The organism is Streptomyces angustmyceticus (assembly GCF_040701845.1).
Classification (GTDB): domain Bacteria; phylum Actinomycetota; class Actinomycetes; order Streptomycetales; family Streptomycetaceae; genus Streptomyces; species Streptomyces angustmyceticus_A.
The window spans coordinates 1-57350 of sequence record NZ_JBFBHQ010000021.1 but is presented as its reverse complement, the minus strand read 5'-3'; the positions used below and the strand labels follow the sequence as shown (position 1 = coordinate 57350).

The window sequence follows — 57350 nt, the reverse complement described above, 5'->3', positions numbered from 1 at the left end:
TTGTTGAAGGTGGGCGGGGTGAGGACGGCGACGTCGTCCAGCGCGCCGACCTCCTTCGCCACCCGCGCGGCGGCGGACTTGGTGCTCTGCCCGGCGTGGGCGTCGCGGCCGTCGACGACCAGCATCAGCGGGCCGTTGAAGCCGGCGCCGAAGCCGTCCGTCAGCAGGTCGTACGCCTTGCGCTGGGTGGTGTCGGTGGGCTGCGAGCCGTCGTCCGGCAGGCCCAGCTCCAGCGAGGACGCGGGGACGGCGACGGCGCCCAGGGCGACCACGGCCGCGAGGAGCACGGTGACCGGGCGGCGCAGCACGAACCGCGCCCAGCGGGTGCCCATGTTGGGCCGCTCGGCGGTGGTGGCGTGCCGGCCGTGCGGCTCGCCGGCCGCGGCGCTCTCCCGGTCCTTGCGGGCCTTGCGGGGCAGCACCCGCTTCCCCGCGAAGCCCAGCAGCGCCGGGATGAGGGTGAGCGCGATCAGGACGGCGACGACGACGGTGCCGGCCGCGGCCAGGCCCATCTTCGTCAGCATCGGGATGTTGACGACGGCGAGGCCGACCAGCGCGATCACCACGGTCAGCCCGGCGAAGACGACCGCGGAGCCCGCGGTGCCCACCGCGCGTCCGGCGGCCTCCTCGCGCTCGCTGCCCTCGGTGACCTCGGCGCGGTAGCGGGAGACGATGAACAGGGCGTAGTCGATGCCGACGGCGAGGCCGATCATGGTGGCCAGCGTCGAGGTGGTGCTGGAGAGGTCGAGCGTGCTGCTCAGCGCGGTGATGGTGGAGACGCCGATGCCGACGCCGATCAGCGCGGTCACCAGCGGCAGTCCGGCCGCGATCAGCGCGCCGAAGGTGATGACGAGGACCACCGCGGAGATCGCGATGCCGATGACCTCGGTGGCGCCGGTCTCGGGGATGGCCTGCAGGGCGTTGCCGCCGGTCTCGACGGTCAGCCCGGCGTCCCGGCCCTCCTTCGCCGCGTCCTCCAGGGCGTCCTTGGAGGCATCGGTCAGCTCGAAGCCGGTGACCTTGTAGGAGACCTGGGCGTAGGCGGTGCGCCCGTCCTTGCTCAGGGCCCTGGCGGTGTACGGGTCGGCGACCCGGTCGACCTGCGAGGAGCCCGATTGCAGGGCGTGGACGGTGCGTTCGACGGCCGCCTTGTTCGCCGGGTCCTTCATGGTCTCGCCGGCCGGGGCCCGGAAGACCACCCGGGCCGTGGCGCCGTCGGCGTTCGTGCCGGGGAAGCGCTGGTCGAGGAGGTCGAAGGCGCGCTGGGCCTCGGTGCCGGGGATGGCGAGGGAGTCCGCGGCGGGCGCGGAGGCGGTGGCCGCCCCGACGCCGGCGACGGCCAGCAGGGCGATCCATATCAGGGCGACGAAGCGACGTCGCCGGAAGGCGAAGCGTCCGAGTTTGTAGAGGAAAGTGGCCACGAGACCGGGTGCTCCCGTCGGATGAGGGGTGTGTGAAGGCGTGCGTCATCGCCCCGGCGACGAGAGCGGCGTGCCGGGTACGAGGACTCGGATGGAGGGAAGTCGGGCGGGTGGGGTCAGACGCCGAGGGCGGGGAGGACCACGGCGTCGAGGTAGGAGGCGAGGAACGCGGCGTCGGCGCTGCGGTCCTCGATGAGCTGCCGGGCGATGAGCGCGCCGACGAGCATGTGCGGGGCGAAGGCGAGAGCGGGGCAGTCGGCCGCGATCTCGCCGCGGTCGATGGCCCGCGCCAGCATCGCGTTCAGCCCGGTCACCTCGGGGTCGAGGAGGACTTCACGCAGGGCCTGGTGCAGATCGGGGTTGCCGTGGATGGCCATCCCCAGGCCCCGCATCAGGGCCGCGTCCTTCTCCACCTGCCCCTCGTCGTCGGCCCGGCGCACCAGTTCGGCGAAGTCGCCGCGCAGGCTGCCGGTGTCGACGTCCGCGGTGCTGACCGGCTTGCAGTGCCGCAGCGCCCGGGCGACCAGCTCCGGCTTGCCCTGCCACTGGCGGTAGAGGGTGGCCTTGCTGGAGCGGGTACGGGCGGCGACGGCGTCCATGGTCAGCGCGTCGTAGCCGACTTCGCGCAGCAGATCGAGCACGGCGTTGAAGAGCTCGGTCTCCCGCTCGGGAGTCAGCCGGCTGCGTCCCATGACAGATACCTCTCGGTCGGGCCGTTCGAACGCGGCCACCCTACCGGCGGAAGCGAACGAAACGGTTTCGTACACCTCGAAGATAGGGCCGTCCCGAGCGAAACGGAAGCGTTTCGCTAGTGGTCTGCGTCACCGTGGCCGCGGTCCGGTCCCGGCGGCCTGCGGGCCTTTTCCGGCTGCCGGCGGGCGCGAAGGACGGCCGACGGGGCCGCCGCGGCCCGGCCGGGCGGCTACCGTCCAGCGAGAACGCCGGCCCGGCATCCGCACCGCGGTGCGACGGCCGACGGACGCGGTGGCCGGTATCTGCCCGCGGATTTTCGCCGGCACCGCGATGTCCGACTCGGGAGCCCGTGCACCTCCTCGAGGACCCGCGCACACCTCGCACAGGCCGACTTGCCACCCGTACCCCTGCCCGGAACGATGGTTGGGTGAGCGATGCACCCGAGGACGTCGGGCCGCGCCCGGAGTCGGACCCCGCCAAGGCCCGCGGGCGGCTGCGCCGGGAGCCGCCCACCACGGACCCGCCGGGGGCGTCCGGCGCCGCCTACCTGCGCTATCCGCATCTCCACGGCGACCTGCTCTGTTTCGCCGCCGAGGACGACCTCTGGATCGCCCCGCTCGCCCCCGAGGACCAGGAGCCCGGCCGCGCCTGGCGGCTGACCGTCGACCGCACCCGCGTCGGCCACCCCCGCTTCTCCCCCGACGGCACCCACATCGCCTTCACCACCTGGCGCAGCCTCGACCCGGAGGTCCACCTCGCGCCGGTCGGCGGCGGCCCGGCCCGCCGGCTGACGTACTGGGGCAGCACCGACGCCCGGGTCTGCGGCTGGACGCCGCCCGACCACGAGGGCCAGGCGCACGTCCTCGCGGTCTCCTCGCACGGCCAGCCGTTCTCGTACTACTCGTGGGCCTACAGCGTGCCCACCGACGGCAGCCCCGGCGGCCAACTGCCCTGGGGCCCGGTCTCCGACATCGCGGTCGCCGACGTCGAAGGGGAGCGCCGCACCCTGCTGCTCAGCGGGAAGCCGCCGCACGAGCCCGCCTCCTGGAAGCGCTACCGGGGCGGCGCGATGGGCCGGATGTGGCTGCACGGCACCCGGCTGATGCCGGACCTGTACGGGCACCTCGACTCGGTGATGTTCGTCGGCGGCCGGATCGCCTTCCTCTCCGACCACGAGGGCATCGGCAACGTCTACTCCTGCCTGCCCGACAGCACCGATCTGCGCCGGCACACCGACCACACCGACTTCTACGCCCGGCACGCCGCAAGCGACGGCTCGCGCATCGTCTACCAGTGCGCCGGCGACCTCTGGCTGATCGACGACCTGGGCCCGGACGCCGTGCCGCGCAAGCTGACCGTGCGGCTGGGCGGTCCCCGGGCCGGCCGGCGGACCTACCAGGTCCCGGCCGCCTCGCACGTCACCGCGCTCGCGGTGGACACCACCGGGCGGGCCAGCGCGGTCGGCGTCCGCGGCAGCCTGTACTGGCTCACCCACCGCGACGGCCCGGCCCGCACCATCCACGACACCCCGGGCATACGCGTCCGGCTCCCCGTCATGCTGGGCTCCACCGGCCGGGTCGCCTACCTCACCGACGCCGAGGGCGAGGACGCCATAGAGATCACCAACCTGCCGCGGGCCGGCGCGCCGGGCGCACCGCGCCGGCTGGCCGCCGGTGAGCTGGGCCGGGTCCACGAGATGACCTCCGCACCGGACGGGGAACGGGTGGCGGTGGCCTCCCACGACGGCCGGCTGCTGCTGGTGGACACCGCCCGGCCGGAGGAGGGGGCGGACGAGGAGGAGCGCGCCGCCGGCGTCACCGAGCTGATCCACTCCGCCAACGGACCCGTCCGCGACCTGGCGTTCTCCCCCGACTCGCGCTGGCTGACCTGGTCGCACCCCGGCATCGGCCGCACCCTGCGGCAGATCAAGATGGCCCGGCTCGCCGACCGGCACATCGTGGACGTCACCAACGGCCGGTTCGAGGACGAGCAGCCGGTGTTCACCCGCGACGGCCGCTACCTGGCGTTCCTGTCCTGGCGCGGGTTCGACCCGGTCTACGACGTGCACACCGGCGATCTGTCGTTCCCGCTGGGCTGCCGCCCCTATCTCGTACCGCTGTCGTCGGCGACCCCCTCCCCCTTCGCGCTGTCCCCCGAGGGGCGGCCCGCGGCGGGCGGGCTGGACCCGGACGAGATCCCGCCGCCGTCGGACGAGGGGCCGGTGCTGGTCGAGGTCGAGGGGCTGGAGAACCGCGTCACCCCGTTCCCGGTGGCGGCGTCCAAGTACTCCTCCCTGGAGCCGGTCAGCGGCGGCGGGCTGGTCTGGCTGCGCTGGCCGATCTCCGGCGCGCTGGGCGAGACCTTCGCCAACCCGGCCGACACCTCGGGCCGGCCCACCCTGGAGCACTTCGATCTGACCAAGGCACGGCGCACCGAACTCACCAGCTCGCTGGACGGGTTCGCGCTCAGCGGCGACGGCACGCGGCTGGTCGTCAACGACGAGGGCGAGCTGCGCGCGGTGCCCGCGACCGAGACGCCGGACAGCGACTCGACGGTCTTCCTGGACCTGCGGCGCATCCTGCACGACGTCGATCCGGTGGCCGAGTGGCGCCAGGCGTTCGACGAGGCGGGCCGGATCGCCCGGACCTACTTCTGGGACCCGCGGATGTGCGGCATCGACTGGGACGGGGTGCTGGCGCAGTACCGGCCGCTGCTCGAACGGGTCGCCTCCCCCGACGAGTTCGCCGATCTGCTGCGCGAGGTGATGGGCGAACTGGGCACCTCGCACGCCTACGTCACGGGCGCCCGGCGCAACGAGGGCCCGCCGCACTACCAGCGCGCCATGGGCCTGCTCGGCGCCAACCTGGTGTGGCGCGACGGCCGTTGGGTGGTCACCCGGATCCTGCCCGGCGAGTCCTCGGACTCCCGGGCCCGCTCCCCGCTGGCCGGCACGGGCATCCGCGAGGGGGCGGCGCTCACCCATGTCGACGGCCGCCCGGTGGACCCTGTGGCCGGGCCGTACCCGCTGCTGGCCGCGGCCGGCGGCACCACCGTGGAGCTGACCTTCGCCCCGCCGGAGGGCGAGGGCCCGCCGCGCCGGGTCGCGGTGGTCCCGCTGGTCGACGAACGGCCGCTGCGCTACCAGGACTGGGTGGCCAAACGCCGCGCCGTGGTGCGGGAGTTGAGCGGCGGCCGGTGCGGCTATCTGCACATCCCCGACATGGGCGGCTCCGGCTGGGCGCAGTTCAACCGCGATCTGCGGATGGAGGTCTCCCGGCCCGCGCTGATCGTGGACGTCCGGGGCAACGCCGGTGGCAACATCTCCGAGCTGGTGATCGAGAAGCTGACCCGCACGATCATGGGCTGGGACCTGACCCGCGACGCCGAGCCCGTCTCGTACACCAGCAACGCCCCGCGCGGCCCGGTCGTGGCCGTCGCCGACGAGATGACCTCGTCCGACGGCGACATGATCACCGCGGCCTTCAAACTGCTGGGCATCGGGCCGGTGGTCGGCATGCGCACCTGGGGCGGGGTGGTCGGGATGACCGGCCGGCACCGGCTCGCCGACGGCACCGCGATCACCGTGCCGATGAACGCCGCGTGGTTCCGGCTCTACGGCTGGGGCGTGGAGAACCACGGCGTCGAGGTCGACATCGAGGCGCTGCGCTCCCCGCTGCACTGGGCCGAGGGCCGGCATCCCCAACTGGGCGTCGCGGTGCGCACGGTGCTGGAGCTGCTGGAGCGGCATCCGGCGGCGAAACCCCCGGACCTGTCGGACGTGCCGGACCGGCGGCGGCCCCCGCTGCCGCCGCGCGACGAGGGCACCTCGGAGGCGGCCGGCGCCTGAACCGTCCACCGGCGCGGCCGCGGCCTCTCCGGACGGCGTCCGCCCCTCCTTCGCGCACCACCCCTACCCCCTGTGACCTGCCCGGACGTCGGATGCCTGTGCGGGGCGGCCGAGCGCCGCGCTGTCACGAGCCCCTCACATGAGGGACGTACTCTTCCCGGCCGGGGCCTGTGCACGGGCCCCGCCAACGCCCCCCACCTGCACGGAGATACACCGATGGGAATCCGTCGACGGTTCGTTCCGCTGACCGCCGCACTGGCTCTGACCGGCGGCCTGTCCGCCTCCCAGGCCGCCCCCGCGCTGGCCGCCCAGCCGGCGTCCGGCCGGACCGCCGGGGCCGCCGCGGCCGACGGCACCTACCTCTCCTTCAACAAGAACCAGAGCGACCCGGGCAAGTCGGCGCTCTACCTGATGGCGAGCGTCCCCGACGCCCGCGACACGGTGCTCGCCAAGTACCGCGCGGGCTCCGGCGACGCCGGCCCCAACGGCACGGACGAGTGCGCCGGTTCGCAGGGCTGGCTGCCGAACGGCACCTACCAGGTGCTGGCCCACGACGCGCACTACAACGGCGGGGACCACGGGGTCAACGGGAAGGTGATCCACGTCCAGGACAAGGTGTGCCAGGACGGCCGGACCACGCGCGCCGAGCTGTTCGTGCACAGCGAGATGTGGCCCGAGGGCAGCCAGGCGGCCGCCCGGCCCGGCCAGGACAACCCGTATCGCTGGGACGGCCCCGACGACTACCGCTCACTGGGCTGCATCAAGCTGAGCCCGGCCCACATCGACGACCTCTTCGGCGAGGCCGGCCGGTACGGCTGGCCGACGAAGCTCAAGGTCGTGAGCTGACACGGCGGTGGGGCGCACCCTGTCGACCGGGTGCGCCCCTTCACGCAAGACGCGTACGCCGCCGCACGTGAGGTTCAGGACGAGCCTGTTCAGCTCTGGAAGCGGCCCTCGGCGGCGTCCATCGCGTCCTGAGCGGGCTGACGGCCCTGCTGGCCGCGCTCGCGCGGCTGGGCGCCACGCTCCTGGCCGCCCTGACGGCGGTCCTGGTCCTGGCGCTGGCCGCCGCGCTCGTGGTCGCGCTGGCCGCGGTCCTGGCCCTGCTCGCGAGCGTCGCTCCGGGCGTTCTGCGCCTGGTTCTTGAGCTCGTTGGCCTTGTCCTGGAACTGGTCCTTGATGCCCATGCTGTTCACTCCTAGTGGGGTGTAGGGGGGTTGGGCCCCGTTCAGCGTGACACGCCCGGACATTGCTCGCATTTCGATCACGGTTGACTACGCTCCGTAAGGCCCGAAGATCGCTCCCCGCCTGCTCGGGAGCGGCTCTCCGGGCCTCGCGGGACGGCGCGCGGGGCAGTTGGCGGGACGGCTCCCGCCCGGGTCACCGGTCCGCCCGCGCCTTCTCGTCCGCCTCCCCGCCGGCCCCCACCAGGCCGACCCGCATGCCGTCCAGCCGGTCCCCGAAGCGCCGCATCTCCCGCTGGCCCACCGTCCCGACGAGCGAGGGCAGATACCCGCGCAGCGACTGCATCCCGCGCAGCCACCACTGTCCGTAGACGTGCGCGGAGCGGCGCTCGACGCCCGCCACGATCCGGTCGACGGCCGGGCCCAGCGGATAGGTCCGGTTCGAGGGCCACGGCAGCCGGGAGCGCAGCTCGCGCATGACGGCGTCCTGGTCGGCGCCGCGCACCATGTCGGTGTCGGTCCAGCTGAGGTAGCCGACCCCGACCCGTACGCCCTTGTGGCCGACCTCGGCGCGCAGGCTGTGCGCGAACGCCTCGACGCCCGACTTGGAGGCGCAGTAGGCGGTCATCATCGGCGCCGGTGTGATCGCGGCCAGCGAGGCGATCTGCAGGAAGTAGCCGCGGGAGGCCGCGAGGGCGGGGAGGAAGGCGCGGCCGGTGACCGCGCCGCCGATGAGGTTGACCTCGATGACCCGCCGCCAGGCCACCGGGTCGGAGTCGGCGAACGGGCCGCCGGTCGCCACCCCGGCGTTGGCGACGACCACATCGACCTTCCCGAAGCGGTCCTTGACCTCGCCCGCGACCCGGGCCATCGCCTCGTGGTCGGTGACATCGGCGTGCCAGTGGTGTGCCGGGCCGTGCAGCGAGGCGGCGACGCCCCGCAGCTCGTCCGGCTCCAGGCCGACCAGCGCCAGCGTCGCCCCGCGCGCCGACAGCTTCCTGGCCAGCAGCGCGCCCACGCCGCGGGCCGCGCCGGTGACGACGACGACCTGTCCCGTCAGGTTCCTGCTCGTCCTCATGCCGTCTTCTCCTTCTTCTGCCGTGCGGAGCGGGGGACTTGGGCCGCCGCGTCCTCCCCGGCGCCGCTTCCGGCTCCGGCGCCGGCCGCCCGCAGGTGGTCCTCGACGAGGGCGCGCAGCCGGCCGGCGACCGCCGCGGGGTCCTCGATCGGCGTCATGTGGCCCAGGCCCGGCAGCTCGGTCAGGCCGCGGCAGTCGGGCAGGACGGAGGCCAGCCGGCGGGCGTGCACGAGCGGGGTGAGCCGGTCGGCGGTGCCCGCGATCACCGCGGTCGGCAGCGCCAACCCGGCGGCCCCGCCGGTCAGTTCGAGCCCGGACAGCACCCTGCCCCAGCGGGCCCGCACCCCGGGCGGGCAGGCGTGCACGATGCGCGCACAGGCCTCGATCTGCTCGGCGGTGGCGCCGGGGCCCATGGTGGCGTACCGCAGGGCGCTCCTGGCGAGCGGCGACACGGGGCCGAGCGGCGCCCGCGCGTGCAGCAGCAGCCGGTGCGCCCGGCGCCGGCCCTGCGGGCTGCGCAGCGGGAACACCCGTGATTCGGCGGCCAGATCGGCGCTTCCGGTGCTGCACAGCAGCGCGGCGGCGGCCCGCTCGCGCAGCTGCGGCCGCTCGGCGGCGGCCATGATCGTCATGCCGCCCATGGAGTGGCCGCCCACCACGGCGCGTTCGCCCGGCCGCAGGGTCGCGTCCAGTACGGCGACGAAGTCGTCGGCGAGGGCGGAGGTGCTGTGGCCGGCCGGGCCGGCGGCGGGGCTGCGGCCGTGGCCGCGCTGGTCGTAGAGCACCACCCGGTGGTCGGCGGCCAGCTCGCGGACGACCGGTGCCCAGAAGGCGGTCGAGCAGGTCCAGCCGTGCGCCAGGACGACGGCCGGCGCGTCCTTCGGTCCGTGCACCTCGGCGTGGAGCCGGGCGCCGTCGGCCGAGGTGACGGGGAGCGTGGTGTGCGGCACCGGCGGGGCGTAGGGACCGGTGGTGACGTGTCCGGGGCGGCGGCTCATGCGGCCGCCTCCGCGCGCGGTGGGGCGGTCCGGTCCGCGGGCGGGCCGGCCGGTGGCCGCAGCACCTCGTACTCCGCGAGGTCGACCTGCCGGGTGGCCTTCTTGAACTCCGACGTCGTGCCCGGCCAGACGGTGGTGTTGCGGCCGTTGGCGTCCAGGTACCAGCTGTCGCAGCCACCGCGGCTCCACACCGTGCGCGTCATCCGCTGCTGGATGGCGCGGTTCCACTCCTGGACGGCGGAGGGCCGGGCGTCGAGTGCGATCTTCCCGCCGAGGACGTCCAGCTGGCGCAGGTAGTCGGCCAGGTAGTTGAGCTGCGCCTCGATCATCAGGATCATCGAGCTGTTCCCGAGGCCGGTGTTGGGCCCGATGATGGTGAGGAAGTTGGGGAAGCCGGCCGCGCTGGCCCCGCGCAGCGCGGCCATGCCGTCCTTCCACTCCTCGGCGAGCGTCGTCCCGTTGGCGCCGGTCACCCGCTGCGCGATCGGCATGTCCGTCACATGGAAGCCGGTGCCGAAGACGATCGCGTCGGCCTCCGCCTCGCTCCCGTCGGCCGCCACCAGGGTGCTCCCGCGCACCTCCTTCAGGCCCGAGGTGACCACGTCCACATTGGGCTGCGCGAGCGCCGGGTAGTAGGTGTTGGAGAGCAGGATCCGCTTGCAGCCGATGCGGTAGTCGGGGGTCAGCGCGGCCCGCAGCCCCGGGTCCTTGATGGCCTTCTTCAGATGGTTCCTGGCCAGGAACTCGATCAGACCCAGCTGGTCGGGGCGCTTGGTGAAGGCGCTGACCTGCATCTCCCTGATGCCCCAGAGCAGCCCGCGGCGCGCGGCACGGGTCGCGGGGAACGTGCCGTGCAGCCACTTCTCGGCCGCGGTGATCCTGCGGTCGGCGCGCGGCAGCACCCAGGGCGGGGTGCGCTGGAAGAGGGTGAGGCGCGCCACGTCCGGCTGGACGGCCGGCACGATCTGGATCGCCGAGGCGCCGGTTCCGATCATGGCGACGCGCTTGCCGCGCAGGTCGGTGTCGTGGTCCCAGCGGGCGGAGTGCGCGACCGTGCCGGGGAAGGTGTCCAGCCCCGGGATCGCCGGGATCTTGGGGTCCGACAGCGGCCCGGTCGCGGACACCACGACGTCGGCGCTCAGCGGCCCGTCGGCGGTCTCCACCTCCCAGTGCAGCGCCTGTGCGTCCCAGCGCATGCTGAGCACTTCGGCATGGAAGCGAAGGTGCTCGCGCAGCCCGAAGGTGTCGGCGACCCGCTCCAGGTAGGCGCGGATGTGCGGCTGCCCGGAGAAGTTGCGCGGCCACTGCGGGTTGGGCGCGAAGGAGAAGGAGTACAGGTGCGAGGGCACATCGCACGCGCATCCCGGATAGGTGTTGTCCCGCCAGGTGCCGCCCACCGCACCGGCCCGTTCCAGGATCACGAAGTCGGTGATCCCCTGGCGTCGCAGCCGGACGGCCGCGCCCAGACCACCGAAGCCCGATCCGATCACCGCAACCCGCACATGCCTGCGCTCGCGCTCGGCCATCCCGCCGCCTCCCGAGTCCGACGTCGTTCCCTGCCATCTTCGATGCCGTGACATCCGGCGCCACGGCCGCCCTCCGTCAATCACGCCAGTAATCACTGGCGCAATGGGAGCGTAAGGGCAGCGGCGTACCGAGCGGTAGGGGTCGGGCGGCAGGAAGTTACCGCCAGTTGCCCACCGGCCCGGCGCCGTACCCCCGGCATAGGCTGAACCCGTGGCAGCGAACGAGAACCCCCAGGACGCGCGCACGGCACCCGACGCACCCTCCCCCGCCCGCGAATTCCGCATGCCCGAGCTGGCCCGGGAAGCCGGTATCACCGTCCGTACGCTGCGCTTCTACCGCGAGCGCAAGCTCATCCCGCCGCCGCGCCGCGAGGGCCGGATCGCCTGGTACAACGAGCACCACCTGGCCCGCCTGCGCACCATCGGCGCCCTCCTGGAACGCGGCCACACCCTCGGCGGCATCGCGGAACTCCTCTCGGCCTTCGACACCGGTCGCGACGTGGGCGAACTCCTCGGCCTGGAGCACCCCCTCGTCCCGCCCTGGTCCGAGGAGACCCCGGTCCGCCTCACCCCCGAGGAGCTCGCCGACCACTTCAGCAAGGACATCACCGCCGAGAACCTCACCGCGTCCCTGGACATCGGCTACCTCGCCGTCGACGGCGACGAGTTCGTCCACATCAGCCGCCGCCTGCTGGACGCCTCCACCGAACTCGTCGACCGGGGCGTCCCGCTGGCCGCCGTCCTCGAAGCCGGCCGTCAGGTGCGCGCCCACGCCGACGCCCTCGCCGACCTCTTCGCCACCCTCATCCGCGCCCACATCCTGCCCGACGTCCTCGGCCGCGCCCCGGCGGGCGAGACCCCCGGCCCCCACGAGGTCGACCGCATCGCCGAGACCATCGAGAAGCTCCGCCCGCTGACCAAGGGCGTGGTCGAGGCCGAACTCTCCATGGCCATGGACCGCCGCGTCCGGGCGGAGCTGGCACGCTGGCTGCCCGGGCAGGACCGCGAAGGCGAGTGACGCCGGCCGGGCGGGCGGGCCTCGGCCGCACGGACCACGGGCCGCCCCGGCTCAGTCCCCGTAGACCACCGTCACCGGCGCATGATCGCTCCAGCGCCGGTCGTAGGCGGCCGCGCGTTCCACCCAGGCCTTCACCGCGCGCCGGGCGAGGCCGGGGGTGGCCATCTGGTAGTCGATGCGCCAGCCCGCGTCGTTGTCGAAGGCGCGGCCCCGGTAGGACCACCACGAGTACGGGCCCTCGGTGTCCGGGTGCAGGCTGCGGACGACGTCCACGTAGCCGCCGCGCTGTTCGTCGAGGACGTCGGTCAGCCAGGCCCGCTCCTCCGGGAGGAAGCCGGACTTCTTCCGGTTGGCCTTCCAGTTCTTCAGGTCGGCCTCCTGGTGGGCGATGTTCCAGTCACCGCACACCACCACCTCGCGGCCGTCCGCCGCGGCCCGCTCGCGCAGGCCGGTGAGGTAGGGCAGGAACTCCGCCAGGAAGCGTTCCTTCTCGTCCTGCCGCTCGGTGCCGACCTCACCGGAGGGCAGGTAGAGGCTGGCGACGGTCACGCCGGGCAGGTCCGCCTCGACGTAGCGCCCGCTGTCGTCGAACTCCGCCGACCCGAAGCCCACCCGGACCCGCTCCGGCTCCCGCCGGGTGCAGAGCGAGACCCCGGCCCGGCCCTTGGCCGCCGCCGGGGCGTGCACGGTGTGCCACCCCGCGGGCTCACGCACCTCGTCGGGGAGCTGGGCGGTCTCCGCCCGCACCTCCTGCAGGCACAGCACATCGGCCTCGGTCTCCGCCAGCCACGGCACGAAGCCCTTCTTGGCGGCGGCCCGCAGGCCGTTCACATTCACGGTGGTCACGGTGAGCATCCCGGCACGATACCCATCCCCGGACCTCGTGGCGCCGGGCGCCCGCTCACCCGTACGATTTCCGGAATGGAGATACGTACCGTCCGCTACGACCACCCCGACGCGGTGGCGCTGGACGCACTGGTGCAGCAGGAGTACGTCCGCCGCTACGGCGAGGGCGACATCACCCCGCTGGACCCGGCGATGTTCACCCCTCCGCACGGTACGTACCTGATCGCCTACGACGGCGCCCGCCCGCTGGCCACCGGCGGATGGCGGCGCCAGGAGGAGTCCGCGGAGGGCTACGCGGCCGGCGACGCCGAGATCAAGCGGATGTTCGTGGTCGCCGAGGCGCGCGGGCGGGGCCTGGCCCGGCGGATCCTGGCCGCCCTGGAAGCGGACGCACGGGCCGCGGGACGCTCCCGCATGGTCCTGGAGACCGGCACCGAGCAGCCCGAGGCACTGTCGCTGTACGCCTCCAGCGGCTACGTCCTCGTCGAGAAGTTCGGACTGTACCGGACCTACGACGACAGCCGGTGCATGGCGAAGTCGCTGGTCGCGGCCGGCTGAGGGGGCTGTCGGCGCCCCGCGGCCCCGCCGGTGCCACCGCCCCTCCCCACCGCCCCCGCGACCCATTGTTGACACGCCTCCCGGCCGCTCTCCATACTCATTCCACTAATCAACTAGCTAAAGGGGGGATCCGGGTGAGCGACCCGAGCCCGTGGGCCATCGAGGCCGAAGGACTGGGGAAGCAGTACCGCCGCGGCTGGGCGCTGCGAGACTGCTCCTTCCGGCTCCCCGCCGGCCACATCTGCGCCCTCGTCGGCCCCAACGGCGCGGGCAAGAGCACCTTCCTGGGCACCGCGACCCGGCTGGTGCAGCCGACCACCGGCACGCTGAAGCTGTTCGGCGTCCCGGTCTCCGACCCGGCCGTCCTCCAGCGGGTCGCCTTCCTCGCGCAGGACAAGCCCCTCTACCCGCGCTTCACCGTCGCCGAGACCCTGCGCCTGGGCCGCGAGCTCAACCCGCGCTGGGACCAGGCGCTGGCCGAGCGGATCGTCCGGTCGGGGAACGTGCCGCTCGACGCGCGGATCGGCACCCTCTCGGGCGGCCAGCGCACCCGCGTCGCCTTCGCCCTCGCCTTCGGCAAGCGGCCCGAGCTGCTGCTGCTCGACGAGCCGATGTCCGACCTCGACCCGCTCGCCCGGCACGAGCTGTCCGGGCTGCTGATGGCCGAGGCCGCCGAGCACGGCACGACGGTCCTGATGTCGTCCCACATGCTCGCCGAGATGGAGGTCATGTGCGACTACCTCCTCGTCCTCACCGAGGGCCGGCTGCGGATGGCCGGCCAGACCGAGGAGCTGGTGCCCGCGCACCTGCTGGTGACGGGCGTGGCCGACGGCGACGGCGGAGTACCGGCGGAGCTGCTCCAGCGGCACACCGTGGTCGAATCCCGGGTCAGCGGGCGGCAGTTCAGCGCCCTGGTCCGGCCGCACGGCCCCCTCGGCGACACCTGGGAAACGCTCTCCCCGAGCCTGGAGGAGGTCCTGCTGGCCTACCTGCGCTCGCCCGGGGCCCCCACCCTGATCGCGGACGAGGCCCGGATCGACGGCCCGCGGGAGGCCGCCGCGTGACCCGGACCCGCGCCGCCGGCGCACCGGCCGGGACGGCGGACGCCGCCGCCCCGGCGCCCCCCGCCCGCCGCGGCCTGCTGCACGGCCTGCCCTGGCTGGTCTGGCACCGGCACCGCGCCCTGCTGCGCGCCGCACTGCTGATCACCGTCGCGGGCTGTGCCACCTTCGCCTACCAGCGCCTCGGCCTGATGGACTTCCTGCACGCCCACGGCGCCTCGGCGCCGGCCGGAGGGCGGGTGGCCACGGACTTCCAGAACAGCTTCGGCGCGATGTTCGACAACGACATCCAGGTCCTGGAGCTGCTGCCGGTACTCGCCGGGATCTTCCTCGGCGCGCCGCTGATCGCGAGCGAGCAGGAGCACGGCACCGTCAAGCTGGTCACCACCCAGTCGGTGAGCCGCGGCCGCTGGATCGCCGCCACGCTCGGCCTGCCGCTGGCCCTCGTCGTGGTGTGCTCCGCCCTGCTGTCGGCCGCCTTCACCTGGCTGTGGTCACCGGCCCACGCCCTGGTCGGCGACGGCGACTGGATGCAGAGCGGCGCCTTCGACACCACCGGACCGGTCCCGGTCGCCAAGACCCTGTTCCTGGCCGCCTGCGGCATCGCCCTCGGCACGCTGATCAGGCGGGTGACGGCGGCGATGGCGGCCACCGCCGTGCTCGCCGCCGTCACCGCCCTGGTCTGGGGCGAAAAGGTGCGCCCGGCGCTGGGCCCGCTGCGCAGCGTCAGCTACCCGTACCACGGCGACGGCCCCCGGCTGCCGGCCGGTTCCGTACGGATCGACGACTGGGTGTCCACCGCGGACGGCAGGCTCTACGGCTACGGCACCTGCACCACCGGCGACACCGGGGCGTGCCGGGCCAGGCTGGACATCGTCAACCGGGTGACCCAGTACTTCGACTACGGGCAGATGGCGGGGATGCAGTGGCTGGGCGCGGGCATCCTGCTGGCACTGGCGGCCGTGGTCCTCGGCTGCGTCGTGTGGCGGGCACAGCGGCGGCCGCTCTGAACGGGACGGCGCGCGGCGGGCGGCGCGGGCGCCTGCCCGCGGGCACCTCCCGTACGGGGAACGCCCCGGGCGGCGCTTTGACACCCGGCACGACCAGCCCGATCATCAAGCGGTCGGGCAGCACGGTGCCGGCGGCACACCGGCCGGCACCGACGGAAGAAGCAGAGAGGTGGTGAGCGCCGTCGAGTTCCGCATCGACCGTCGCAGCGGTGTCGCCACCTACCTCCAGATCGTCCAACAGGTCCAGCAGGCACTGCGGTTGGGCATCCTGGTGGAGGGCGACCGGCTGCCGACCGCCGCGCAGGTCGCCGCGGCGACCAAGGTCAACCCCAATACGACCCTCAAGGCGTACCGCGAACTGGAGCGCGAGGGCCTGGTCGAACCGCGCCCCGGCCTCGGCACCTTCGTCAGCCGCACCCTCGCCCGCCCCGAGTCCGCGGCGGACGCCCTGCTGCGCGAGGAACTGCGCTCCTGGATGGACCGGGCCCGCACGGAGGGCCTGGACCGCGAGGACGTCCAGGCACTGGTGAACTCGGTGCTGCAGGACCGGTATCCGGACAGGTGAGCCGGGCGGGGCGGGCCCCCGCCCCGTCGGCCCGCCGCGGCCCCCGCCCGTACCGCACCGCGCTTGACCCTCACGCCACGTCAGGCCCCAGCCTGGGGAACGGCCGCCCCGCCACCGGTGACACCATCGGGAAGGGACGGGCCGGCCGGACATGACGGGACGAAGGGCACTGCGATGAGCTACTCGGTCGGGCAGGTCTCCCGCTTCGCGGGGATCACGGTGCGGACCCTGCACCACTACGACGAGGCCGGGCTGCTCTCCCCCGGCGACCGCAGCCCCGCCGGCTACCGCCTCTACAGCGACGCCGACCTCGCCCGGCTGCAGCAGATCCTCTTCTACCGGGAACTCGGCTTCCCCCTCGACGAGATCGCCACCATCCTGGCGGACCCGCAGGCCAACGCCCTCGACCACCTCCGCGCCCGGCACCGCCTCCTCACCGACCAGATCGCCGCCCTGCAACGGCTGGTCGAGGTCGCCGAACACGCCATGGAGGTCCAGCAGACCGGCGTGGAGCTGACCCCCGAGGAGCGGTTCGAGGTCTTCGGCGAGGTGACCTTCGACCTCACCTACGCCACCCAGGCCCATCTGAAGTGGCAGCACCGCGAGAGCTACCAGCACTCGATGGCACGGGCCGCCGCGCACTCCAAGGAGGACTGGGCCGCGATCATGGCCGAGGCCGCCGCGTGGCGCCGGCGGCTCACCGCCGCCTTCGACGCCGGGGAGCCCGCGGACGGCGCACGCGCCATGGACCTCGCCGAGGAGCACCGCCGGCACGTCGCCCGCTGGTTCACCCCCTGCCCCACCGACGTGCACGGCCGGATCGCCGACGGCTTCGTCACCGACCCCCGCGCCTTCGCCCTGGTCGTCCCGGCCACCGAACAACGCCCCGGCCTCGCCGCGTACCTGCACACGGCCGTCCACGCCAACGCCGTACGCCACTCCTCCGCGCCCCACGAGGCCTGACCCGGACTCAACCCGCGGCCGTCCGGGGCCCGCAGGTGCCGTACGAGGTCCGTCCGGCGCCGCCCCGAGAGGCCCGTGCGGCGCCGCCCCGGGCTCGCACGACGCGGCCATCGGCCCCCACGACGCCGCCCGAGGCGCGCACGGCGCACCCCTGACCACCCTGAAGCCGGCGGCCCGTCCACCCCCACCCGCCCCTGCATCCCCCTGCCCGAAAGGCGGACCGACCCATGCACCAGAAGATCCTCATCACCGCCGCCGGATCGTACGGCGACGTCGCCCCGTACACCGGCGTGGGCGCCCGGCTCCGCGCGGCCGGCCACGAGGTCGTCCTCGCCACCCACGACACCTACGCCGGCCTGGTCCGCGCCGCCGGCCTGGAGTTCCGCCCCCTGCCGGCCGACCCCCGCGCACACCGCCCCGACCCCGCCGGACCGGCGCAGCCCGCGGGCCCCGGCGGCGGACGCGCCCTCATGCGCCGGGCCGCCGCCTTCATCGACGAACTCGGCAGCGGAATGGCCGACGCCGCCCACGACGACACCGGCCTCCTCCTGCTCTCCGCCACCACCGCGCCGCTCGGCCACCACCTCGCCGAGGCGCTGGACATCCCCTTCCTGGACCTGCCGCTGGTGCCCGGCGCCCCCACCGGCGACTTCGCCCCGGTCGTCAGCGGCGGCCGCTCGCTGGGCCGCTGGGGCAACCGTGCCGCCGGCCGCCTCTCGCTCCGCATCATCGACCGCCTCTACGCCGACGCGACGGCCGCCCTCCGGGCCCGCCTCGGCCTGCCGCCCGCCACCCCCCGCACCCTCCGGCGCCGCGCCGAAGCCGCCGGCCGGCCGGTCCTGCACGGCTTCAGCGAGGTCCTGGTGCCCCGCCCCGCGGACTGGCGTCCCGGCCTGGACGTGGTCGGCAACTGGTGGCCCTGGCATGCGCCGGACGCCCAACTCCCGCCCGCCGTCGAGGACTTCCTCGCCGCCGGCCCGCCCCCGGTCTTCATCGGGTTCGGCAGCATGGCGGCCGGCGACGGCGAGCGCCTCGGCGACCTCGCGGTACGCGCCCTGCGCCGGGCCGGGCTCCGCGGCATCCTCCAGTCCGGCTGGGCCGGGCTGACCGCCCGCCACGCAACGGACCACCCCGACGTCCTCACCCTCGGCGACGTCCCGCACGCCCTGCTCTTCCCCCGGACGGCCGCCGTGGTGCACCACTGCGGCGCCGGCACCGCCGCCGCGGGCCTGCGCGCGGGCGTCCCCACCGTCCCGGTCCCGGTCACCGCCGACCAGCCCTTCTGGGCCCACCGCCTGGCCGCCCTGGGCGCGGCCACCGCCCCGATCCCCTTCCCCGAGCTGTCCGCCGGCAACGCCGCCGACCGCCTGGCCCACGCCCTCACCCAGGCCACCGCCGGCCCCGAACGCCGCCGCCGCGCCACCGTGGCCGCCCACCGTCTCGCCGCCGAGGACGGCACCGGCGAGGTCCTCAAGGCCGTCGAACGCCTACGAGGCTGAGCCGCCCGGCCCTCCCTCGCGCCCCTGACCCGACCGACGCCCCGGACCACCCCCGTCCCCTCCGACACCCACCCCGACGAGACTCACCCGCCGGGCCGAACCTCCACCCGTTCGGCCGCCCGGTGGCCCGCCCCGGGATGCGACCACCCGTCACAAGGCGTGGCCTTCAACTATGACCACCTTCCGCCAACGCCCCCCGCTCCGCAGAATGCTGCTCCACGCCATAGCCACGGCGGCCATGGGCTCCGCCCTCCCCCTGACGGCGTCCCAGGAGGCCCACGCCACCCCCGTCGGCACCTGGGCCCACCCCACGCCCTCCCACTACCGCATCAGCTCCCCCTACGGCGCCCGCGGCGCCTGGCGCGCCGGCCACCACACCGGCATCGACCTCGCCGTCCGCACCGGCACCCGGGTCCGCTCCGTGGGCTCCGGCACCGTCGTCCTCGCCCGCAGGTCGGGCGCCTACGGCAAGGCCGTGACGATCCGGATGAAGGACGGCCGCTACGTCCTCTTCGGCCACCTCTCGCGCATCACCGTCCGCCCCGGCCAGAAGGTCCGCGCCCGCACCCGCCTCGGCTACAGCGGTGCCACCGGCCGCGTCACCGGCCCCCACCTCCATTTCGAGGTGCGCAAGAACCGCCGCTACGGCTCGGACATCAATCCCCTCACCTACCTCGCCAAACACGGCATCCGCCTCACCTCCCGCACCTTCACCCGCTGACCCCGCACCCCAGCCTTCCGCACCCTTCCCCAACATTCCTCAAACTTCCCTATGGAGATACCCATACGGGAAGATAGAGTAAATTCCATGGAAGACAGCCTCTACTCCGTGGAACAGGTCGCCGAACGGCTCGGTCTGCACGTCCGCACCATCCGCAACTACGTACGGGACGGCCGGCTCCCCGCGGTCCGCATCGGCAAGCAGTACCGGATCGCGCACGAGGACCTCGAAGCCTTCACCGGCCGTCCGGTGAACGCCCCCGGCGACCCGGCCGGCCGGCGGCGGCACACCGAGGTGTCGAGCATCGTGGAGATCGACGCGATCAGCGCCGCGACGGCCCACCGCGTGACCAGCCTCCTGATGGGCTCGGCCGCCCACCGCTGCCCGGGGGACGAGCCCCTGCGGATCGAGACGGCCTACGACACGGAACGGTCCCGGATGAAGGTCATCGTCCTGGGCGGGCTGGCCGACACGGCCCGGCTGTTCGACTACATGGAGGGGGTGCTCGCCTCATGAGCGCGCTCTACAAGTCCGAGGCCGGCGCGAACGAGCTGCGGCGCCGCTACCAGGAGCAGCTGCGCGGCTGGCCGGTCCCCGCCGAGCAGGTGCGGGTGCCGACCCGCGAGGGCGAGACCTTCGTCGTCGTCTCCGGCCCCCCGGACGCCCCGCCCGTCCTGCTGCTGCACGGCTCCGGAGCCAACGCGACGAACTGGCGGGACGACATCGCCACCTGGTCGCGGCACTTCCGCACCTACGCCCTCGACCTCATCGGCGAACCGGGCCTGAGCGCACCGTCCCGCCCGCCGCTGTCCTCCGACGCCCATGCCCGGTGGCTGGACGACGTCCTGGAGGGCCTCGGCATCGCCCGCACCTCGATCGTCGGGATGTCGCTCGGCGGCTGGCTGGCGCTGGACTACGCCACCCGCCACCCGGAGCGGGTGACCCGCCTGGCCCTGCTGTGCCCGGGCGGAGTCGGGAAGCAGAAGACGGGCTGGCTGTTCAAGGCCCTGCTGCTGCGCCCCTTCGGCCGCTGGGGCGCCCGCCGGACGGTCCGCGCCGTCACGGGCCTGCAGGCACCGGAGGCCCGGCCGGTCCTCGACCAGGTGGTGCTGACCTTCTCCCACTTCAACCCGCGCACCGAGCGGCTGCCCGTCTTCCCCGACAGCGCACTGCGCCGCCTGACCATGCCCGTCCTGGTGACGGCCGGCAGCCGCGACGTCATGTTCGACTCCGCCGAAACCGCCCGCCGCATACGCCACTGCCTCCCCCACGCCACCGTGCGCCTCCTCCCCGACGCCGGCCACGCCCTCCTCGACCAGACCGACTCCGTCCTGGCCTTCCTCCGCCCCTGACCCACCACCACCCCGGCCACGGCGAACCGGCTCCCTCACCAACAAACCGAACCAGCCGCCCCGACCCCCGAGTTCCCCCACCGGGCTGAAGGCGCCGACGTGAAGCCCGACCACTCCCCGTCGCCATGCCGCCCCGCCCGCCGCGGTCCGCCGGGCCGCGCCGCGCCCCGGGCGGGCGGCGGCCCCGGCCGGACGCAGCCCGCAGCCTGTTTCCTGCTCCCACACCCGGCGCCTCATCCGCCGCCGCCTCCACGCCTGTTGGGACCTCGACGAGCTCCACCCCGACCGGCGGCTCCGGCAGTGGGCGCACATGCTCGGCTTCCGCGCCACTTCTCCACCAAATCCCGCCGCCACTCCACCACCCTCGGCGCCCTGCGCCAGGTCCGCGCCGACTACCGCGCCGCCCCACAACGCACCGCCCTCTGCCTCCCCGGCCCCGACGACAACCCGGAGGCCACCACCCTCGTAGTCGCCCACTGGACCTACACCCGCCACGGCCGGCTTCGACCGCGACGCTCCCTCTGCCGGACATCAGCGTGACGGCTCTTCAGCTCCGCCAACAGGCCCGGGAAGCGGCCGAGCAGGCGACCGGCGACCTGTGGCCGGACTCCGGCTTCGTGTTCCGCACCTGCGGATCACTCCTCGCCGCGCTCGACGGGCATCCCCGGATCGCGATGCAGATCCTGCGGCACAGCAAGATCGCCGTGACCATGGAGATCTGCACGCACGTGCCCTCGGAGTCGACGCGCAAGGCTCTGCGGAAACTCGGCAAGCATCTCGGCAACCAGGCCGAACCCACATAGTTGCTGTACTTCGCTGCTGTACGGCGCGAAAAAGCCCCCACCGGATATCCCCGGCGGGGGCTTTGACGTGCTGTGGACCTGAGGGGATTCGAACCCCTGACCCCCTCGTTGCGAACGAGGTGCGCTACCAGCTGCGCCACAGGCCCTTGCGACGAGTGAAACTCTAGCATCTCGGTCGCGGTGCTCGGAAATCGCTTCCGGTGCTGGTCAGCGGAGGGCCGTCACTCGTTCGCCGCGCGCGGGCGGTCCTCGTCCTCGTACTGGTCGAAGAGGGGGGTGCGGCCGCGGGTGCGGCGGCCGGGGTGGGTGGGGCGGTCCTGGGCCGAGGTGTCGGGCTGGGGGCGGTCCGCGGCGGCGCTGGAGCGGGCGGAGCTCCAGGCGTCCTCGGCGTCCAGGTCGACGTGGCTGGTGGCGCGGGGGGCGACCGGCGCGGTGACGTAGGTCGGGAGGGGCACGGGGACCGGGTCCCAGCTGCCGGCGGCGGGGCGCGGGCGTTCGCGTTCGCGCTGCTGGTCCACCCACTCGGCGTGGTCGGTCTCCTCGACCAGGGCGCGGCGGCCCGCGGTGTGGGCGGGGGACGCGGGGCGGGGCGGTTCCGGGGCGGGGTCGGCCGGGGTGTCGGCGCGGACGTCGGCCGGGTGGTCGTCGGCGGGCGGCTGGTCGGCCGCCTGCTGGGGGCGGGGCCGCCTGCCTTCGCGCAGCCGCTGGGCCGCCGCCTCCGCCTTGCGCCGGTCCATGGTGAACGTGAAGCGCCGCCGCTCCTGGGCGCGCAGATAGATGATGTACGCGGTCAGCAGGAGGGCGGGCAGGGCCGGGGCCCAGAGGAAGGGGAGGCCGCCGACCGCGGCGACGATGGCGCCGGCGGTGAAGGCGAGGAAGAGGATGGTGGTGGTGCGCCGGCGGCGGGCGAGGACCTTGGCGCGCTTGGTCCGCTCGGCGGCGGAGGGGCGCGGCGGGGCGGCCTGCACCCGGGTGTGCACAGCATCGGCCGGGTCCGCCGGTGCGGGGTCGCCGAAGGCCCGGGCCGCGGCCTCGCCGGCCGGGGCGCCCGGGTCCACGTCGTCGCCCGCATCGTCGGCGGGGTGTCCCCCGTTCGCCTTGTCGTAACGGCGCTGCATCGCCGCCCGTCCGGACAGCAGCCGGATGGCGGTGCTGAAGCGCTCGGTCGGACGGGCCTCGTTGAGCTCGTCCTGCCTACGGAGCCACATCGGCACCAAGTAGGCGGCCCAGGCCCCGACGATGACTGCGTAGATGAGGCCGCTGCTTCTCACAACTCACACGGTAGAGGGGTTTGCAGGGGGCCATCCGCCAATTGGGCCGGTGTGTCGCACGATCTGGCTGATATCTCGAACTTTTTTGTGATGGTAGAGATCAGCACCTCCACCGATCCGGTCAATCAGGGAATGCATTCGAACATTTATTTTATTTGTGGGGTGTGCCGGGAGTACTGGGCTTCTCCCGGCGCCAGCGGTTGAGCAGGCCCTCGGGCACTTCCTCCGCGGTGAGGGCGAAAACCAGGTGGTCGCGCCAGGCGCCGTCGATGTGGAGGTAGCGCGGGCGGATGCCCTCTTCGCGAAAGCCGAGCTTTTCGACCACCCGGCGGCTGGGGACGTTCTCCGGGCGAATGCAGATCTCGATGCGATGCAGTCCCACGGACCGGAAACAGTGGTCGACGGCGAGCGCCACCGCGGTCGGGATGACGCCGCGGCCGGCGACGTCCCGGTCGACCCAGTAGCCGATATGGCCCGAGCACATCGAGCCCCAGGTGATGCCCGCGACCGTCAGCTGGCCGACGAGCTGCCCGCGGTATTCGACGACGAACGGCAGCATCCGGCCGGCGTGCGCCTCCGCGCGGAGGTGGCGGACCATCTGACGGTACGTGGGACGGTGCGGCGGGACGAGGCCGGGCGGGGGCGGCGGGACGGTCGCCTCCCAGGGGCGCAACCAGTCGCGGTTGCGGCGGTTGACCTCGCGCCAGGCCCGTTGGTCGCGCAGCTTTATCGGGCGGAGGGTCACCACTCCGTCCGTGAGGACCACCGGCCAGGGCGCGTTCAGCTCGGGCTCCCGGCACGTCTGGGGTGGTCGCCGCCGCGGATCTGGTCGACGGCGTGCGGGAGGAGTTCCGCGAGGACGGCGAGGCCGTCGCGGACGCCGCCGGTCGAACCGGGGAGGTTGACGATCAGGGTCCGGCCGGCGACGCCCGCCAGGCCCCGGGAGAGCGCGGCGGTGGGGACCTGCGGGCGGCCGGCGGCGCGGATCGCCTCGGGGATGCCGGGGACCTCGTAGTCCAGGACCCGGCGGGTGGCCTCGGGGGTGCGGTCGGTGGGCGAGAGGCCCGTGCCGCCGGTGGTGAGGACGACGGCGTAGCGGGCGGAGGCGACGGCGCCGCGCAGGGCGGCCTCCACCGGGTCGCCGTCGGGCACCACCTGCGGGCCGTCGACCTCGAAGCCCATGGCGGCCAGGCCCTCGGCGAGCAGCGGGCCGCCCTTGTCGGGGTAGACGCCGGCCGCGGCGCGGTTGGAGGCGGTGACGACCAGGGCGCGGGCGGCCGTCACGACCGGCTCCAGTCGCCGGACTTGCCGCCGGTCTTCTCCTCCACGCGGATGTCGGAGATCACCGCGGCCTTGTCGACGGCCTTGACCATGTCGACCACGGTGAGCGCGGCGACGGAGACGGCGGTCAGGGCCTCCATCTCGACGCCGGTGCGGTCGGTGGTCTTGACGGTGGCCGTGATCTCGACGGCGTCGTCGGTGACGGAGAGGTCGACGGTGACGCCGGAGACGGCCAGCGGATGGCAGAGCGGGATCAGCTCGGGGGTGCGCTTGGCGCCCATGATGCCGGCGATCCGGGCGGTGGCCAGGGCGTCGCCCTTGGGCATGCCCTCGCCCCGCAGCAGCTCGATGACCTGCGAGGAGACCAGGACGCGGCCGCGGGCGGCGGCGGTGCGGGCGGTGACGTCCTTCGCGGAGACGTCGACCATCCGCGCCGCGCCCGACGCGTCGAGATGGGTGAGGTGTTGCTGGCCGCTGCTCATCGTTCTCCCGGTACCAAACTGCCGCCTGTGGGACGACACCGTACCCCCGGCGGCAGCGGGCTACCCGAGCAGGACGAGGTCCACTTCCGCGCCCGCGGCGACCTCGGTGGTCTCCTCGGGGACGACGATCAGCGCGTTGGCGTGCGCCATGGCCTTGATCAGGTGGGAGCCGGCGCCGCCGACGGGGGTGACCGTGCCGGCGTCGGCGTCGTAGGAGCCGCGCAGGAACTGGCGCTTGCCCTGCGGCGAGGAGGCGATGGCCTCGGTGCACCGGGCGGGGGTGGTGGGGCGGTGGATGTCGGGCAGCCCCATCAGGGCCCGGATGGCCGGGCGGACGAAGAGTTCGAAGGACACGTACGAGCTGACGGGGTTGCCGGGCAGCGCGAGGAGCGGGGTGCGGTCGGGGCCGATGAGGCCGAAGCCCTGGGGCTTGCCGGGCTGCATGGCCAGCGTGCGGAACTCGACGGCGCCCTCGTCGGCCGACAGGGCGGTCAGGGTCTCCTTGACCACGTCGTACGCGCCGACGCTGACGCCGCCGCTGGTGACGAGGATGTCGGCCCGGATGAGCTGGTCCTCCAGGGTGGAGCGGAGGGTCTCGGCGTCGTCGGCGACGGCGCCGACGCGGTAGGGGATGGCGCCGGCGGCGCGGGCGGCCGCGGTGAGCTGGAAGCTGTTGGAGTCGTGGATCTGTCCGGGGCCCAACGCCTCGCCGGGCTGGACGAGTTCGCTGCCGGTGGACATCACCACGACGCGGGGGCGGGGGCGGACCGTGACCGTGCCGCGGCCGATCGCGGCGAGCAGGCCGACCTGGGAGGGGCCGAGGACCGTGCCCGCGCGCAGGGCCGGCTCGCCTTCGGTGACGTCGCTGCCGCGGGCGCGGATGTGGGCGCCGGCGGCGGCCGGGCGGTGGACGCGGACCTCGCCCGCGGCGTCCTGGGGGGCGGCGCTGTGGGCGCGCATCGTCGCGGCCGGTCCCCCGCCCGAGCCGCCGTCGGTCCACTCGACGGGGACGACGGCCTCGGCGCCGGGCGGCAGCGGGGCGCCGGTCATGATGCGGGCGGCCTGGCCGGGGCCGATCTCCGGCAGCTCGCCGCTGCCGGCCGCGACGTCGCCGATGACGGTGAGGACGGCCGGGGCGCTCTCCGTGGCGTCCGCGACATCGGCGGCGCGGACCGCGTAGCCGTCCATGGAGCTGTTGTCGAAGGGCGGCAGGGAGACGGGGACCGTGATGTCCTCGACCAGGACGCAGCCCTGCGCTTCGAGGATCTGCAGCTCGATCGGGTCCAGCGGGGCGATCTTCGCCAGGATGTCGTCGAGATGCTCGGCCACCGACCAGACGCGGTCCTGGTGGCGGGTCCGGCCGGTGGCGTGGTTCAACGTCCTACATCTCCTCGGTGACGTAACTGCGCAGCCAGGTCCGGAAGTCCGGGCCCAGATCCTCACGTTCGCATGCCAGTCTGACAATGGCACGCAGATAGTCGCCGCGGTCGCCGGTGTCGTAGCGGCGGCCCTTGAAGACCACGCCGTGGACGGGACCGCCGAGGGCGGGGTCGGCGGCCAGCGCCTGGAGGGCGTCGGTCAGCTGGATCTCGCCGCCGCGCCCCGGGGCGGTCTTGCGCAGCACCTCGAAGACGGCCGGGTCGAGGACGTAGCGGCCGATGATGGCGAGGTTGCTGGGGGCCTCGGCCGGGTCGGGCTTCTCGACCAGGTCGGAGACGACCACGACGTCGTCGTCCCCGGTGGGGGCGGCGGCCGCGCAGCCGTAGAGGTGGATCTGCGCGGGGTCGACCTCCATGAGGGCGATGACGGAGCCGCCGTGCTGCTCCTGTATCTCGACCATGCGCGCCAGCAGCGGGTCGCGGGGGTCGATCAGGTCGTCGCCGAGGAGGACCGCGAAGGGCTGGTCGCCCACGTGCGGTGCGGCGCACAGCACCGCGTGGCCCAGGCCCCTGGGGTCGCCCTGGCGTACGTAGTGCATGGTCGCCAGGTCGCTGGACTCCTGCACCTTGGCGAGCCGGGACTCGTCGCCCTTGCGGTGCAGGGCCTCTTCGAGCTCGTAGTTGCGGTCGAAGTGGTCCTCCAGCGGGCGCTTGTTGCGTCCGGTCACCATCAGCACGTCGGAGAGTCCGGCGGCGGCCGCCTCCTCCACCACGTACTGGATGGCGGGCTTGTCGACGACCGGGAGCATCTCCTTGGGAGTGGCCTTGGTGGCGGGGAGGAACCTGGTGCCGAGGCCGGCCGCGGGGATGACAGCCTTGCTGATCCGTGTGTGCGATGGGGTCATGCGCGACACCATAACCGGCCCTATCGGAACCATGATGAGAGTCCGGTGAATACGGCATGAGAGCGGGAGCAAGGGCACACAGTGAGCACCGATGACGGTAGAAAACGCAGGTTGCGGCGGGATCTCCTGGAGGTGAGGAGAGCGTTGCCGCCGGATGTCGTCGCCGCGACGGGCGAGGCGCTGGCCCGACGGACGCTGGAGCTGGACGAGTTGGCCGGGCCCGTCCCGCCCCGCGCCGGCGGCCCGCCGACCGTCGCCGCTTATGTGTCGATAGGCGGCGAACCGTCCACCCGTGCCCTGCTGGACCGGCTGCGGGCCGCCGGGGTGCGGGTGCTGCTGCCCGTCCTGCTGGCGGACAACGATCTGGACTGGGCGCCCTACGAGGGCGCCGAGCGGCTCGTACGGGCCGGCCGGGGGCTGCTGGAGCCGGACGGGCCGCGGCTGGGCCCCGGGGCCGTCACGGAGGCGGACGTGGTGCTGCTGCCGGGGCTCGCGGTGGACCGCGGCGGGCTGCGGCTGGGGCGCGGCGGCGGCTCCTACGACCGGGTGCTGGCCCGGCTGGAGCGGGCCGGGGCGCGGGCGTCGCTGGTGGTGCTGCTCTACGACGCGGAGGTGCTGGCCGAGGTGCCGGCCGAGCCGCACGACCGGCGGGTGCATGCCGCGGTGACCCCGTCGGCGGTGCACCGGTTCACGGCGCCCGGGGGGCGGTCGGAGGGCTGAGGCCGGGCGGGCCGGGGCGGAGCACGGGACACGAACGCCGTCGGGCGGGCCGGAAAGCATCCGGCCCGCCCGACGGCGTCAGCGGTCACCCGGGGCGGCGGGAGCGCCGCCCGCCCCTACGGCGACAGGGTCAGCGTGTCCTTGCCCGCCTTCTTGACGGCGTCCTCGCTGTACGCCCAGGGGAGCAGGTCGCCCTTGGCCCACTTGTCGGTCTGGTCGTAGTAGTGGGCGTCGTAGGCGTGCCCGGAGGCGCCGGTGAGGTTGATCCAGCGGGACTTGTCGAGGTCGGCGAGGTTGACCACCATCCGCATCGACGGGACCCAGGTGACCTTGTAGCCGCCGGCGGCGTTCCAGCCGGTGGCGTCGACCGCGGCCTCGCCGCCGCCGACGTTCCAGGGGCCGCGGTTGAACAGGCCCTGCAGGAAGCCCGGGCCGTCCGTGCCCAGCGTCTGGTTCTTCAGGAACATCTGGTGCAGGCGGCCCCAGCTCCAGTTGTCGATGTTCTTGCCCAGCTTGGAGGTGAGCTCGTAGCGCGCGTCCTTCATGGCGTGCGCGAGGAGCTGGTCGCGGTTCTTGTCACCGGGGCGGCCGGGCCGGTCCTCGGTCTTCCACCAGGCGTTGTTCGGGTCGTCGAGGATGCCCCGGACGACCTCGTACCAGCGGTCGCCGCCGTCGGGCTGGGCGGTGTCGCCGTCCCGCTCGCCGCATTCGCGGATGTACTTGTCGTTCTCGTCGGCGGGGCCGGTCTCGTCCGCGGGGCGGACGGTCAGGCACTGGCCGTCGGGGCGCAGCTCCTTGGGCATCTTGTTGCCGAAGGCGAGCTTGAGGGTGTTGCGCCAGACGGCGTTGAAGTAGGCGGCCGCGGCGGAGTCGGGTTCCTGGGTGAAGTCCCAGCCGTCCAGCAGCTGCTGGGCGTCGCGGACGTACTTGTCCTTGATGTCGAGCTTCGTGAGGTACGGCGTCAGCAGCCGGGCGATCTCGCTGCTGTTGTCCTTCTGGAAGGCCTGCATGTCGTCGGTGGAGACCTTGCCGCCGTCCTTGATCTTCGACTCGATCAGGTCGTTGATCCGCTGACTGCGGGAGCCGTAGCCCCAGTCCTTGGTGAGGAGGTAGGGGTACTTCTCGTCGGTGACCGCCTGGTTGGCGGTGACGATGTAGCCGCGCTGCGGGTTGTACTCGTACGGCAGGGCCTTCTGCGGGATGTAGCCGGTCCACCGGTACCTCGGGTCCCAGCCGGGCGCCGGGAAGGTGCCGTCGAAGTGGCCGTCGCCCTTGCCGCGGACCGGGATCCGGCCCGGGGCCTGGTAGCCGATGTTGCCCTTGGTGTCGGCGTAGATCAGGTTCTGGGACGGGACCTCGAAGTGCTCGGCGGCCTTGCGGAAGCCGTTCCAGTCCTTGGCGCGGTTCATCTCGAAGACGGCGTCCATGGACTTGCCGGGGTTCAGCGCGGTCCAGCGCAGCGAGACGGCGTAGCCGTCGCCGCGGTCGGGTGCGGCGTTGCCGACGGGGGCGTCCTTGCCGACGTCGGCCAGCTCGCCGTCGCGGTCGGAGACGATCGGCCCGTTGTTGGTGGAGCGGACGGTGATCTGGCGGCTCTCGCCGTCGGCGACCTTGATGGTCTCCTTGCGGGTTATGAAGGGCTGCTGCTTGTTGTCGTAGAGGTAGCCCTCGGCGTTGACCTTCTCCAGGTAGAGGTCGGTGACGTCGGCGCCCAGGTTGGTCATGCCCCAGGAGACGTCCTGGTTGTGGCCGATGACGACGCCGGGCATACCGGAGAAGGTGAAGCCGGAGACGTCGTAGTTGCACTTGGGGCCGGTGGTACGGCAGTGCAGGCCCATCTGATACCAGAGCGAGGGCATCTGCGGGGCCAGGTGCGGGTCGTTGGCGAGCAGCGGCTTGCCCGTGGTGGTGTGGGCACCGGAGACGACCCAGGAGTTGGAGCCGATGCCGTTGCCGTTGGGCCCGAGCAGCGCCGGGACCTTGTCGAGGGTCTCCGACAGCGCGGACAGGCCCGACTGCAGGCCCGCGGTGGCACCGGCGGGGGTGGAGTTCGCCGAGCCCTTGGGCGAGAACTTCTTGGTGGCGGGGTCGACCGCGCCGTCCTGGACGATCGGCTTGTTCCGCTTGTACGGGTACGCCGGGTAGAGCTGGGCGATCTGCTCCGGGGTGAAGCGGCTGGTCATCAGGGAGCGGTCGATCTCCTCCTGCATGTTGCCGCGGAGGTCCCAGGCCATCGCCTTGAGCCAGGCCACCGAGTCGACCGGCGTCCACTTCTCGGGCTTGTAGTCGTTCTGGAAGTCCAGCGCCGCGTACTCCAGGGAGACCGCGGAGCCCTCGTGGTCCTTGAGGTAGGCGTTGACGCCCGCGGAGTAGGACTGGAGGTACTTCTTGGTGCTGGGCGACAGCTTGGTGTCGTACTCCTTCTGCGCCACCTCGTGCCAGCCGAGGGTGCGCAGGAACGAGTCGGTCTTGACCTGGCTCTTGCCGAACATCTCGGAGAGCCGGCCGGCGGTCATGTGACGCCGGACGTCCATCTCCCAGAAGCGGTCCTGGGCCTGGACGTAGCCCTGGGCGCGGAAGAGGTCTTCGTCGGTGTCGGCGTAGATCTGCGGAATGCCGTTGCCGTCGCGCACGACGTCCACCGGGTTGGTCAGGCCCGGGAGTTTGAGCGAGCCGGTGGTCTGCGGCAGCGAGGCACGGACGGTACTGACACCCCAGAACGCGCCGAAGCCGATGCCCGCCACGAGCAGCAGCACGACCGTGATCGCGACGAGGCGGCCGCGCCGCCCCTTCTTCTTCCTGGGGACTGGGCCGGACTTGTTGGCGGGCATCTCGGTCCTTCGAGGGGCAGGGTGGGAGTGCTGGAGCAACCATAGGCGCACGGGTTCGGCTACCCCTACGCGGAGTCACCGCCAGCACCTCCAACCTTCAAGCAATGGTAAATTGTTAGTCTCAGTAACTAGATACGGTAAGGAAAGACCCCTCCGGAACCCGTGCGAGGAAGGACCAGCTCCTGAACGTCGACCACCTCAACGAACTCCTGCTGATCTGCTCGCTCGTACTGCTCATCGCCGTCGCCGCAGTACGGCTGTCCTCGCGCAGCGGGCTCCCCAGCCTGCTCATCTACCTGGGGATAGGCGTCGCCATAGGCCAGGACGGCCTGGGCGGCGTCGTCTTCGACAACGCCGAGCTGACCCAACTCCTCGGCTACACCGCACTGGTCGTGATCCTCGCCGAGGGCGGACTGGGCACCAAGTGGAAAGAGATCAAGCCGGCACTGCCCCGGGCGGTGTCGCTCTCGACGGTCGGCGTCGCGGTGAGCGTGGGGGTCACCGCGGCCGGAGCGCACTATCTCGGCGGGCTCGACTGGCGCCAGGCGCTGCTGATCGGTGCCGTGGTCTCCTCCACGGACGCCGCGGCCGTCTTCTCCGTGCTGCGCAGCGTGCCGCTGCCGGCCCGCCTGACCGGTGTGCTCGAAGCCGAATCCGGCTTCAACGACGCCCCCGTGGTCATCCTCGTCGTCGCCTTCTCCACCGCGGGGCCGGTCGAACACTGGTACGTCCTGCTCGGTGAGATCGCCCTGGAGCTGGCGATCGGCGCCGCCGTCGGGCTGGCCTTCGGCTGGCTCGGCGCCTACGGCCTGCGGCATGTGGCGCTGCCCGCGTCCGGCCTGTACCCGATCGCCGTCATGGCCATCGCGGTCTCCGCCTACGCGGCCGGCGCGCTGGCGCACGGCTCCGGCTTCCTCGCCGTCTACCTGGCCGCGATGATCCTCGGCAACGCCAAGCTGCCGCACTCGCCGGCCACCCGCGGCTTCGCCGAAGGCCTCGGCTGGATCGGCCAGATCGGCATGTTCGTGCTGCTCGGCCTGCTGGTCACCCCGCACAACCTGCTGGACGACTTCGTGCCCGCGCTGCTGATCGGCATGATCCTCACGCTGGTGGCCCGGCCGGTGTCCGTCTTCGCGGCGCTGCTGCCGTTCCGGGTGCCCTGGCGGGAGAAGACCCTGCTGTCGTGGGCCGGACTGCGCGGCGCGGTGCCGATCGTGCTGGCCACCATCCCGATGGTGGGCGACGTCCCCGGCAGCGAGCGGGTCTTCAACATCGTCTTCGTCCTGGTCGTGGTCTACACCCTCCTCCAGGGGCCGACCCTGCCCTGGCTCGCCAGGCGGCTGCGGCTGGGCGACGGCGAGGAGGCCGCGGACCTGGGCATCGAGTCGGCGCCGCTGGAGCGGCTGCGCGGCCATCTGCTGTCCACGTCCATCGGCCCGGCGTCCCGTATGCACGGCGTCGAGGTCGGCGAGCTGCGGATGCCCGCCGGCGCCGCGGTCACCCTCATCGTCCGGGACGGCTCCAGCTTCGTGCCGTCGCCGGCGACGGTGCTGCGGCGCGGCGACGAGCTGCTGGTGGTCGCCACCGACCCGGTACGCGACGCGGCCGAGCGGCGGCTGCAGGCGGTCTCGCAGGGCGGCAAGCTGGCCGGCTGGCTGGGGACCGGCGGGCCCGCGGGGCGGGGCGGACACCGGCACCGCTGAGGCCCCCACGGCCCCCGGCGAGGGCGCCACGGTGCGCCCCGCCCTCCGAAGAGCGGGAAATGTGGTGCACATCTCCACGGATCCCAAGGAAATTCACGTGAAGCCCTGGCCAATCCCAGGGCTTCACGCGCTGCGGCCTGTAGGATGAAAAGGCACATCGACGAACCAACTCTGCCTGATGCAGAGCTGGCGCGACCGCTCGGCGGCCGCGGTCCCCCTGCCCCACGCAGCCACCCTTCCGGTGCGGACCACGCGGTATCACTCGGTCCTGCGCGAGAGGACAGCTCTCGGCGCGCACCTGTGACGACCTCGCGGGCGGCGCGCTACCAGGCGGCAGAAAGGCCCGGCCGTGGCATCCGCGGTCAAGGACTCCCGTTCCGGATACGGACCACTGCTCCGCACCCCTGGTGCATGGACATTCCTGCTGCCCGGCTTCCTGGCCCGGCAGCCCTTCGCCATGCTGACGATCGGCATCGTGCTGCTCGTCGAATCCACCACCGGCTCGTACGGCACCGCGGGCGCGGTATCCGCCACGACCGGTGTCGCGATGGCCCTGTTCGCCCCGCAGAGCGGCAAGCTCGCCGACCGCTTCGGGCAGCGCGCGGTACTGGTCCCCGGCGTCCTGGTGCACGTCGCCGGCGTCGCCGCACTGATCACCCTCGCCCTCGTCCACGCCCCCCTGTGGGCGCTGTTCGCGGTGGCCGTCCCCACGGGCGCCTCGACACCGCAGGTCGGCCCGATGGTGCGGGCCCGCTGGGCCGCCCGGCTCGGCGGCAGCCCGCTGATGCCGACGGCCGCCGCCTTCGAGTCGGTGACCGACGAGTTCACCTTCGTCGTCGGCCCCGTGCTGGCGACCGCGCTGTGCACCGGCATCCACCCGGCGGCCGGCCTGGTCGCCGAGGCCGCGCTGACCCTGGCCGGCGGGCTGCTGTTCGCCTCCCAGCGGCGCAGCCAGCCGGCGGTGCACCGGGCGCGGGCCGGCGAGCGGGCGCGCGTCTCGGCGCTGTCCGTCCCGGGTGTGCGCGTGCTGATCGTGGCCTTCCTGGGCATCGGCTCGGTCTTCGGCGGGATGCAGGTCTCGCTGACCGCGTTCACCCAGCACATCGGGCAGCCCGGCATCAACGGCGTGCTCTACGGGATCTTCGCGGGCGGCAACATGCTCGCCGGCATCGCCTGCGGCGTCGTCTCCTGGAAGGTCGGCCCGCGGCGCCGGCTACTGGTCGCCTACGGGCTGCTGGCGCTGGCCACCACCCCGTTGTGGGCGGTGACCGCGGTACCGCTGCTCGGCGCGGTCGGCCTGGTCGTCGGCCTGTGCATCGCCCCGGCCCTGATCACCGGCTACACGCTGGTCGAGTCGCTGGTGCCGGCCGCCGCCCGCACCGAGGCGTTCACCTGGCTGACCGGCGCGGTCGCGCTGGGCCAGGCGGCCGCGGCCACCTCGGCCGGTCAGCTCGCGGACGGCTTCGGGCCGAGCACCGGCTTCCTGGTGCCGCTGGCCGGTACGGCGCTGGCCCTGACGGTGCTGCTGGCGCTCCGTGCCCACCTGCTGCCGCGCGCGTCGACCGGGTTCGCCGACGGACCCGTCTACGGCGCGGACGACCGGGTCCCGGCGGCCCGCGAGGACCGGGAACGGGAGCTGGCACGCGCCTGAACGGACGTGGAGTCGGTCACCGTAGGGCGATCACGGTGGACTGGCGGGCGGGAATACTGCAATATGGAGCGTCGTTAGCACTCATCGAGTGAGAGTGCCAGGAGGAAGACAAGTGCCGACCTACCAGTACCAGTGCACCGAGTGCGGCGAGGGCCTCGAGGCGGTGCAGAAGTTCACCGACGACGCTCTCACGGAGTGCCCCGCCTGCAACGGACGCCTCAAGAAGGTCTTCTCCGCGGTCGGCATCGTCTTCAAGGGCTCCGGCTTCTACCGCAACGACAGCCGCGGCTCGTCGTCCAGCAGCAGCCCCGCGAAGAACTCCTCCGCGTCGAGCACGTCCTCGTCGGACTCCTCGGGCTCCTCCGGCTCGTCGAGCTCCTCGTCCGGCAGCTCGGACAGCAAGTCCTCCGCGCCGGCCACCGCCTCGTCGTCCGGCAGCGGCTCGGGCACCAGCTCCGCCGCCTGACCCACAGCTCTCCGGGCCCCGCCGTCACCGACGGCGGGGCCCGCTGTCTTACGGGTTCCTTTCGCCTCCGCCACCCGCCCCCGCCGGGCCCACGTCCCCCGATAGTGTGACCGGCATGGCTGACGCGGAGATTGGTGTAATCGGCGGCTCGGGGTTCTACTCCTTCCTCGACGACGTGACCGAGATCACGGTGGATACCCCCTACGGGCGCCCCAGCGACTCGGTGTTCCTGGGAGAGATCGCCGGCCGCCGGGTCGCGTTCCTGCCCCGGCACGGCCGCGGCCACCACCTCCCGCCGCACCGCATCAACTACCGCGCCAACCTCTGGGCACTGCGCTCGCTCGGCGTGCGCCAGGTCCTCGCCCCGTGCGCGGTCGGCGGCCTGCGCCCCGAGTACGGCCCCGGCACCCTGCTGGTCCCCGACCAGCTCGTCGACCGCACCAAGGCCCGCCCCCAGACCTACTTCGACGGCGAACCGCTCCCCGACGGCACGACCCCCAACGTCGTCCACCTGACCTTCGCCGACCCGTACTGCCCCACCGGCCGGCAGACCGCCCTCAAGGCCGCCCGCGGCCGGGACTGGGAGCCGGTCGACGGCGGCACCCTGGTCGTGATCGAGGGCCCCCGCTTCTCGACCCGCGCCGAATCGCGCTGGCACGCCGCGCAGGGCTGGTCGGTGGTCGGCATGACCGGCCACCCCGAAGCCGTCCTGGCCCGCGAACTGAGCCTGTGCTACACGTCATTGGCGCTGGTCACCGACCTGGACGCGGGCACCGATACCGGCGACGGCGTCTCCCACGAGGAAGTCTTCCGGGTGTTCGCCGAGAACGTGGGCCGGCTGCGCGCGGTCCTCTTCGACGCGGTCGCCGCCCTCCCCGACACCACCGGACGCGCCTGCCTGTGCACCGACGTCCACACCGGCTGGGACCTGGGCATCGACCTGCCGTAACGCCCCGGCGGACCCTCCCGGCCTCCCCCTTGCGGGTGGCCGGGTTGTCCACAACCGCCCGGCCGTCCACAGGCCGCGGCGGGCGGGGGCGGATTCGGGGACGGTGGTGAGGCCGGTTCTTCCGATCCCTCGCCTCAGGTGGTGTGTGGCATGACCCGTGGTTGTCCGGGTGCCTGTTCGTCTCCGTCTCTCGCGTCGCCGTCTCTCGCGTCGGCGTCTCTCGCGTCGCCGTCTCTCGCGTCGGCGTCTCTCGCGTCGGCGGCTTCCGTCTCGCCCTCTTCGCCGTCCGTCTCCTCTCCGTCCGCCTGCTCTCGGTCCGCCTGCTCTCCGTCCGCCTGCTCTCCATCCGCCTGCCCTGCTGCTGCGGCTTCCTCTCCCGCCCCCTTCTCTCCCGCCCCCTCCTCTCTGTCTCGTCCGTCTCGCGCTCTCGATCCCCGTCTGCTGCCCGATCCCGGCTTCCTCTCGCCGCCGCTTCCCGCGCCGCCGCCGTGTGAGGTGCCGCACTTCGCTCCCGTGCGGGCGGGCGGCGGGCGGCGCGGACGGGGGCGGGTCGCCCGGCAGCGGATGCTGGTCGCCGGTCTGGCGATGACCGCCGCAGCACTGGCCGGCGGAGCCTCGTACGGTGCCGTACGAGCCGTTCCCGCTCCCGGATGCCCGTCGTCGGCGGCCGCGGGAGGGCGGTGAACCATGCTCCAAGATCAAGTGGCCACCGCATGCACCTCACGCCACACTGCTGCGAGTGGCGGGGCATCCGCCGCGCGCCGATGGGGGCGCGCTCACCGCACCACCACCGCGGTATCCGTGGTATCCGTCCACGGCGTTCGCAGGGTCGAACCCCTCCGCCGGACGCGCACCGCGGCCTCGGCCGATCGCCGGTTCGTGGTGGACGACTGGACACCTCCGCCCTGCCCTGCCGTAAGTTGCGGTGCTGAACATTGGTGCACCATCCCCCGTGAGCGTGGAAAGAGGCTGTCAGGTGAGCGAGAGCAAGGGCGTCCTTCAGGGGTTCAAGGAATTCCTGATGCGCGGCAACGTCATCGAACTCGCGGTCGCGGTGGTCGTCGGTGCTGCCTTCACGAACATCGTGAACGCCGTGGTCAAGGGCGTGATCAACCCGATCATCGGCGCCCTGGGCTCGCAGAACCTCGACAATTACAAGGCCTGCCTCACCACGTGCGAGGTGAACAAGAAGACGGGCGAATTCACCAGCGGGATCTACCTGCTCTGGGGCTCGGTGCTCAGTGCCGCCCTGACCTTCCTGATCACCGCCGCGGTCGTCTACTTCCTCATGATCCTTCCGCTCAACAAGTGGAAGGACCGCCTGGCGGCCAGGAAGCCGGTCGAGGACGCTCCGGTGGATCCGACCGAGGTCGAGCTGCTCATCGAGATCCGCGATGCGCTGCTCGCGCAGCGCACCGGATCGCCGTCCGTGCCCTCCTCCAGTGCGGGGATCATCGGCACGCAGAAGTCTCAGCAGTAGCGGGCGCACACAGCGGCCGGCACACGCCGCCCCTTCGCCTCGCTCAGAGGTGGTGGGGCGGCTTTTCGTCGAGGAAGCGGGCGAGATCGGCGGCGCTGTCCCTGCCGTCCGCGCGCTCGCCCCAGCCCCGGTCGGTGTCGTCCGAGGACTGCTGGTTCAGCGGGTCGTCGAAGATCAGCTTCGCGGCGGGCTTGCGGGCCGGGCGCGCCGAGGACGAAGGGGCGGACGCGGACTCCTGCGCGGCCGCGCCGTCGGCTGCGTCCTGGGAGGCGGGGGCCGACTCGGGTTCGGGAGCCGGCTGGGGCTCGGGGGCGGTGCTCACCCCTCCAGGGTACGGGCGGGGCGGGGGCGGTCGGTGGTCGGCGTGGGCCGGAGATCGGGCCACGGCGCGGGATCCGCAGGAAGCCGCCCGGCCGGCACCGGCGTGCGGTCGCGCGGCGCCCGCGGACGGAGTCCGTCGCTCAGGGACGGTAGAGGGCCTGGGCGCGGGCCGTGTCGAGGGGAGCATCCTCGGGGATCGGCAGGAAGTACTTCACCTGCCACGCCTGGGTGCTGCGGGCCTGGCGGTTGGTGGTCTCCACCCACGGCGGGTAGACGCGGAACGCCCGCTTTCCGCCGGAACCGTTCCTGGAAACGATGTCCCGTTGGCAAAGCACGTCCCGCGGAAAGACGAAGTGCCCGGCATTGCGCTCGTCACGGGAGCTGATGACGAAGAGGTCGACCGGATCCTCGGAGTCGAACGGAGCAATCGGCCCGCCGGGGCTCCGCTTCCACACCGTGACGAACTGACCGACCTTCGTCGGGGTCGTCTTGGCCACCCGGAACCTCACCGAGCTGCCCTCGAGCGTGAATTCATGCGCCGCATACTCGGCGCTCTCGGCCTCGGGCACCGGCTGGGAGCAGACAAATCCGCAAGGGTCGTACACCCTCGCCTTCGCCACGAGGAGGTCCTCATGCAGTGAATCCTGACCCGACCAAGGCTGGAAACCTGCAGAACGGTGCTCCGAAGAGGCCGAGGAATTTGTCGCCATTGCGCCATCCTGTCATTGCCGGGTGAAGCGCCGGCCGGTGGGTTGACGGTTCGGATTCCCGCATGGGCCGGACGCTGCCCCCCGCCTTGCGGGAGGGGGGTGGGGCGGGCGCGGGCAGTGGGGATACAGCTACGGCTGTGGGTGCGAGCGCGGGTAGTGGGACCACAACTACGGCTGCGGGTGCGGGCGCGGGTGTGACTACGACTGCGGGCGCGGTGCGGGTGCGAGCACGGGTGTTGCTGCAGGTGCGGGTGTTGCTGCGGGTGAAAGCGGTACGGCTGCGGCTGTGGGCGCGGGGGCGAGTGCGGGTGGGCTGCTGTGGGTGCGACTTCCCACACGGTCCGGAGTGGTCTTTTGGGGTGGCACCGAAGACGTCACGCCGGCAAGACGCGCTCGCCTACGGCGAGATCGGCTGCGTGGGCGCTGACTGGTGGCAACGGGGGGCCGGGCTGCTCTGCACGGGCAGTTCGGTTGCCGCCTACGAGCGCTCCAGATGCTGCGCACCCGCGGTCCGACTGCCGCCTACGGGCGACCCAGCCGCTGCGTACGGGCAGTCCGGAAGCTGCGCAGAGGCGCTCCGGCCGCTGTGTACAGGCAGCACGGACGCTGCGCACAGGCGCTCCGGCCGCTTGTACAGGCAGTCCGGAAGCTGCGCAGAGGCGCTCCAGCCGCTGCATACGGGCAGTCCAGGTACCGGCCACGGGCGGGTCCAACTGCCGCTTGCGGGCGGCCCGGATGCTGCGCGAGGGCGGTCCAGCTAACGCCCTCGAACGGTGCGGATGCTGCGCAACGGCCATCGAGGTCACACCCGTGGGCGATCCGGATGCCACGCTCGGGCGGGCCGGCTGCCGCCCACGAGCGGTCCGGCCGTTGTGCACGGACGGTGGGGTGGGGTGGGTGGGAGAGGGCGGGAGGGAGGGAGGGGCGGGGGTGGGGGGGAGGGCCCCCAGGAGAGGGAGCAAAACGAAGAGCACAGGCCGGGCTGGTGCCTGCCGTGCTAGTGGCCCTTGTCGTGGGTGGGTATGGGGCGGGGGCGGTGCCAGTCCAGGGGGCGGGCCGGTGGGCCCTGTGAACCGTGGCCGCGCTTCAGGGGGCGGTTCCGGGTGGTGCCGGGCAGGGGGTGGCGGGGGTGCGCGTACTCATGGCGGGCCATGGGGCGGCGGCCTTTCCGGTCGGGGGGAGGGGGCGACGGCTCGGTCGGGAGAGACGACGGGCGGCCGGTTCGTTGACCCGGGCGGTAGGCGATCGGTAGGCGATACCGAGGGCGAGGAGGCTGCTGATCGCGGCGTCGGAGAGCGGTGCGGGGTCGAGGCTCCGCAGTGTGCGGCTGTCCAGAAAGGTGGCAGCCATCAGGAGAAGCGCGATGGCCGCTCTCATCGGCATCGCGCGGACCGTGGAGGTCGGATGGATCGCCGGGGACGCAAGGAACCTATGGAACGTGCGGGGTGTGTGGGCCGCAGGGATCGCCGGGGCCGTCTGGGGCCTCGGCCTAGGGGGCGCCACTGATGCCTCGGGATTTATGGCCGGGGCAGGTGGGGCGTCTGGTGGCTGTGGCACGGACCCCACGCTAGGCACGTATACGGCAAATGGCTTGTTTTGCGGTCTTAGTGGGTGAATCTGCGCCACAGTGCTGGACCAGAGCCGCGTCTTCCGCTGGCGGGCGGAGGCCATCGCTCGCCTTCGTGCGCTCCGCTTCGTGCCGGGCGTGGGCTCTTTCGTACCGCGTGGGCTCGTTCGTGCCGGGCGTGGGCTCGTTCGTGCCGGGCGTGGGCTCGTTCGTGCCGGGCGTGGGCTCGTTCGTGCCGGGCGTGGGCTCGACCCACCGTGTGACCGTCCGCGCCGCCCGCACATTCCCAGTGGGCCGCAGGTCCGCACTTCTTCTGGCTGGGCTGGGCTGGGCTGGCAATTCTTCTCGCCGGGCGCGGGGCCTATCTCTTCGCGCTCGGCGTCACCGCTCCTCCCCCGACGGGCGCGGGTTCCGCTCTCCCCCCAGTGACACGGGCTTGCCCGTCACCAATGCACACGGCTCCCCGACTCCCGTAGGGACATGGCGCTCCCGCCTCCGATAGGGGGCGCGGTGCTCCGTCTCCGGTAGGGGGCGCGGCGCTCCGTCTCCGTCTCCGGTCTCCCGTCTCCCGTCTCCCGTCTCCCGTCTCCCGTCTCCCGTCTCCCGTCTCCCGTCTCCCGTCTCCCGCGGGGAGGCTCCCCTCCCCCGTGACGCAACCTTCCCCGTACCAACAGGCACGGGGGCTCCCCCGCAGACGCAGGCGCTCCCCTCCCCCCATGGGCAGGCTCCCCGTCCTCCATGAGCAGGCGTCCCGGTGGGCGCACAGGCTCCCCGGATGCGCGCTCGGGTCTTGCTCCTCGGGCGGCTGAGCCCTCAGCGGGTGGCTGCCGGGACGCCCAGGGCTTCGTGCCACCACAGGTCGCGGCCCGGCTTCCAGGAGATCGGCCGGGAGCACCGGTTCACCACCAGCACGGTGCGGTCCGGCGCGCTCCCCGAGGCCGCGCCCCGTGCCAGCGCATGGTCCAGCAGCGGCTTCACCGGGCGTACGGCACCGTCCCAGAACGCGGCATCGGCCGTGATCAGCACCCGGGCCGAGGACTCACCGGTCCGCGCGACGAGTTCGGGCACCGTCAAGGAGACGGGCAGCGTGGTGCGTATCGCGTCCAGTCGGCCGCAGGCGAGCGTGGCGATCACCGATTCGGGGACCAGCGGCAGGTGCACCGCGACCCGGTCACCGGCGCGCACGCCGAGCCGGGTGAGCGCGGCCGCGGCGCGCTCGGCCCGGTCCAGGAGCATGCCGTGCGTCAACTCCTCCTGGCGCCCGGGCTCCCCGCTCCAGGTGAGGGCGATCCGCGACGCCTCGGGCTCCTGCATTTCCCGGGTGTCATCTGCATGCTCTGAGATCAGACGGCGCAACATGCGGATCAGGATGTAGATCACCGATCAACGTTCGCTGAACGTCCGCTTTATGAGGCGCTCGCTCGCCGCTCGGTCGCAGCCTCGCGGCAGCACTCGCGCCGGAGTTCACCGTCCGCCCAGCCGGGCGCGGTTCGTCGTCCCGGGCTTCCTGCCCTGTTCCTTCCTGCCCCATTCCCCTGTGTTCCATCCCCCTTTTCCACTCTCCGTGCGTCCTTGCTCTCGCTCAGAGGGCCGTCACTCCCGTGCCCCCACTGCTTCCGCAGCCCTTCCCCGGTCGCCGCCGTACCCCCGCACGCTCACCCGGACGCGTGGATGCGCGGTGGGCCCGTCGACGCGGTCGACGCGGCCGAGGCGGTCAAGGCGGTCAAGGCGGCCGACGCAGCCGAGGCGGCGGTAGCGCCGGGCAGGCTCACCCGGCGCCTGCGGCCGCCGCCTCGTAGCCCCCCACCACATCGCAGACGTCGCCGAAGCCGCGGGCCTCCAGCAGCGCCGCCGCGATCACCGAGCGATTGCCGCTGCGGCAGTACAGGACCACCGGGCGGGCCGGGTCCAGTTCGTCGATGCGGTGAGGGAGTCCGGCGAGCGGGATGTTGCGGGCGCCGGGGAGGGCGCCTGCCTCGTACTCGGCCGGATTGCGGACGTCGATCAGTTGGATGGCCGAGCGGTGCACGGAATCGGACGGCCCTACTCCGGTTGTGTCGACGGCAGTCGTGTCCGCTCCGGCCGTATCGGCTCCGACCGTTTCGGCGCCGGCCGTATCGACGCCGGCCAGACCGGCTCCGGCTGTGCCGGCCCCGGCCCTGTCGGTCCCTGCCGCGTCCACTTCGGCCAGACCGGCTCCCGTCAGGGCGGCTCCGGCCGGGACGGCCCCCGTCGAGCGAGTGCCGAGTTCGTCATGGCGGATGCGCCGGCTGCTGCGGGCGAGGGCGGGAGTGCGGTCCAGTACGGCGGCCGGGTCGGGGAGATGGCCGAGGACGTGGTCGTAGCCGATGCGGGCGAGGCGGAGGCGGGCCTCCTGTTCGGTGCCGGGGTCGGCGAGCAGCACGATGGGGGTGCCCGGGGCGACCACGCTGCCGGCGTACTCCGCGAACCGGGTGTCCAGGCTCGTATGGAGCGAACCGGCCAGGTGCGCACGGGTGTAGGCGGCCAGTGGGCGGCAGTCCAGGAGGGCGGCGCCCTGCCGGTCGCGGGCCGCGAGTGCCTCGTCCAGGGTGAGGGCGGCCGGCGGGCCGGGCTCCAGGAGGGGGTGGCCGTCGCGGTTGAGGGCCGCGTCATGCGCGAAGTAACCGGGGGCGGCGGGCTGTCCGGCGGTGACCAGCCGGACGAAGTCGGCCTCCGGCATGGGCTGCAGGGCGTAGTTGAAGCGGCGTTGGTCGCCGATGGTGGAGCTGGTCTCGCTGGAGAGGCTGCGGCCGCAGGCGGAGCCGGCGCCGTGTGCGGGGAAGACCCGGGTCGCGTCCGGGAGGGTCAGGAGTTTGGTGTGCAGGGAGCGGTGCAGCCGGGCGGCCATGTCGTGCGCGGAGTGGCCGGCGGCGGAGAGCAGGTCGGGGCGGCCGACGTCGCCGACGAAGAGGGTGTCGCCGGTGAGGACCCCGAACGGCACCTCGTCGTCGGGGTGTTCGTGGATGACCAGGCAGATGGATTCGAGGGTGTGACCGGGGGTGGCCAGGACGGTGAGGGTGACGCCTTCGCCGTCGTCCGGGCCGAGCGGGATCCGCTCGCCGTCCCGTAACCGCCGTATGGGGAAGCCGGTTTCGGCGGCCTCGCCGAAGGCGATGGCGGCGTCGGTGGCCCGGGCGAGTTCGAGGTGGCCGGAGAGGAAGTCGGCGTGAATGTGCGTCTCGATGACGAGTTCGATGCGCAGGCCGGCGGCTTCCGCGTCGTGGAGGTAGTCGTCGATGTCGCGGCGCGGGTCGACGAGGACGGCGCGGCCGGTGGTCTTGTCGCCGATCAGATACGACGCCTGGGAGAGGCAGTCGAGGTAGTACTGCGCGAAGTGCACGGTCGGCCTCCAGGGGTGCGCGGGGCCCGTGCGCGGTGGCTGGGCCCCCTCAGGCAGGGTGCGTTGTGCGGATGCACGGATGTACGTACATTAGGGAGCCGGGTGGCGGGCGACAAGCCGTGACCGCCGCCCCGACGCACCATGTGACGCCGCACCAGGCCCCCTACGTGCCGACGTGGCAGGCATCACGCGCCATGTCGCCTCGCGGGGACGTGCGGGACGGCGTGCGGAACGGCGTCGCGCACGGACGGGACCGGTGATGCCGCCTCACACGAGAGGCGCGTGACGCCGCCTCAGCTCCACGCACGGCTTGGCGCACCGCCTTTGCGCATCGCTTCCTGCACGGCCTACGCACCACACCCGCCGCACCACCCGCCCCATCCACCGCACACCCACGCCGGCCGCCTCGTACCGACCGGCCCGGCATCGCCCACCGCACCCCACCACCACCCCGTAAGCCCGCGGAGGAACCCACCATGACGACCGAGCCGCCGGACGGCGCGCACGGCCCGCGTCCCCTGGACCGGCGCTCGCCGCTGCCCCTGTGGGCGCAGCTCTTCGACGATCTGCGCCGCCGGATGGAAGCCGGCGCGTTCAGCGCGGAGTTCCCGGCCGAGCACCGGCTCACGGGCGAGTACGAGGTCAGCCGGCACACCGTCCGCGAGGCGCTGCGCAAACTGCGCGCCGACGGGCTGGTGATCGCCGAGCGCGGCCGTACCAGCCGGCTCGACACCCGTCGCATACAGCAGCCGCTCGGCTCGCTCTACAGCCTCTTCCGCGAGCTGGAGGGCCAGGGCGTGGAGCAGCGCAGCGAGGTGCTGCGGCTGGAGCGGACGGCGGACGGGACGGTCGCCGGGCATCTGGGGCTGATTCCGGACGCGCCGCTGGTCGTACTGGAGCGGCTGCGGCTGGCGGACGGCGAACCGCTCGCGCACGACACCGCGTACCTGCCCGCCGAGGTCGCCGAGCCGCTGCTGGACGCCGACTTCGGGCACACCTCGCTCTACGGCGAGCTGACACGCCGCTGCGGGGTGAAGGTCACCGGCGGCCGGGAGCGGATCCAGCCGTTCCTGCCGGACATCCGGCAGGCGTGGCTGCTGGGGCTGGCCGACCGGGAGCCCGCGTTCACCATCGAGCGGCTGGGGCGGGCCGCGGAGCGTCCGGTGGAGTGGCGCGAGACGGTGGTCCGCGGCGACCGGTTCGCCTTCGTCGCGGAGTGGTCCGGCGAGAGCCGGGCCGTCGCCCTGGCGCCGCGGGCCTCGTGTCCGTCCTCATAGCCGCCGCGGCGCTGCCGTGCGGGCTGCTGATCGGGCTGCTGCTGGGTGCGCTCGGCGGCGGCGGATCGGTGCTGGCGGTGCCCGCGCTGGTCTATCTGCTGGGGCAGTCGCCGCACGAGGCGACCGCGGGCGCGCTGATCGTGGTCACGGTCGGCGCGGTGACCGGGCTGGTCTGCCATGCCCGTGCCGGGCGGGTCCGGTGGGCGGCCGGTGCGGTCTTCGGGGCGCTGGGCACGGCCGGCAGCTACTTCGGCTCCCGGTGGAGCGCGGCACTGGACCCGACGGTGCTGATGGCGGCATTCGCGGGGCTGCTGCTCGTGGTGGCGGCGATGCTGGTGTCACGGGGGCTGCGCGAACGACGGGGGGCGGACGGCGTGCGCCCCTTACGGGTGGCCACGGAGACGGAGACGGTGGGCTCGGAAGAGGGGAGGGAGCCGGTGCCTTTACGTGACGGACCGGAGCACCCGCGCTCCCCCGAGGCCCCGGAAGCCGTGCCCTTACGTGACGACCCGGAGCGCGTGCCCTCCTGCGGGGACCCTGGGCGCACGCCGTCGCACGGCGCCCCCGCCGGCTCCCGCCGCGCCCGCCCCGTACGGTTCGCCGTGACCGCCTCCGCCGTCGGCCTCCTCACCGGGTTCTTCGGGGTCGGTGGCGGCTTCGTCGTCGTACCGGCCCTCACCCTGGTCCTGGGCCTGGAGATGCCGGTCGCGATAGGGACCTCGCTCCTGGTCATCCTCCTCAACTCCCTTACGGCGTTGGGCACCAGAGCGGGCACCGGGGCCCTGGACTGGCCGCTGCTGGCGGGCTTCGCGGCCTGTGCGGCCCTGGGCAGCCACCTCGGCAACCGCCTCACCACCCGCCTGCGCCCCCAGACCCTGACCACGGCCTTCGCCGTCCTCGTCACCGTCCTCGCCGTCACCATGGCGGCCACCGCCCTCCCCCGTCTCTGGAGCCCCTGACCGCATGGGCCCCCTACGGGACCGCCCGCACACACCAACGTCCCTCCCTCCAAGGCCCCTTCACCACCACCCGTTCCGCTCACCCACCAGGAGGTAGTCCATGGCCCCCGCACCCGCCGCCCCGTCCCACCACCAGGTCCTCATCGTCGGCGGCGGCACCGCAGGCATCACCGTCGCCGCCCGGTTACGCCGTGCCGGAGTCCGCGGCATCGCGCTGCTGGAGCCGTCCGAAACGCACTGGTACCAGCCGCTGTGGACGCTGGTCGGCGGCGGCCAGGCCCCGTTGCGCGCCGCGCTGCGCACCGAGGCGGACGTCGTACCGCCCGGCGTGCGCTGGCTGCGGGAGCGTGCGACCGCCGTCGACCCGGCCGCCCGGACGGTCACCACGGCCTCCGGCCGGGTCCTCTCCTACGGGCGGCTGGTGCTCGCCCCCGGGCTGCAGCTCGACTGGGACGGCGTGCCCGGCCTTGCCGAGGCCCTCGGGCACGGCGGGGTGAGCAGCAACTACCGGCCCGATCTCGCGCCGCTCACCTGGGATCTGATCCGCCGGATGCGGAGCGGTACGGCCGTGTTCACCATGCCGTCCGGGCCGGTGAAGTGCGGGGGCGCCCCGCAGAAGATCGCGTATCTGGCGGCCGACCACTGGCGCAAGCGCGGCGTACTGGGCGCGATCCGCACCATCCTGGTGCTCCCGGAGCCCGCGATGTTCAAGGTGCCGGTCTTCTCGCGCGCGCTGACGGAGACGGCCCGGCGGTACGGCATCGAGGTGCGGCTGAGCTCGGAGATGACCCGGCTCGACGGTGCGGCCCGCGAGGCGGAGATCACGGATCACACCACCGGCAAGACCGAGACCGTGCACTACGACCTGCTGCACGCCGTGCCGCCGCAGCGCGCCCCCGAGTGGCTGGCCGCCGGCCCGCTGGCCGACCCCGCTTCCCCGTACGGGTACGTCAAGGCCGACCGGGAGACGCTCCAACACCCCGATTTCCCGAATGTGTTCGTGCTCGGCGATGTCGCCAACCTGCCGACGTCCAAGACGGGTGCCGCGATCCGCAAGCAGGCCCCGGTCGTCGTCGCCAACCTCCTCGCCGGTCTGCGCGGGCGTCCCGCCACCGCCCGCTACGACGGCTACACGTCCTGCCCCCTGGTCACCGCCCGGCACAAGATGCTGCTCGCCGAGTTCGACTACGACCTGCAGCCCACCCCGTCGATCCCCTTCATCGACACCACCCGGGAACGCACCGACATGTGGTTCCTCAAGCGCTACGGCCTGCCGCAGCTCTACTTCAAGGGGATGCTCAAGGGCCTGGCCTGACCCGCCGACGGCCCGGTGCGGCGGCGGGGCCCCTGCCCCGCCGCCGCACCGCCCTCAGGGCCGCCCGTAGGGGCCGTAGGGGCCGTAAGGGTGTCCCCTACGCAGCCGCCGCCGTCACCTCCCCCACCACACACGCCACGTTGTCCGGTGCTCCCGCCTCGCGGGCCAGGCGGATCAGTTCCCGTACGGCCCGGTCGGGGCCGTCGGCCGCGGTCAGCACGTCCTGGATCGTCTCGGGCGGCACGACCGAGGTCAGGCCGTCGGTGCACAGCAGATAGCGCTCCCCGGGCCGGGCCTCCAGCAGTTGCAGGTCGGGGGCGAAGTCGGTGGCCCCGTCGAGCGCGCGGAGCAGCAGGGTGCGCTGGGGGTGCGACGAGGCCTCCTCGGGGGTGAGCCGGCCCTCGTCGATCAGCGACTGGACCAGGCTGTGGTCGTGGGTGATGCGGAAGAGGCCGGAGTCGCGCAGAACGTAGGCGCGCGAGTCCCCGAGGTGCAGCAGCGCCAACTGGGTGCCGGAGCGCAGCAGTGCGGTCAGGGTGCTGCCGGTGGCCTCGTCGGCCGACGGGGCGGTGCGGTGCGCGCGCCGGGCCGCCTCTTCCAGGACGGCCGGCAGGTCCGCCGAGGTCAGGTCCTGGTCCTCCAGGTCCTTGAGCGCCTCGATCGCGGCCGTCGCGGCGGGGCCGCCGCTGGGGCCGTAGCCGTCGGCCACGGCCAGCAGCCGCGGCCCCGCGTAGGCGGCGTCCTGGTGGGCCGGGCGCACCAGGCCCTGGTCGGTCAGGGCGGCGCAGCGCATCGTCACGGGAGTGCTCGGTCCGGTCATGCCGGTGTCCTTTCTGGACAGCTGGTCGACGAGGAAGGCGGCCAGGTCCCGGCGGGCGGCGGTGTCGGCCTCGACCTGCGCCCAGTACGCGGCGACCGCGGCGGCAGCCGCGTCCGGTGCCCGTTCGCACACCTCGCGGATGCGGGCCAGCGGCATCCCGAGCCGGCGCAGCCAGGCCACCAGCCGGGCCCGCTCCAGCTGGGCCGGGGCGTAGTGCCGGTAGCCGCTCCGCGGGTCGACGCGCTCCGGGATGAGCAGGCCGAGCTCGTCGTAGAGCCGCAGGGCCTTCGGCGAGAGCCGGCAGGCCCGTGCGAACGCCCCGATGGTCAGCAGCTCACCGTCCCCGGTCGGCGTCGCGCCCTCTCCTGCGGCCACCCGTCGGTCCACCCGTCCGCCCTCCTCGTACCGGGCGCCTCGCCCGGTACGCCCGATGCTGGGGCTTCCCCCAAGGACAAGGTCAACCAGCGGCCGCCGCCCCGTCCCGGCCGGCGCGCCCCGCCGTCTGCGCCGGGGTGCTCTCCGCGGGTGCCAGTTGGTCGAGCGCGGCGGCGGTCAGCGCCTGGACGCCCATGGTGAGGGTCGGCCGGACCACGGGTACGAAGCGCGGCGAATGGTTGGACGGTATGTCCTGGGCGAGCCGCCCTGCCGCGAGCGCCGTCCGGAACTCCTCGGGGTCCCAGCCGCCCAGCCACCAGTAGTAGAGCGGCGCCCCGGCGGCGGTCGCCAGCAGTCCGGCGTCCTCGCTGCCGGTCGCCGGCCCGTAGGCGAACAGCCGCTGCTCGCCGAAGACTTTGGTGAACTGCTCGTTGACCTGCCGCAGGACCGCGGGGTCGTTGACGGTGACGGGGAAGGAGTCCAGGACCTCCGTCTCGGGCGCGCGGTCCGCGCCGGAGGCGGCGGCCTCGGCACGCGCCATGCGGTCGATGGCGGCCAGCACGGCCGTGCGCACCGTCTCGTCGAAGGTGCGCACGCTGAGCCGTACGACGGCGCGGTCGGGGATGACGTTGGCGCCGTCCCCCGCGTGGAAGGAGCCGACACTGACCACCGCCCGGTCCTGCGGCGCGACCTCGCGGGCCACCACCGACTGCACCCGCTGCACGAAGGCGGCCGCCATCAGGATTGGGTCGACGGTGGTCTCGGGGCGCGAGCCGTGGCCGCCGGTGCCGTGGAAGGTGATCTCCAGGCTGTCGGCGGCGGCCATGCAGGGGCCGGGGCAGTACGCGAGGAGCCCGGCGCCGAAGGGGGCGACATGCTGGGCCAGCACCACATCGGGCGTGGGGACCAGGCCCTGGCTGTAGAGGCCGGCGTCGAGCATGGCGCGGGCGCCGCTGCCGACCTCCTCGGCGGGCTGGAAGAGCACGATCAGGGTGCCGGACCAGCGGTCGCGGCCCGCCGCGAGCAGGTCGGCGGCGCCCAGCAGACAGGTCACATGGACGTCGTGGCCGCAGGCGTGCATCCGGCCGGGGACGGTGGAGGCGTAGTCCAGGCCGGAGTTCTCGGTGACGGGCAGGGCGTCCATGTCGGCGCGCAGCAGGACCACGGGTCCCGGGCCGTTGCGCAGCACGCCGACGACGCCGGTTTCGGCGATGCCGGTGGTGACGTCGTAGCCGCAGCCGGTCAGCCGGCGGGCGGCCTCGGCGGCGGTACGGGTCTCCTGGAAGCCGAGTTCGGGATGGCGGTGGAGGTCTTCGTAGAGGGCCACGAGGTCCGCGAGGCGGTCGTCGAGCGGGGCCAGGACGGCGGCGGAGTCGTCGCTGTGCTCGGCGTCATCGGTCGGGCGGGTCCTGCCGGTCGTGTCGCTGTCGCTGTCGCTCATACACGCATTCGACCATGCGCCGCCGCTCCGCACCGAGCGGCGTTCCCCCACCCGTCCCGGAGCCTCCCCCTAAGGGCACTCCGCCCCGCACCGCGCCCGGCCCGCCGCCCGCACGCCGCCCTGCCCTGGCCGGACTTCGCGGGTGCCGCCGCGGCCGCTCGTGACACCGGAGCCCGTGGCTGCAACCGTGAATCACCCTGCCCGTGGCCGGGACCGGCAAGCCCAAGCCGACGACTGGAGGCCGACGTTGGCCACTTCCCCCACCCCTTCGACCGGCGAGCCCCGCGACCTCATGACGCATCTGGTGGAGCAGGCCATGGGCCACCTCTTCTCCGCCGCCCTGCGCACCGCGGCCGAGCACCGCATCGCCGACCATCTCGCCGCGGGCCCGCGCACCGCCGGGCAGCTGGCGGCCGCCACCGGCACCCACGCCCCGCACCTGCGCCGCGTCCTGCGCTACCTCGCCACCCGCGGCTTCTTCCGGGAGGACGCCGCGGGCGCCTACCACCTGACGCCGGCCGCCGCCCCCCTGCGCACCGACGTCCCCGACTCGATGCACCCGGCCGTCATGATGCTGACCGACGCGCTGTTCCGGCAGACCTCGGAGACCGTCCCGGAGGCCGTACGGCACAGCGGCGCGTCCTTCGAGCGGATCGTCGGGGCGCCCCTCTTCGAGCACCTGAGGAGGGACCCGGCCACCCGGCGGCTCTTCGACGAGGGGATGTCCTCGCTGTCCGCCCCGGTCGACGCGGCGGTGGCGGAGGTGTACCCGTTCCCCGAGACCGGCACGGTCGTGGACGTCGGCGGCGGCCGCGGCGGGCTGCTGCGCGCCGCGCTGCGCCGCCACCCGCGGCTGACCGGGGTGCTCTTCGACCAGGCGCCGCCGCTGGCCCACCACCTCCTGGACGGCGAGGAGTTGAAGGGCCGCTGGCGCACACAGGAGGGCGACTTCTTCGCGTCCGTACCGGAGGGCGGCGACGTCTACGTCCTCAAGCACGTCCTGCACGACTGGCCGGACGAGGCCTGCCTGCGCATCCTGCGCAGCTGCCACCGGGCCATGGCGGCGGGCCGCCGGCTGCTGGTCATCGATGCCGTCCTGCCGCCGGGCAACGCCCCGCACTTCGGCAAGACCCTGGACGTCGCCATGATGGCGGTGGTCGACGGGCAGGAGCGGACCGCGGAGGAGTTCGCCGCCCTGCTGTCGGCCGGCGGCTTCCGGCTCACGCGGGTGCTGCCCACCGCGGCCTTCCCCTCGATCGTGGAGGCGGTCGCCGAGTAGCCGCCGCGCGGCACGACACGCCGCGCCCCGCTCCCCTCATGGGCGGCACCGCCGGCCCGCGCTGTACTGGGGCCGGCCGCTCCGGCCGACGAGAGGAGCTGACGTGCCGGTCCTCATGCGTGCGCGCCGTCGCGACGAGGAGCACCGCACCGCCACCCCTCTGGAGCTCTTCTTCGACCTGTGTTTCGTGGTGGCGGTCGCCGAGGCCGGACGCCAGCTGGCGCATGCGCTGGCCGAGGGGCATCCGGGGCACGGCGTCCTCGGCTACCTGATGCTGTTCTTCGCCGTCTGGTGGGCGTGGATGAACTTCAGCTGGTTCGCCTCGGCGTACGACACCGACGACCCGCTCTATCGCGTGGTGACCCTGGTCCAGATGGCGGGCGTGCTGGTGCTGGCCGCCGGCGTGCCGCGGGCCTTCGCCGACAGCGACTTCACGGTGATCTGGTTCGGGTATCTGGTGATGCGGCTGGCCATGGTCGCCCAGTGGCTGCGGGCCGCGCTCGCCGGCCGGGGCGCCGAGCGGCGCACCGCGCTGCGCTACGCCCTGGGGGTGACGGTGTGCCAGATCGGCTGGCTCGGCCTGCTCGCGGCGCCCAGGGGGGACGTGCCCTGGGTGTTCGTGGTCGTGGGGCCGCTGGAGCTGGCCGTCCCCGCGCTGGCCGAACGGAAGCGGCAGACGAGCTGGCATCCCCATCACATCGCCGAGCGCTACGGCCTGTTCACCATCATCGTGCTGGGCGAGACGATCGCGGCGGCCACCATGGCCGTGCAGTCGGCGCTGGACGAGCACGCCGGCCTGGGCATGCTGCTGCCGATCGCGGGCGGCGGGCTGCTGCTGGTCTTCGCGGCGTACTGGATCTACTTCGCGGTCCCCATCCACCAGCACCTGCGCTCGAACCGCCAGGCGTTCCTGTGGGGCTACGGCCACTACCTGGTGTTCGGCTCGGCGGCCGCGGTCGGGGCGGGCATCGAGGTCGCGGTGGAGGAGACGTCCGGCGCGGCGCACCTGTCGGCGTTCGCGGCGGCCGCCTGTGTCACGGTGCCGGCCGCCCTGTTCATGGCGACGGTGTGGCTGATCCACTCCCGGCACCAGAAGCGCGGTCCGGCCCAGCAACTGGTGCTGCCGGTGTCCTCGCTGCTGGTCCTGGGGTGCACCTTCGCCGGGCACTGGGCGGTCCCGGCGGCCGGCCTGGTGGCGTGCCTCACGGTCGCGGTCGGCGTGTCCCTCACATCCCGTCAGGAAACCGCCCTGGTGGAGTAGGAGCGGCCGCCGCGTCACCCGTCTCGGCGAGCGTCGGGGCACCGATCCGGGGAATCGGGCCCGCAGGGGCCGCCCGGCGCGCCCACGGGGCCACCGCCGCTTCCCCCATAAGTGTGCCGAACGGCCGTACAAACCTCCGCAACCGCCCTGATCCCGCATCAGATTCGGCCATCTTCCCCCCTCCATCGGAGGAGGGGCCCTCACCAGCGGAGCCCCTCGGCGCAGCGACACCCCATACCCCGTCAATTACCCACCAATGGACCCCACTTCCCGCCACTTGGTGCCCTTGTTCCCCTCTGTTCACCGGGGCCAGCGGAGGCGCGCCGACTCTGAAGCGGTAGGGTGCAGATTGCCCTTTTTATGACAGGGCGCCCCGGGAAAAGAGCCGCAGGAACCCCGGGGACCGACCGCCGTCCGTACCTGAGGAGACGCCAGCCATGGCCCGCCACGCTCAGTCCCGCGCGCGGACGAGACTGTCCCGGCGCAGCAAGGCCGTGGGCGGTCTCGCCCTCTCCACGCTGGTCGGCACCGCCCTGTGGGCGTGGCCGGCGTCGGGCGACGACCACAACAGCGCGACCGACGCCAAGAGCACCACGTCCACGACGGCTTCCGGCCCGGACACGCCACGCGTCCCCGTGTCCGCCGCGAAATCGGCCCCGAACGCCGCACCGAACGCGCCCGCCGGCCGGCCCATCCCGGGCCTCAGCGACGCCGCCAGGAAGCGCATACCGGCCGACGCCCGCCAGGCCCTGGTCGTCACGGGCAAGGGCATGGACTCGTTCGATTCCCGTGTCGTCCTCTACACCCGCGAGGAGGGCTCCGACGACTGGGAGCCGGGCCCGACCTGGTCCGCGCACAACGCCGCCCACGGCTGGACGGACGACCACCACTACGGCGACCTGCGCTCCCCCATCGGGGTCTTCCCCCTCACCGACGCGGGCGGCCTGCTGTCCGCGCCCGAGGGCACCAAGCTCCCCTACGACCACAACACCAGCTTCGTCGCCGACGGCACCGGCGTGGAGGGCGAGCCGCTGGCCGGCGCCTTCGACTACGTCATCGCCATCAACTACAACCGGAAGGCCGGCACCTCCCCCCTGGACCAGCAGCGTCCCTGGGGCGACGCCAAGGGCGGCGGCGTCTGGCTGCATGTCGACCACGACGGCCCCACCCAGGGCTGTGTGAGCCTCAAGCCCAAGGTGATGCGGGAACTGCTGCGCACCCTCGACCCCGACCTGCACCCGGTCGTCGTGATGGGACCGGCCGATTACTGAGCACCGGCCGCACCCCGCGGGGCCACGGGACGCGCTGACCGACGTCCCCGGCCTCCGGGTCGGCCACGCCCGGCGGACCGGCGACGGGTACCTGACCGGGACCACCGTCGTCCTCGCCCCCGAGGGCGGCGCGGTCGCGGCCGTCGACGTCCGCGGCGGCGGGCCCGGCACCCGCGAGACCGACGCGCTCGACCCGCGCAACCTCGTCCAGCGCGTCGAGGCGGTCGTGCTGACCGGCGGCAGCGCCTTCGGTCTTGACGCCGCGTCCGGTGTCGCCGCCTGGCTGGAGGACCACGGCCGCGGGTTCCGCGTCGGCCCCGACCCCGCCCAGGTCGTGCCCGTCGTACCGGCCGCCGCCCTCTTCGACCTGGGGCGCGGCGGCGACTGGCGGGCCCGCCCGGACGCCGCGCTGGGCCGGGCGGCGGCCGCGGCCGCGGCGGACACCGGGCCCGGCGCCCCGGTCGCCCAGGGCAACACGGGCGCCGGCACGGGCGCGGTGATCGGCGGCCTCAAGGGCGGCATCGGCACCGCGAGCGCGGTGCTCCCCTCGGGTGCCACCGTCGCCGCGCTGGCCGCCGTCAACGCCGCGGGCTCCGTCACGGACCCGCGCACCGGCGCCCTCTACGGCCGTCTGTACGAGAGCCCGGCGGCCCTGCCCGCCCCCGAGGTGCACGCCGCCGCCGTGCGCCGGCTGGCCGAGGCCCGGGAGATGTCCCGGGCCCGCTCGGCCGCGTCCGTCCGCCCGCCGCTGAACACCACCCTCGCCGTGGTCGCCACGGACACCGCCCTCACCCGCGCCCAGGCCCACAAGCTGGCCGGCACCGCCCACGACGGGCTGGCCCGCGCCGTGCGCCCGGTGCATCTGCTGTCCGACGGCGACACGGTCTTCGCGCTGTCCACCGCGGCGCGCCCGCTCGTCCCCGAAGCGGCCGGCACCGAGGCGGCCTTCGGCGTCCACGCCGAGGCCGGGGCCCTCAACGAGATCCTCGCCGCCGGCGCGGACGTCCTGACCCGCGCCGTGGTGCGGGCCGCCCTCGCGGCGGAGACGGTGGACGGCCCCGGCGGGGTCTTCCCGTCGTACCGGGACCTCTACGGGACGGACTGACCGCGGCCGCCCGCGGCGGTCACACCCCCACCGCCCCCAGCACCGACCCCGCGGCGTACGTCACGCCCATCGCCACGGCGCCGCCGCCGACGTTGCGCAGCACCGCCCGGCCCACCGGCGCGGCGCCCAGCCGGGCGCTGCTCCAGCCGCACAGCGCCAGCGCCGCCAGCACCGCGACGACCGTGATCCACAAGCGGTGCGCGGTCGGCGGCAGCACGATCGCCAGCAGCGGCAGCAACGCCCCCGCCGTGAACGCGAGGAAGCTCGCGCCCGCCGCATGCCAGGGGTTGGTGAGCTGGTCGGGGTCGATGCCCAGCTCCACCTCCGCATGGGCGCGCAGCGCATCGTGCTCGGTGAGCTGCTCGGCGACCTCCCTGGCCAGCTGCTGGTCCAGCCCCTTGCCCGCCAACATCTCGGTCAGCTCGACGAGTTCGGCCTGCGGCTCGCGCGCCAGCTCCCGCTTCTCCTGGGCGAGCGCGGCCTTCTCCGAGTCCCGCTGGGTGGAGACCGAGACGTATTCGCCGGCCGCCATCGACAAGGATCCGGCCAGCAGTCCGGCCAGCCCCGCCGTCAGCAGGGCGCCGCGGGAATCGGTGGCTCCGGCCACCCCGACGACGAGTCCGGCGGTGGAGACGATGCCGTCGTTGGCGCCGAGGACCGCGGCCCGCAGCCAGTTGAGCCGGCTGCCGAGCCCGCCGCCGTGTGCCTCGTCGTGCTCCGGTGTCTGCTCAGTCACCGCCAGAGCGTCTCATCCGCCCGGAGCGTGCCCCGCCCGACGCCCCCGCCCCGCCCCGAATTGGCCGGTGGTAGAAACGGCTTATGTCCGCACCGCCCCCCTCCCCGCCTCCCCAGCCGCCACCGCCCACGCTCGTCCAGCCGGCGCCCCGGGGGCCGGCACCACGCCGCCGCCTGTGGTGGCACCAGCTGATATTCGGGCTCTGGTACCGCCCGGTGGAGGTGCTGGACGAGGCGCGGGACCGCAGCGCCTGGAGCGCGGCAGTACTGCTGTCACTGATCAGCGGCGGCATCGGGGTGCTGTCGGTGGACGCGTTCCACACCCAGTGGGCCGTCGACCACGCCGCGGCCCTGAAGCTCCTCGGGCTGGGCGAGGCGGGCGTACTGGCCGCCAGCCTCGCGCTGGGCTCGGTCGCGCATGCGATCGCCCGGACGCTCGGCGGCATAGGCCGGTTCGCGCCCACGGCGAGCCTGTTCATCGTCCTCTTCTGGGTGACGGATCTGCCGCGGATGGCGATCGCGGCCTGGCTGCCGACCGATGCCACGTTCGTGCAGGCCGCGACCTGGACGACCTGGGGGTTCGGTTACGTCCTCGCCGTACTGCTCATACGGGGCCAGCACCACCTGTCGACGGGGAAGTCGGCGGCGGCGGTGTCGGTGCAGATGCTGGCCGCACTCGCCCTGCTGAGGCTGGGCCCGGTGCGCTGAGGCCCGCGGCCGCCGTCCGGTCAGCTCCGGCCGGACAGCTGCCGTACGAGGCCCTCGAAGGCCGCACGCTCGGCGGCGCTCAGCTCCACGCACTCCGACGGCGGACCGGCCGGCCCGGTCTGCCGCGGCACGGAGCCGAGCAGGCCCGGCTGCACGGGCAGCCCCGCCGGGCCGGGCGGGGCGAGCCGCCCGCGCGGCGCGTACCGTGCCCGCATCTCCCGCTGGTCGCGCCACATGGCCGTCTCGTACCGCCCCCGCCGCAGGAGTCTGGCCAGCCCGACGACCCAGACGATGGCCACAGCGAGCAGCACGCCGAGGCCGATCTGCTGCAGAATCGAAGCGGAGGGAAGCATGAGGTCCTCCCGGACGGGTAAGGCGCTGGGGCAGAGCCAGTAGACACCACATCTCGGGCCTTCCGACAGGGGATCTTGGGACTTAAGTCCCGAAGTGACGCATCTCCTATGACATTTCGCTACATTCCCCTCACGGTGCGGCACAACGGCCGCCCAAGAGGCCACCACGGCAGAGTGGCCGCCGCCCCGTTGGACGCCCCGGAGGCTTCCCCCGGCGAAGATCGCCGCGGACGATGACGGCACTTCGTCCGCGACGTGAGGAGCACGCACGTGCCGCAGCCGCACCGGCCGCAGCCCCGGCCGTCCACCGACGCCGACCCGGAGGCCGCCACCACGGACGCCACCGCCGCGGAGCCCGCCGGCCCCGCCCCGCCCGGCGCGGCGTCCGCCCGCGCCCTGGACGGCATCCTCGTCGCGGACTTCAGCCGGGTGCTGGCCGGCCCGCTGGCGGCCGCGACCCTCGCCGACCTCGGCGCCGACGTGATCAAGGTGGAGCGGCCCGGCACCGGCGACGACACCCGCGCCTGGGGCCCGCCGTTCGCGGATGACGGGACGGCCGCGTACTTCGACGCCGCGAACCGCTCCAAGCGCGGCCTGGGCCTCGACCTCGGCGATCCGGACGACGCCGCCGCGGCCCGCGAGCTGGCGCGCCGGGCCGACGTACTGATCGAGAACTTCCGCCCCGGCTCGCTCGCCCGCTACGGCCTGGACCACACCGCCACCCGCGCCGCCAACCCGGGCCTGGTGCACTGCACCATCACCGGATTCGGGTCCGGCGCGGGCGCGGAACTGCCCGGCTACGACTTCGTGGTGCAGGCCGTCGGCGGGCTGATGAGCATCACCGGCGAGCCCGGCGGGCCGCCCCTGAAGGCGGGGGTCGCCCTGGTGGACGTGCTGACCGCGAAGGACGCCGCCACCGGCATCCTCGCCGCCCTGCACCACCGCGCCCGCACCGGTCAGGGGCAGCTGGTGGAAGTGAATCTGCTCTCTTCTCTACTGGGCTCGTTGGTGAACCAGGCCTCCGGCCACCTGGCCACCGGCCGCGACCCGGGACCGATGGGCAACCGCCATCCGAGCATCGCCCCGTACGAGACGCTGGCCTGCCGGGACGGGGCGCCGCTCGCGGTGGCGGTGGGGAACGACCGTCAGTTCCGGGCGCTGGCGCAGGCGCTGGGCGCACCGGAGCTCGCCGACGACGCCCGGTTCGCCCGCAATCAGGACCGGGTGCAAAACCGTACAGACCTCATCAAAGCACTAGAAAACCGACTGGCCGCCGACACCCCTCAGGCCTGGACCGGGCGACTGGCCGCGGCCTCGGTGCCCTGCGGCCCCGTCAACAACCTCTCGCAGGCCCTGGAGTTGGCGGGGCGCCTCGGACTCGACCCGGTGACCCCCGTCGGTGCGGGCCGCATCCCCCAAGTCGCCAGCCCGCTCCGCCTTTCGGCCACCCCGGTGACCCAACCTTCGGCTCCACCCCGCCTGGACGAACACGGCACGCCACTGCGAACCTGGCTGTCGGGACCGGCCGACCAACCCCTCCCCACGCGAGTGTGACCTTCGTCACAACCGGGCCCCGCCCGCAACCGAATCCGCCCGTAGGTGCTGTTTATCAGCACGGAATCACAACACCCTTGTATGGAGCAGCTCGTGACATCGCCGGACAACCCCGCGCCCGCTCGGTCCCGCACCCCGCACCAGCTGCTCCCGTCAGCCGAGCAGCAGGTGTCCGGTGCACCGCGCCCGCGCCGCCGGATGCGCCGCACCCTGGCCGTGACCGCCCTGTTCGCGGCGGGTGCGCTGGCCCTGTCCGCCTGTGGCGGGGACGCCTCGGCCGGCGGCAATGACGACGGCAAGAACGGGCAGGCCGGTGCGGACGCCGCGGCCAAGAAGGACGCCTCGGACGCGAAGATCACGGTGTCCTCGAAGGACGGCGCCACCAACGCCAGCATCAACGACACCGGTGTGAAGGTCACCGGTGGCAAGTTGACCGATGTGAAGCTCACCGAGGCCGACTCCGGCAAGGACGTCGCCGGTGCCATATCGCCCGACGGCGCGTCCTGGAAGCCCGGCGCCCAGCTGGAGCGGGGCACCAAGTACAAGATCGTGGCGAACGCCAAGGACTCCAAGGGCCGCTCGGCGACCGAGAACACCACCTTCACCACGGTCTCCTCGGCCAACAGCTTCATCGGCTCCTACACCCCCGACGACGGCAAGACCGTCGGCGTCGGCAT

At 73.5% G+C, this 57350-nt stretch carries 52 protein-coding genes, 1 tRNA gene and 1 pseudogene (1 of these 54 running past the window's edge); 30 read left to right on the top strand and 24 right to left on the bottom strand.

Going from position 1 to position 57350, the window contains the following annotated elements; all coding sequences use genetic code 11:
• Window positions 1-1421 carry the 5' portion of an MMPL family transporter gene (locus AB0411_RS29430; protein ID WP_366420311.1) on the bottom strand. It extends 835 nt beyond the left edge of the window, so 1421 of the gene's 2256 nt are visible here — the first part of the coding sequence; the start codon lies at window positions 1419-1421; its stop codon lies off the left edge, out of view.
• Between the two features lie 116 nt (window positions 1422-1537).
• The gene (locus AB0411_RS29425) at window positions 1538-2113 is read right to left on the bottom strand and encodes a TetR/AcrR family transcriptional regulator (RefSeq protein ID WP_366420310.1); all 576 of its coding nucleotides are present in this window, start codon (window positions 2111-2113) and stop codon (window positions 1538-1540) included.
• Window positions 2114-2607: 494 nt separating this feature from the next.
• Between AB0411_RS29425 and AB0411_RS29420 the strand changes: the two genes are divergently transcribed.
• Window positions 2608-5961 (top strand): S41 family peptidase, encoded by a 3354-nt coding sequence (locus AB0411_RS29420; protein ID WP_366420363.1) that lies wholly within the window; start codon window positions 2608-2610, stop codon window positions 5959-5961.
• A gap of 216 nt (window positions 5962-6177) precedes the next feature.
• Window positions 6178-6807, top strand: a complete 630-nt coding sequence (locus tag AB0411_RS29415; protein ID WP_366420309.1) for a hypothetical protein — start codon at window positions 6178-6180, stop codon at window positions 6805-6807.
• A gap of 89 nt (window positions 6808-6896) precedes the next feature.
• On the opposite strand, the gene AB0411_RS29410 is transcribed toward AB0411_RS29415, so the two are convergent.
• The 4 genes from AB0411_RS29410 to AB0411_RS29395 all read right to left on the bottom strand — a co-directional run bounded on the left by AB0411_RS29410 (window position 6897) and on the right by AB0411_RS29395 (window position 10747).
• The gene (locus AB0411_RS29410) at window positions 6897-7148 is read right to left on the bottom strand and encodes a hypothetical protein (RefSeq protein ID WP_366420308.1); all 252 of its coding nucleotides are present in this window, start codon (window positions 7146-7148) and stop codon (window positions 6897-6899) included.
• Between the two features lie 193 nt (window positions 7149-7341).
• Window positions 7342-8223, bottom strand: coding sequence for an SDR family oxidoreductase (locus AB0411_RS29405; RefSeq protein WP_366420307.1), 882 nt, complete (start codon window positions 8221-8223; stop codon window positions 7342-7344).
• The gene (locus tag AB0411_RS29400) at window positions 8220-9221 is read right to left on the bottom strand and encodes an alpha/beta fold hydrolase (protein ID WP_366420306.1); all 1002 of its coding nucleotides are present in this window, start codon (window positions 9219-9221) and stop codon (window positions 8220-8222) included. Before AB0411_RS29400 ends, AB0411_RS29405 begins: the two co-directional genes overlap by 4 nt.
• Complete coding sequence (locus tag AB0411_RS29395; protein WP_366420305.1) at window positions 9218-10747, bottom strand: flavin-containing monooxygenase; 1530 nt, start codon at window positions 10745-10747, stop codon at window positions 9218-9220. The genes AB0411_RS29400 and AB0411_RS29395 overlap by 4 nt, the downstream gene beginning before the upstream one ends.
• Before the next feature lie 211 nt (window positions 10748-10958).
• Here AB0411_RS29395 and AB0411_RS29390 point away from each other — a divergent pair, with 211 nt between their 5' ends.
• Window positions 10959-11765: a MerR family transcriptional regulator gene (locus AB0411_RS29390; RefSeq protein ID WP_403150016.1), complete on the top strand. Its 807-nt coding sequence runs from the start codon at window positions 10959-10961 to the stop codon at window positions 11763-11765.
• A gap of 51 nt (window positions 11766-11816) precedes the next feature.
• On the opposite strand, the gene AB0411_RS29385 is transcribed toward AB0411_RS29390, so the two are convergent.
• Window positions 11817-12620 carry an exodeoxyribonuclease III gene (locus tag AB0411_RS29385; RefSeq protein WP_366420304.1) on the bottom strand — a complete coding sequence of 268 codons (804 nt, stop codon included), beginning with the start codon at window positions 12618-12620 and terminating at the stop codon, window positions 11817-11819.
• A gap of 66 nt (window positions 12621-12686) precedes the next feature.
• Here AB0411_RS29385 and AB0411_RS29380 point away from each other — a divergent pair, with 66 nt between their 5' ends.
• From AB0411_RS29380 to AB0411_RS29330, 11 genes and pseudogenes are all read left to right on the top strand, one after another.
• On the top strand, window positions 12687-13169 hold the full coding sequence (locus AB0411_RS29380; RefSeq protein WP_366420303.1) for a GNAT family N-acetyltransferase: 483 nt from the start codon (window positions 12687-12689) through the stop codon (window positions 13167-13169).
• Between the two features lie 134 nt (window positions 13170-13303).
• Window positions 13304-14233 carry an ABC transporter ATP-binding protein gene (locus AB0411_RS29375; protein ID WP_366420302.1) on the top strand — a complete coding sequence of 310 codons (930 nt, stop codon included), beginning with the start codon at window positions 13304-13306 and terminating at the stop codon, window positions 14231-14233.
• Window positions 14230-15240: an ABC transporter permease gene (locus tag AB0411_RS29370; RefSeq protein WP_366420301.1), complete on the top strand. Its 1011-nt coding sequence runs from the start codon at window positions 14230-14232 to the stop codon at window positions 15238-15240. The genes AB0411_RS29375 and AB0411_RS29370 overlap by 4 nt, the downstream gene beginning before the upstream one ends.
• A 169-nt stretch (window positions 15241-15409) precedes the next feature.
• Complete coding sequence (locus AB0411_RS29365; protein ID WP_366420300.1) at window positions 15410-15805, top strand: GntR family transcriptional regulator; 396 nt, start codon at window positions 15410-15412, stop codon at window positions 15803-15805.
• 174 nt (window positions 15806-15979) lie between these two features.
• A complete protein-coding gene (locus tag AB0411_RS29360; protein WP_366420299.1) occupies window positions 15980-16768 on the top strand; it encodes a MerR family transcriptional regulator in 789 nt (262 codons plus the stop codon).
• A gap of 227 nt (window positions 16769-16995) precedes the next feature.
• Window positions 16996-18267, top strand: coding sequence for a glycosyltransferase (locus AB0411_RS29355; RefSeq protein ID WP_366420298.1), 1272 nt, complete (start codon window positions 16996-16998; stop codon window positions 18265-18267).
• A gap of 172 nt (window positions 18268-18439) precedes the next feature.
• Window positions 18440-18988 carry a M23 family metallopeptidase gene (locus AB0411_RS29350; RefSeq protein ID WP_366420297.1) on the top strand — a complete coding sequence of 183 codons (549 nt, stop codon included), beginning with the start codon at window positions 18440-18442 and terminating at the stop codon, window positions 18986-18988.
• A gap of 51 nt (window positions 18989-19039) precedes the next feature.
• A complete protein-coding gene (locus AB0411_RS29345) occupies window positions 19040-19504 on the top strand; it encodes a helix-turn-helix domain-containing protein (protein WP_366420296.1) in 465 nt (154 codons plus the stop codon).
• Entirely contained in the window at window positions 19501-20340 is an 840-nt protein-coding gene (locus AB0411_RS29340; RefSeq protein ID WP_366420295.1) for an alpha/beta fold hydrolase, read from the top strand. The genes AB0411_RS29345 and AB0411_RS29340 overlap by 4 nt, the downstream gene beginning before the upstream one ends.
• A 238-nt stretch (window positions 20341-20578) precedes the next feature.
• Window positions 20579-20880: pseudogene (locus AB0411_RS29335) on the top strand (replication initiator); the annotation flags it as partial.
• Window positions 20877-21143: a hypothetical protein gene (locus tag AB0411_RS29330; RefSeq protein WP_366420294.1), complete on the top strand. Its 267-nt coding sequence runs from the start codon at window positions 20877-20879 to the stop codon at window positions 21141-21143. The pseudogene AB0411_RS29335 and the gene AB0411_RS29330, both read left to right, overlap by 4 nt.
• Before the next feature lie 73 nt (window positions 21144-21216).
• On the opposite strand, the gene AB0411_RS29325 is transcribed toward AB0411_RS29330, so the two are convergent.
• The 7 genes from AB0411_RS29325 to galU all read right to left on the bottom strand — a co-directional run bounded on the left by AB0411_RS29325 (window position 21217) and on the right by galU (window position 26461).
• A tRNA-Ala gene (locus AB0411_RS29325) sits at window positions 21217-21289 on the bottom strand.
• 75 nt (window positions 21290-21364) lie between these two features.
• Window positions 21365-22414: a divisome protein SepX/GlpR gene (sepX, locus tag AB0411_RS29320; protein ID WP_366420293.1), complete on the bottom strand. Its 1050-nt coding sequence runs from the start codon at window positions 22412-22414 to the stop codon at window positions 21365-21367.
• Between the two features lie 151 nt (window positions 22415-22565).
• A complete protein-coding gene (locus AB0411_RS29315) occupies window positions 22566-23180 on the bottom strand; it encodes a GNAT family N-acetyltransferase (protein ID WP_366420292.1) in 615 nt (204 codons plus the stop codon).
• A 14-nt stretch (window positions 23181-23194) separates the two neighbouring features.
• Window positions 23195-23698, bottom strand: coding sequence for a MogA/MoaB family molybdenum cofactor biosynthesis protein (locus tag AB0411_RS29310; protein ID WP_366420291.1), 504 nt, complete (start codon window positions 23696-23698; stop codon window positions 23195-23197).
• A complete protein-coding gene (gene moaC, locus AB0411_RS29305) occupies window positions 23695-24177 on the bottom strand; it encodes a cyclic pyranopterin monophosphate synthase MoaC (protein WP_366420290.1) in 483 nt (160 codons plus the stop codon). Before moaC ends, AB0411_RS29310 begins: the two co-directional genes overlap by 4 nt.
• A 60-nt stretch (window positions 24178-24237) precedes the next feature.
• The gene (gene glp, locus AB0411_RS29300) at window positions 24238-25554 is read right to left on the bottom strand and encodes a molybdotransferase-like divisome protein Glp (RefSeq protein WP_366420289.1); all 1317 of its coding nucleotides are present in this window, start codon (window positions 25552-25554) and stop codon (window positions 24238-24240) included.
• 4 nt (window positions 25555-25558) lie between these two features.
• Window positions 25559-26461 carry a UTP--glucose-1-phosphate uridylyltransferase GalU gene (gene galU, locus AB0411_RS29295; RefSeq protein ID WP_086720839.1) on the bottom strand — a complete coding sequence of 301 codons (903 nt, stop codon included), beginning with the start codon at window positions 26459-26461 and terminating at the stop codon, window positions 25559-25561.
• Window positions 26462-26572: 111 nt separating this feature from the next.
• Between galU and AB0411_RS29290 the strand changes: the two genes are divergently transcribed.
• Entirely contained in the window at window positions 26573-27181 is a 609-nt protein-coding gene (locus AB0411_RS29290; RefSeq protein ID WP_366420288.1) for a 5-formyltetrahydrofolate cyclo-ligase, read from the top strand.
• A 116-nt stretch (window positions 27182-27297) separates the two neighbouring features.
• On the opposite strand, the gene AB0411_RS29285 is transcribed toward AB0411_RS29290, so the two are convergent.
• Window positions 27298-30012, bottom strand: a complete 2715-nt coding sequence (locus AB0411_RS29285; RefSeq protein ID WP_366420287.1) for a penicillin acylase family protein — start codon at window positions 30010-30012, stop codon at window positions 27298-27300.
• Window positions 30013-30194: 182 nt separating this feature from the next.
• Between AB0411_RS29285 and AB0411_RS29280 the strand changes: the two genes are divergently transcribed.
• The 5 genes from AB0411_RS29280 to mscL all read left to right on the top strand — a co-directional run bounded on the left by AB0411_RS29280 (window position 30195) and on the right by mscL (window position 36261).
• Complete coding sequence (locus AB0411_RS29280; RefSeq protein ID WP_366420361.1) at window positions 30195-31715, top strand: potassium/proton antiporter; 1521 nt, start codon at window positions 30195-30197, stop codon at window positions 31713-31715.
• Window positions 31716-32064: 349 nt separating this feature from the next.
• A complete protein-coding gene (locus AB0411_RS29275; RefSeq protein WP_366420286.1) occupies window positions 32065-33366 on the top strand; it encodes an MFS transporter in 1302 nt (433 codons plus the stop codon).
• Between the two features lie 112 nt (window positions 33367-33478).
• Window positions 33479-33832 (top strand): FmdB family zinc ribbon protein, encoded by a 354-nt coding sequence (locus tag AB0411_RS29270; protein WP_366420285.1) that lies wholly within the window; start codon window positions 33479-33481, stop codon window positions 33830-33832.
• A 115-nt stretch (window positions 33833-33947) separates the two neighbouring features.
• Window positions 33948-34781: an S-methyl-5'-thioadenosine phosphorylase gene (locus AB0411_RS29265; protein ID WP_366420284.1), complete on the top strand. Its 834-nt coding sequence runs from the start codon at window positions 33948-33950 to the stop codon at window positions 34779-34781.
• Window positions 34782-35757: 976 nt separating this feature from the next.
• On the top strand, window positions 35758-36261 hold the full coding sequence (gene mscL, locus AB0411_RS29260; protein WP_366420283.1) for a large conductance mechanosensitive channel protein MscL: 504 nt from the start codon (window positions 35758-35760) through the stop codon (window positions 36259-36261).
• 43 nt (window positions 36262-36304) lie between these two features.
• On the opposite strand, the gene AB0411_RS29255 is transcribed toward mscL, so the two are convergent.
• From AB0411_RS29255 to AB0411_RS29235, 5 genes are all read right to left on the bottom strand, one after another.
• Window positions 36305-36583: a hypothetical protein gene (locus AB0411_RS29255; RefSeq protein WP_366420282.1), complete on the bottom strand. Its 279-nt coding sequence runs from the start codon at window positions 36581-36583 to the stop codon at window positions 36305-36307.
• 139 nt (window positions 36584-36722) lie between these two features.
• The gene (locus AB0411_RS29250; protein WP_366420360.1) at window positions 36723-37187 is read right to left on the bottom strand and encodes a MepB family protein; all 465 of its coding nucleotides are present in this window, start codon (window positions 37185-37187) and stop codon (window positions 36723-36725) included.
• A gap of 1102 nt (window positions 37188-38289) precedes the next feature.
• Window positions 38290-38445, bottom strand: a complete 156-nt coding sequence (locus AB0411_RS29245) for a hypothetical protein (protein WP_366420281.1) — start codon at window positions 38443-38445, stop codon at window positions 38290-38292.
• Window positions 38446-39672: 1227 nt separating this feature from the next.
• Window positions 39673-40173 carry an AMP-binding protein gene (locus tag AB0411_RS29240; protein ID WP_366420280.1) on the bottom strand — a complete coding sequence of 167 codons (501 nt, stop codon included), beginning with the start codon at window positions 40171-40173 and terminating at the stop codon, window positions 39673-39675.
• 454 nt (window positions 40174-40627) lie between these two features.
• A complete protein-coding gene (locus AB0411_RS29235; RefSeq protein ID WP_366420279.1) occupies window positions 40628-42220 on the bottom strand; it encodes an MBL fold metallo-hydrolase in 1593 nt (530 codons plus the stop codon).
• Window positions 42221-42696: 476 nt separating this feature from the next.
• Here AB0411_RS29235 and AB0411_RS29230 point away from each other — a divergent pair, with 476 nt between their 5' ends.
• The 3 genes from AB0411_RS29230 (at window position 42697) to AB0411_RS29220 (ending at window position 45771) form a co-directional block, all read left to right on the top strand.
• Window positions 42697-43497: a GntR family transcriptional regulator gene (locus AB0411_RS29230; RefSeq protein ID WP_366420278.1), complete on the top strand. Its 801-nt coding sequence runs from the start codon at window positions 42697-42699 to the stop codon at window positions 43495-43497.
• The gene (locus AB0411_RS29225) at window positions 43482-44456 is read left to right on the top strand and encodes a sulfite exporter TauE/SafE family protein (protein WP_366420277.1); all 975 of its coding nucleotides are present in this window, start codon (window positions 43482-43484) and stop codon (window positions 44454-44456) included. The genes AB0411_RS29230 and AB0411_RS29225 overlap by 16 nt, the downstream gene beginning before the upstream one ends.
• Window positions 44457-44556: 100 nt before the next feature.
• Window positions 44557-45771, top strand: a complete 1215-nt coding sequence (locus AB0411_RS29220; RefSeq protein WP_366420276.1) for an NAD(P)/FAD-dependent oxidoreductase — start codon at window positions 44557-44559, stop codon at window positions 45769-45771.
• Between the two features lie 97 nt (window positions 45772-45868).
• Here the strand turns inward: AB0411_RS29220 and AB0411_RS29215 are convergent, their stop codons facing one another.
• Window positions 45869-46978 carry a MerR family transcriptional regulator gene (locus tag AB0411_RS29215; RefSeq protein WP_366420275.1) on the bottom strand — a complete coding sequence of 370 codons (1110 nt, stop codon included), beginning with the start codon at window positions 46976-46978 and terminating at the stop codon, window positions 45869-45871.
• 70 nt (window positions 46979-47048) lie between these two features.
• Entirely contained in the window at window positions 47049-48407 is a 1359-nt protein-coding gene (locus tag AB0411_RS29210; RefSeq protein WP_366420274.1) for an amidohydrolase, read from the bottom strand.
• A 247-nt stretch (window positions 48408-48654) separates the two neighbouring features.
• On the opposite strand from AB0411_RS29210, the gene AB0411_RS29205 reads away from it, so the two are divergent.
• The 4 genes from AB0411_RS29205 to AB0411_RS29190 all read left to right on the top strand — a co-directional run bounded on the left by AB0411_RS29205 (window position 48655) and on the right by AB0411_RS29190 (window position 53323).
• On the top strand, window positions 48655-49686 hold the full coding sequence (locus tag AB0411_RS29205) for a methyltransferase (protein WP_366420273.1): 1032 nt from the start codon (window positions 48655-48657) through the stop codon (window positions 49684-49686).
• 103 nt (window positions 49687-49789) lie between these two features.
• Window positions 49790-50947: a low temperature requirement protein A gene (locus AB0411_RS29200; protein ID WP_366420272.1), complete on the top strand. Its 1158-nt coding sequence runs from the start codon at window positions 49790-49792 to the stop codon at window positions 50945-50947.
• Window positions 50948-51384: 437 nt separating this feature from the next.
• A complete protein-coding gene (locus tag AB0411_RS29195; RefSeq protein ID WP_366420271.1) occupies window positions 51385-52218 on the top strand; it encodes a L,D-transpeptidase family protein in 834 nt (277 codons plus the stop codon).
• The gene (locus AB0411_RS29190; RefSeq protein ID WP_366420359.1) at window positions 52211-53323 is read left to right on the top strand and encodes a P1 family peptidase; all 1113 of its coding nucleotides are present in this window, start codon (window positions 52211-52213) and stop codon (window positions 53321-53323) included. The genes AB0411_RS29195 and AB0411_RS29190 overlap by 8 nt, the downstream gene beginning before the upstream one ends.
• Before the next feature lie 19 nt (window positions 53324-53342).
• On the opposite strand, the gene AB0411_RS29185 is transcribed toward AB0411_RS29190, so the two are convergent.
• Complete coding sequence (locus AB0411_RS29185; RefSeq protein WP_366420270.1) at window positions 53343-54059, bottom strand: VIT1/CCC1 transporter family protein; 717 nt, start codon at window positions 54057-54059, stop codon at window positions 53343-53345.
• A gap of 83 nt (window positions 54060-54142) precedes the next feature.
• On the opposite strand from AB0411_RS29185, the gene AB0411_RS29180 reads away from it, so the two are divergent.
• The gene (locus AB0411_RS29180; protein WP_366420269.1) at window positions 54143-54766 is read left to right on the top strand and encodes a hypothetical protein; all 624 of its coding nucleotides are present in this window, start codon (window positions 54143-54145) and stop codon (window positions 54764-54766) included.
• 20 nt (window positions 54767-54786) lie between these two features.
• On the opposite strand, the gene AB0411_RS29175 is transcribed toward AB0411_RS29180, so the two are convergent.
• A complete protein-coding gene (locus tag AB0411_RS29175; protein ID WP_366420268.1) occupies window positions 54787-55119 on the bottom strand; it encodes a hypothetical protein in 333 nt (110 codons plus the stop codon).
• Between the two features lie 270 nt (window positions 55120-55389).
• On the opposite strand from AB0411_RS29175, the gene AB0411_RS29170 reads away from it, so the two are divergent.
• Together AB0411_RS29170 and AB0411_RS29165 are read left to right on the top strand one after the other, a co-directional pair.
• A complete protein-coding gene (locus tag AB0411_RS29170) occupies window positions 55390-56673 on the top strand; it encodes a CaiB/BaiF CoA transferase family protein (protein ID WP_366420267.1) in 1284 nt (427 codons plus the stop codon).
• Between the two features lie 81 nt (window positions 56674-56754).
• Window positions 56755-57350, top strand: a 596-nt coding sequence (locus tag AB0411_RS29165) for an Ig-like domain-containing protein (protein WP_366420266.1), incomplete at its 3' end; no start/stop codon positions are given.

Excerpts from the sequence above, each read along its gene's own strand:
- AB0411_RS29425 (WP_366420310.1), bottom strand. The coding sequence starts at position 2,113 with ATGGGACGCAGCCGGCTGACTCCCGAGCGGGAGACCGAGCTCTTCAAC.
- AB0411_RS29415 (WP_366420309.1), top strand. The coding sequence starts at position 6,178 with ATGGGAATCCGTCGACGGTTCGTTCCGCTGACCGCCGCACTGGCTCTG.
- AB0411_RS29410 (WP_366420308.1), bottom strand. The coding sequence starts at position 7,148 with ATGGGCATCAAGGACCAGTTCCAGGACAAGGCCAACGAGCTCAAGAAC.
- AB0411_RS29405 (WP_366420307.1), bottom strand. The coding sequence starts at position 8,223 with ATGAGGACGAGCAGGAACCTGACGGGACAGGTCGTCGTCGTCACCGGC.
- AB0411_RS29400 (WP_366420306.1), bottom strand. The coding sequence starts at position 9,221 with ATGAGCCGCCGCCCCGGACACGTCACCACCGGTCCCTACGCCCCGCCG.
- AB0411_RS29395 (WP_366420305.1), bottom strand. The coding sequence starts at position 10,747 with ATGGCCGAGCGCGAGCGCAGGCATGTGCGGGTTGCGGTGATCGGATCG.
- AB0411_RS29385 (WP_366420304.1), bottom strand. The coding sequence starts at position 12,620 with ATGCTCACCGTGACCACCGTGAATGTGAACGGCCTGCGGGCCGCCGCC.
- AB0411_RS29380 (WP_366420303.1), top strand. The coding sequence starts at position 12,687 with ATGGAGATACGTACCGTCCGCTACGACCACCCCGACGCGGTGGCGCTG.
- AB0411_RS29360 (WP_366420299.1), top strand. The coding sequence starts at position 15,980 with ATGAGCTACTCGGTCGGGCAGGTCTCCCGCTTCGCGGGGATCACGGTG.
- AB0411_RS29355 (WP_366420298.1), top strand. The coding sequence starts at position 16,996 with ATGCACCAGAAGATCCTCATCACCGCCGCCGGATCGTACGGCGACGTC.
- AB0411_RS29350 (WP_366420297.1), top strand. The coding sequence starts at position 18,440 with ATGACCACCTTCCGCCAACGCCCCCCGCTCCGCAGAATGCTGCTCCAC.
- AB0411_RS29345 (WP_366420296.1), top strand. The coding sequence starts at position 19,040 with ATGGAGATACCCATACGGGAAGATAGAGTAAATTCCATGGAAGACAGC.
- AB0411_RS29340 (WP_366420295.1), top strand. The coding sequence starts at position 19,501 with ATGAGCGCGCTCTACAAGTCCGAGGCCGGCGCGAACGAGCTGCGGCGC.
- moaC (WP_366420290.1), bottom strand. The coding sequence starts at position 24,177 with ATGAGCAGCGGCCAGCAACACCTCACCCATCTCGACGCGTCGGGCGCG.
- galU (WP_086720839.1), bottom strand. The coding sequence starts at position 26,461 with ATGACCCCATCGCACACACGGATCAGCAAGGCTGTCATCCCCGCGGCC.
- AB0411_RS29285 (WP_366420287.1), bottom strand. The coding sequence starts at position 30,012 with ATGCCCGCCAACAAGTCCGGCCCAGTCCCCAGGAAGAAGAAGGGGCGG.
- AB0411_RS29265 (WP_366420284.1), top strand. The coding sequence starts at position 33,948 with ATGGCTGACGCGGAGATTGGTGTAATCGGCGGCTCGGGGTTCTACTCC.
- AB0411_RS29245 (WP_366420281.1), bottom strand. The coding sequence starts at position 38,445 with ATGGCCCGCCATGAGTACGCGCACCCCCGCCACCCCCTGCCCGGCACC.
- AB0411_RS29240 (WP_366420280.1), bottom strand. The coding sequence starts at position 40,173 with ATGCAGGAGCCCGAGGCGTCGCGGATCGCCCTCACCTGGAGCGGGGAG.
- AB0411_RS29230 (WP_366420278.1), top strand. The coding sequence starts at position 42,697 with ATGACGACCGAGCCGCCGGACGGCGCGCACGGCCCGCGTCCCCTGGAC.
- AB0411_RS29220 (WP_366420276.1), top strand. The coding sequence starts at position 44,557 with ATGGCCCCCGCACCCGCCGCCCCGTCCCACCACCAGGTCCTCATCGTC.
- AB0411_RS29210 (WP_366420274.1), bottom strand. The coding sequence starts at position 48,407 with ATGAGCGACAGCGACAGCGACACGACCGGCAGGACCCGCCCGACCGAT.
- AB0411_RS29195 (WP_366420271.1), top strand. The coding sequence starts at position 51,385 with ATGGCCCGCCACGCTCAGTCCCGCGCGCGGACGAGACTGTCCCGGCGC.
- AB0411_RS29180 (WP_366420269.1), top strand. The coding sequence starts at position 54,143 with ATGTCCGCACCGCCCCCCTCCCCGCCTCCCCAGCCGCCACCGCCCACG.
- AB0411_RS29175 (WP_366420268.1), bottom strand. The coding sequence starts at position 55,119 with ATGCTTCCCTCCGCTTCGATTCTGCAGCAGATCGGCCTCGGCGTGCTG.